The 53623-nt window shown below is 47.8% G+C and carries 78 protein-coding genes and 2 tRNA genes (2 of these 80 only partly in view); 11 read left to right on the top strand and 69 right to left on the bottom strand.

Features of this window, described 5'->3' with window-relative positions; all coding sequences use genetic code 11:
• From EDC14_RS05355 to EDC14_RS05245, 24 genes are all read right to left on the bottom strand, one after another.
• Nucleotides 1-868: the start of a tape measure protein gene (locus tag EDC14_RS05355; protein ID WP_132013231.1), read on the bottom strand. The gene continues 2612 nt to the left of window position 1, outside the view; the window shows 868 of its 3480 coding nt (coding positions 1-868); its start codon is at nt 866-868; its stop codon lies beyond the left edge, outside the window.
• A 191-nt stretch (nt 869-1059) separates the two neighbouring features.
• A complete protein-coding gene (locus EDC14_RS05350; RefSeq protein ID WP_132013230.1) occupies nt 1060-1557 on the bottom strand; it encodes a hypothetical protein in 498 nt (165 codons plus the stop codon).
• A 15-nt stretch (nt 1558-1572) separates the two neighbouring features.
• A complete protein-coding gene (locus EDC14_RS05345; RefSeq protein WP_132013229.1) occupies nt 1573-2358 on the bottom strand; it encodes a phage tail tube protein in 786 nt (261 codons plus the stop codon).
• A gap of 13 nt (nt 2359-2371) precedes the next feature.
• Complete coding sequence (locus EDC14_RS05340; protein ID WP_132013228.1) at nt 2372-2767, bottom strand: hypothetical protein; 396 nt, start codon at nt 2765-2767, stop codon at nt 2372-2374.
• Between the two features lie 5 nt (nt 2768-2772).
• The gene (locus tag EDC14_RS05335) at nt 2773-3153 is read right to left on the bottom strand and encodes a hypothetical protein (protein ID WP_132013227.1); all 381 of its coding nucleotides are present in this window, start codon (nt 3151-3153) and stop codon (nt 2773-2775) included.
• Nucleotides 3150-3641: an HK97 gp10 family phage protein gene (locus EDC14_RS05330; protein ID WP_207930708.1), complete on the bottom strand. Its 492-nt coding sequence runs from the start codon at nt 3639-3641 to the stop codon at nt 3150-3152. Before EDC14_RS05330 ends, EDC14_RS05335 begins: the two co-directional genes overlap by 4 nt.
• A gap of 58 nt (nt 3642-3699) precedes the next feature.
• Nucleotides 3700-4752: a major capsid protein gene (locus tag EDC14_RS05325; protein ID WP_132013226.1), complete on the bottom strand. Its 1053-nt coding sequence runs from the start codon at nt 4750-4752 to the stop codon at nt 3700-3702.
• Nucleotides 4753-4784: 32 nt separating this feature from the next.
• On the bottom strand, nt 4785-5156 hold the full coding sequence (locus tag EDC14_RS05320; protein ID WP_132013225.1) for a hypothetical protein: 372 nt from the start codon (nt 5154-5156) through the stop codon (nt 4785-4787).
• A 6-nt stretch (nt 5157-5162) separates the two neighbouring features.
• On the bottom strand, nt 5163-5942 hold the full coding sequence (locus EDC14_RS05315) for a hypothetical protein (RefSeq protein WP_132013224.1): 780 nt from the start codon (nt 5940-5942) through the stop codon (nt 5163-5165).
• A gap of 117 nt (nt 5943-6059) precedes the next feature.
• Entirely contained in the window at nt 6060-6290 is a 231-nt protein-coding gene (locus EDC14_RS05310) for a hypothetical protein (protein WP_132013223.1), read from the bottom strand.
• 139 nt (nt 6291-6429) lie between these two features.
• Nucleotides 6430-7215, bottom strand: coding sequence for a phage antirepressor (locus EDC14_RS05305; protein WP_132013222.1), 786 nt, complete (start codon nt 7213-7215; stop codon nt 6430-6432).
• The gene (locus tag EDC14_RS26640) at nt 7208-7378 is read right to left on the bottom strand and encodes a hypothetical protein (RefSeq protein WP_165907805.1); all 171 of its coding nucleotides are present in this window, start codon (nt 7376-7378) and stop codon (nt 7208-7210) included. Before EDC14_RS26640 ends, EDC14_RS05305 begins: the two co-directional genes overlap by 8 nt.
• Nucleotides 7379-7676: 298 nt before the next feature.
• Nucleotides 7677-7790, bottom strand: coding sequence for a hypothetical protein (locus EDC14_RS05300; protein WP_243662822.1), 114 nt, complete (start codon nt 7788-7790; stop codon nt 7677-7679).
• A 149-nt stretch (nt 7791-7939) separates the two neighbouring features.
• Entirely contained in the window at nt 7940-8314 is a 375-nt protein-coding gene (locus EDC14_RS05295; RefSeq protein ID WP_132013220.1) for a type II toxin-antitoxin system HicB family antitoxin, read from the bottom strand.
• 3 nt (nt 8315-8317) lie between these two features.
• Nucleotides 8318-8569 carry a toxin HicA gene (locus EDC14_RS05290; RefSeq protein WP_132013219.1) on the bottom strand — a complete coding sequence of 84 codons (252 nt, stop codon included), beginning with the start codon at nt 8567-8569 and terminating at the stop codon, nt 8318-8320.
• Nucleotides 8570-8890: 321 nt separating this feature from the next.
• The gene (locus tag EDC14_RS05285) at nt 8891-9439 is read right to left on the bottom strand and encodes a GNAT family N-acetyltransferase (protein WP_132013218.1); all 549 of its coding nucleotides are present in this window, start codon (nt 9437-9439) and stop codon (nt 8891-8893) included.
• A gap of 438 nt (nt 9440-9877) precedes the next feature.
• Nucleotides 9878-10300, bottom strand: coding sequence for an HD domain-containing protein (locus EDC14_RS05280; RefSeq protein ID WP_132013217.1), 423 nt, complete (start codon nt 10298-10300; stop codon nt 9878-9880).
• Nucleotides 10290-10520 (bottom strand): hypothetical protein, encoded by a 231-nt coding sequence (locus EDC14_RS05275; RefSeq protein WP_132013216.1) that lies wholly within the window; start codon nt 10518-10520, stop codon nt 10290-10292. Before EDC14_RS05275 ends, EDC14_RS05280 begins: the two co-directional genes overlap by 11 nt.
• A gap of 15 nt (nt 10521-10535) precedes the next feature.
• Nucleotides 10536-12344: a structural protein gene (locus EDC14_RS05270; RefSeq protein ID WP_132013215.1), complete on the bottom strand. Its 1809-nt coding sequence runs from the start codon at nt 12342-12344 to the stop codon at nt 10536-10538.
• Nucleotides 12331-13893 carry a hypothetical protein gene (locus EDC14_RS05265; protein WP_132013214.1) on the bottom strand — a complete coding sequence of 521 codons (1563 nt, stop codon included), beginning with the start codon at nt 13891-13893 and terminating at the stop codon, nt 12331-12333. Before EDC14_RS05265 ends, EDC14_RS05270 begins: the two co-directional genes overlap by 14 nt.
• 4 nt (nt 13894-13897) lie before the next feature.
• Nucleotides 13898-15166: a PBSX family phage terminase large subunit gene (locus EDC14_RS05260; protein ID WP_132013213.1), complete on the bottom strand. Its 1269-nt coding sequence runs from the start codon at nt 15164-15166 to the stop codon at nt 13898-13900.
• Complete coding sequence (locus tag EDC14_RS05255; protein ID WP_132013212.1) at nt 15150-16085, bottom strand: terminase small subunit; 936 nt, start codon at nt 16083-16085, stop codon at nt 15150-15152. The genes EDC14_RS05260 and EDC14_RS05255 overlap by 17 nt, the downstream gene beginning before the upstream one ends.
• A gap of 26 nt (nt 16086-16111) precedes the next feature.
• Nucleotides 16112-16504 carry a DUF1064 domain-containing protein gene (locus EDC14_RS05250; RefSeq protein WP_132013211.1) on the bottom strand — a complete coding sequence of 131 codons (393 nt, stop codon included), beginning with the start codon at nt 16502-16504 and terminating at the stop codon, nt 16112-16114.
• Between the two features lie 5 nt (nt 16505-16509).
• Nucleotides 16510-16971: a hypothetical protein gene (locus EDC14_RS05245; protein ID WP_132013210.1), complete on the bottom strand. Its 462-nt coding sequence runs from the start codon at nt 16969-16971 to the stop codon at nt 16510-16512.
• A gap of 92 nt (nt 16972-17063) precedes the next feature.
• Between EDC14_RS05245 and EDC14_RS05240 the strand changes: the two genes are divergently transcribed.
• Entirely contained in the window at nt 17064-17528 is a 465-nt protein-coding gene (locus tag EDC14_RS05240; RefSeq protein ID WP_132013209.1) for a hypothetical protein, read from the top strand.
• A 529-nt stretch (nt 17529-18057) separates the two neighbouring features.
• On the opposite strand, the gene EDC14_RS05235 is transcribed toward EDC14_RS05240, so the two are convergent.
• From EDC14_RS05235 to EDC14_RS05110, 28 genes are all read right to left on the bottom strand, one after another.
• Complete coding sequence (locus tag EDC14_RS05235) at nt 18058-18231, bottom strand: aspartyl-phosphate phosphatase Spo0E family protein (RefSeq protein WP_132013208.1); 174 nt, start codon at nt 18229-18231, stop codon at nt 18058-18060.
• A 764-nt stretch (nt 18232-18995) separates the two neighbouring features.
• Nucleotides 18996-19562 carry a hypothetical protein gene (locus EDC14_RS05230; RefSeq protein ID WP_132013207.1) on the bottom strand — a complete coding sequence of 189 codons (567 nt, stop codon included), beginning with the start codon at nt 19560-19562 and terminating at the stop codon, nt 18996-18998.
• A 92-nt stretch (nt 19563-19654) separates the two neighbouring features.
• Complete coding sequence (locus EDC14_RS05225) at nt 19655-19882, bottom strand: FmdB family zinc ribbon protein (RefSeq protein WP_132013206.1); 228 nt, start codon at nt 19880-19882, stop codon at nt 19655-19657.
• A 1-nt stretch (nt 19883) separates the two neighbouring features.
• The gene (locus tag EDC14_RS05220; RefSeq protein WP_132013205.1) at nt 19884-20069 is read right to left on the bottom strand and encodes a hypothetical protein; all 186 of its coding nucleotides are present in this window, start codon (nt 20067-20069) and stop codon (nt 19884-19886) included.
• A gap of 136 nt (nt 20070-20205) precedes the next feature.
• Nucleotides 20206-20403 carry a hypothetical protein gene (locus EDC14_RS05215; protein ID WP_132013204.1) on the bottom strand — a complete coding sequence of 66 codons (198 nt, stop codon included), beginning with the start codon at nt 20401-20403 and terminating at the stop codon, nt 20206-20208.
• A 3-nt stretch (nt 20404-20406) separates the two neighbouring features.
• Nucleotides 20407-20598, bottom strand: a complete 192-nt coding sequence (locus EDC14_RS05210) for a hypothetical protein (protein ID WP_132013203.1) — start codon at nt 20596-20598, stop codon at nt 20407-20409.
• A gap of 115 nt (nt 20599-20713) precedes the next feature.
• The gene (locus EDC14_RS05205) at nt 20714-21577 is read right to left on the bottom strand and encodes a phosphoadenosine phosphosulfate reductase family protein (protein WP_132013202.1); all 864 of its coding nucleotides are present in this window, start codon (nt 21575-21577) and stop codon (nt 20714-20716) included.
• A 1-nt stretch (nt 21578) separates the two neighbouring features.
• Nucleotides 21579-21734, bottom strand: a complete 156-nt coding sequence (locus tag EDC14_RS26635; protein WP_165907804.1) for a hypothetical protein — start codon at nt 21732-21734, stop codon at nt 21579-21581.
• On the bottom strand, nt 21735-22568 hold the full coding sequence (locus tag EDC14_RS05200; RefSeq protein ID WP_132013201.1) for a radical SAM protein: 834 nt from the start codon (nt 22566-22568) through the stop codon (nt 21735-21737).
• Nucleotides 22569-22570: 2 nt separating this feature from the next.
• The gene (locus EDC14_RS05195) at nt 22571-24280 is read right to left on the bottom strand and encodes a DNA cytosine methyltransferase (protein ID WP_132013200.1); all 1710 of its coding nucleotides are present in this window, start codon (nt 24278-24280) and stop codon (nt 22571-22573) included.
• Between the two features lie 75 nt (nt 24281-24355).
• Nucleotides 24356-24703: a single-stranded DNA-binding protein gene (locus tag EDC14_RS05190; RefSeq protein ID WP_132013199.1), complete on the bottom strand. Its 348-nt coding sequence runs from the start codon at nt 24701-24703 to the stop codon at nt 24356-24358.
• A gap of 1 nt (nt 24704) precedes the next feature.
• Complete coding sequence (dnaB, locus tag EDC14_RS05185) at nt 24705-26042, bottom strand: replicative DNA helicase (protein ID WP_132013198.1); 1338 nt, start codon at nt 26040-26042, stop codon at nt 24705-24707.
• On the bottom strand, nt 26039-26815 hold the full coding sequence (locus EDC14_RS05180; protein ID WP_132013197.1) for a hypothetical protein: 777 nt from the start codon (nt 26813-26815) through the stop codon (nt 26039-26041). The genes dnaB and EDC14_RS05180 overlap by 4 nt, the downstream gene beginning before the upstream one ends.
• Before the next feature lie 20 nt (nt 26816-26835).
• Nucleotides 26836-27336 (bottom strand): DUF559 domain-containing protein, encoded by a 501-nt coding sequence (locus tag EDC14_RS05175; RefSeq protein ID WP_132013196.1) that lies wholly within the window; start codon nt 27334-27336, stop codon nt 26836-26838.
• A gap of 16 nt (nt 27337-27352) precedes the next feature.
• Complete coding sequence (locus EDC14_RS05170; protein WP_132013195.1) at nt 27353-28033, bottom strand: MmcB family DNA repair protein; 681 nt, start codon at nt 28031-28033, stop codon at nt 27353-27355.
• A gap of 142 nt (nt 28034-28175) precedes the next feature.
• Nucleotides 28176-29240, bottom strand: a complete 1065-nt coding sequence (gene dnaN / locus EDC14_RS05165; protein WP_132013194.1) for a DNA polymerase III subunit beta — start codon at nt 29238-29240, stop codon at nt 28176-28178.
• 12 nt (nt 29241-29252) lie between these two features.
• Nucleotides 29253-29624 (bottom strand): hypothetical protein, encoded by a 372-nt coding sequence (locus EDC14_RS05160; protein WP_132013193.1) that lies wholly within the window; start codon nt 29622-29624, stop codon nt 29253-29255.
• Nucleotides 29624-29989, bottom strand: a complete 366-nt coding sequence (locus EDC14_RS05155; RefSeq protein ID WP_132013192.1) for a hypothetical protein — start codon at nt 29987-29989, stop codon at nt 29624-29626. The genes EDC14_RS05160 and EDC14_RS05155 overlap by 1 nt, the downstream gene beginning before the upstream one ends.
• 13 nt (nt 29990-30002) lie before the next feature.
• Nucleotides 30003-30347: a helix-turn-helix domain-containing protein gene (locus EDC14_RS05150; RefSeq protein WP_132013191.1), complete on the bottom strand. Its 345-nt coding sequence runs from the start codon at nt 30345-30347 to the stop codon at nt 30003-30005.
• The gene (locus EDC14_RS05145; protein ID WP_132013295.1) at nt 30319-30918 is read right to left on the bottom strand and encodes an MT-A70 family methyltransferase; all 600 of its coding nucleotides are present in this window, start codon (nt 30916-30918) and stop codon (nt 30319-30321) included. The genes EDC14_RS05150 and EDC14_RS05145 overlap by 29 nt, the downstream gene beginning before the upstream one ends.
• Before the next feature lie 4 nt (nt 30919-30922).
• Complete coding sequence (locus tag EDC14_RS27495; RefSeq protein ID WP_132013190.1) at nt 30923-31432, bottom strand: AbrB/MazE/SpoVT family DNA-binding domain-containing protein; 510 nt, start codon at nt 31430-31432, stop codon at nt 30923-30925.
• Nucleotides 31433-31501: 69 nt separating this feature from the next.
• The gene (locus tag EDC14_RS26630; RefSeq protein ID WP_165907803.1) at nt 31502-31666 is read right to left on the bottom strand and encodes a hypothetical protein; all 165 of its coding nucleotides are present in this window, start codon (nt 31664-31666) and stop codon (nt 31502-31504) included.
• A 52-nt stretch (nt 31667-31718) separates the two neighbouring features.
• On the bottom strand, nt 31719-32345 hold the full coding sequence (locus EDC14_RS05135) for a Rad52/Rad22 family DNA repair protein (RefSeq protein ID WP_243662817.1): 627 nt from the start codon (nt 32343-32345) through the stop codon (nt 31719-31721).
• A 15-nt stretch (nt 32346-32360) separates the two neighbouring features.
• Complete coding sequence (locus tag EDC14_RS05130; RefSeq protein WP_132013189.1) at nt 32361-33179, bottom strand: RecB family exonuclease; 819 nt, start codon at nt 33177-33179, stop codon at nt 32361-32363.
• Complete coding sequence (locus EDC14_RS05125; protein WP_132013188.1) at nt 33176-33385, bottom strand: hypothetical protein; 210 nt, start codon at nt 33383-33385, stop codon at nt 33176-33178. The genes EDC14_RS05130 and EDC14_RS05125 overlap by 4 nt, the downstream gene beginning before the upstream one ends.
• A gap of 315 nt (nt 33386-33700) precedes the next feature.
• Entirely contained in the window at nt 33701-34183 is a 483-nt protein-coding gene (locus tag EDC14_RS05120; RefSeq protein ID WP_132013187.1) for a helix-turn-helix domain-containing protein, read from the bottom strand.
• A gap of 129 nt (nt 34184-34312) precedes the next feature.
• Nucleotides 34313-34570, bottom strand: a complete 258-nt coding sequence (locus EDC14_RS05115) for a hypothetical protein (RefSeq protein ID WP_132013186.1) — start codon at nt 34568-34570, stop codon at nt 34313-34315.
• Between the two features lie 241 nt (nt 34571-34811).
• Nucleotides 34812-35024 carry a helix-turn-helix domain-containing protein gene (locus tag EDC14_RS05110; RefSeq protein WP_132013185.1) on the bottom strand — a complete coding sequence of 71 codons (213 nt, stop codon included), beginning with the start codon at nt 35022-35024 and terminating at the stop codon, nt 34812-34814.
• A 130-nt stretch (nt 35025-35154) separates the two neighbouring features.
• On the opposite strand from EDC14_RS05110, the gene EDC14_RS05105 reads away from it, so the two are divergent.
• From EDC14_RS05105 to EDC14_RS05090, 4 genes are all read left to right on the top strand, one after another.
• On the top strand, nt 35155-35460 hold the full coding sequence (locus EDC14_RS05105) for a helix-turn-helix domain-containing protein (RefSeq protein ID WP_132013184.1): 306 nt from the start codon (nt 35155-35157) through the stop codon (nt 35458-35460).
• Nucleotides 35461-35469: 9 nt separating this feature from the next.
• Nucleotides 35470-35793 (top strand): helix-turn-helix domain-containing protein, encoded by a 324-nt coding sequence (locus EDC14_RS05100; protein WP_132013183.1) that lies wholly within the window; start codon nt 35470-35472, stop codon nt 35791-35793.
• Nucleotides 35790-36101, top strand: coding sequence for a hypothetical protein (locus tag EDC14_RS05095; protein WP_132013182.1), 312 nt, complete (start codon nt 35790-35792; stop codon nt 36099-36101). Before EDC14_RS05100 ends, EDC14_RS05095 begins: the two co-directional genes overlap by 4 nt.
• A gap of 164 nt (nt 36102-36265) precedes the next feature.
• A complete protein-coding gene (locus tag EDC14_RS05090) occupies nt 36266-36691 on the top strand; it encodes a hypothetical protein (protein ID WP_132013181.1) in 426 nt (141 codons plus the stop codon).
• Between the two features lie 94 nt (nt 36692-36785).
• Here EDC14_RS05090 and EDC14_RS05085 read toward each other — a convergent pair whose 3' ends face one another.
• Together EDC14_RS05085 and EDC14_RS05080 are read right to left on the bottom strand one after the other, a co-directional pair.
• Nucleotides 36786-37565 carry a phage antirepressor gene (locus EDC14_RS05085; RefSeq protein ID WP_132013180.1) on the bottom strand — a complete coding sequence of 260 codons (780 nt, stop codon included), beginning with the start codon at nt 37563-37565 and terminating at the stop codon, nt 36786-36788.
• A 10-nt stretch (nt 37566-37575) separates the two neighbouring features.
• Nucleotides 37576-37791 carry a helix-turn-helix domain-containing protein gene (locus EDC14_RS05080; protein WP_132013179.1) on the bottom strand — a complete coding sequence of 72 codons (216 nt, stop codon included), beginning with the start codon at nt 37789-37791 and terminating at the stop codon, nt 37576-37578.
• A gap of 153 nt (nt 37792-37944) precedes the next feature.
• On the opposite strand from EDC14_RS05080, the gene EDC14_RS05075 reads away from it, so the two are divergent.
• A complete protein-coding gene (locus tag EDC14_RS05075) occupies nt 37945-38292 on the top strand; it encodes a helix-turn-helix domain-containing protein (protein ID WP_132013178.1) in 348 nt (115 codons plus the stop codon).
• Nucleotides 38293-38321: 29 nt separating this feature from the next.
• Here EDC14_RS05075 and EDC14_RS05070 read toward each other — a convergent pair whose 3' ends face one another.
• Nucleotides 38322-38597, bottom strand: coding sequence for a hypothetical protein (locus tag EDC14_RS05070; RefSeq protein ID WP_132013177.1), 276 nt, complete (start codon nt 38595-38597; stop codon nt 38322-38324).
• A gap of 139 nt (nt 38598-38736) precedes the next feature.
• Here EDC14_RS05070 and EDC14_RS05065 point away from each other — a divergent pair, with 139 nt between their 5' ends.
• The 5 genes from EDC14_RS05065 (at nt 38737) to EDC14_RS05045 (ending at nt 43362) form a co-directional block, all read left to right on the top strand.
• Nucleotides 38737-39183: a helix-turn-helix domain-containing protein gene (locus EDC14_RS05065; RefSeq protein ID WP_165907801.1), complete on the top strand. Its 447-nt coding sequence runs from the start codon at nt 38737-38739 to the stop codon at nt 39181-39183.
• A gap of 115 nt (nt 39184-39298) precedes the next feature.
• On the top strand, nt 39299-39598 hold the full coding sequence (locus EDC14_RS05060) for a hypothetical protein (RefSeq protein ID WP_132013175.1): 300 nt from the start codon (nt 39299-39301) through the stop codon (nt 39596-39598).
• Nucleotides 39599-40002: 404 nt separating this feature from the next.
• Nucleotides 40003-41070: a type I restriction endonuclease gene (locus EDC14_RS05055; RefSeq protein WP_132013174.1), complete on the top strand. Its 1068-nt coding sequence runs from the start codon at nt 40003-40005 to the stop codon at nt 41068-41070.
• 94 nt (nt 41071-41164) lie between these two features.
• Nucleotides 41165-41941 (top strand): hypothetical protein, encoded by a 777-nt coding sequence (locus EDC14_RS05050; RefSeq protein ID WP_132013173.1) that lies wholly within the window; start codon nt 41165-41167, stop codon nt 41939-41941.
• 185 nt (nt 41942-42126) lie between these two features.
• Nucleotides 42127-43362: a tyrosine-type recombinase/integrase gene (locus EDC14_RS05045; RefSeq protein ID WP_132013172.1), complete on the top strand. Its 1236-nt coding sequence runs from the start codon at nt 42127-42129 to the stop codon at nt 43360-43362.
• Between the two features lie 122 nt (nt 43363-43484).
• On the opposite strand, the gene EDC14_RS05040 is transcribed toward EDC14_RS05045, so the two are convergent.
• The 14 genes from EDC14_RS05040 to EDC14_RS04970 all read right to left on the bottom strand — a co-directional run.
• Nucleotides 43485-43561 (bottom strand) — tRNA-Arg (locus EDC14_RS05040).
• A gap of 523 nt (nt 43562-44084) precedes the next feature.
• On the bottom strand, nt 44085-44318 hold the full coding sequence (locus EDC14_RS05035; protein ID WP_132013171.1) for a hypothetical protein: 234 nt from the start codon (nt 44316-44318) through the stop codon (nt 44085-44087).
• A gap of 39 nt (nt 44319-44357) precedes the next feature.
• Nucleotides 44358-44684, bottom strand: coding sequence for a hypothetical protein (locus tag EDC14_RS05030; RefSeq protein ID WP_132013170.1), 327 nt, complete (start codon nt 44682-44684; stop codon nt 44358-44360).
• Nucleotides 44685-45553: 869 nt separating this feature from the next.
• Complete coding sequence (locus tag EDC14_RS05020; RefSeq protein ID WP_132013169.1) at nt 45554-45862, bottom strand: type II toxin-antitoxin system RelE/ParE family toxin; 309 nt, start codon at nt 45860-45862, stop codon at nt 45554-45556.
• Complete coding sequence (locus EDC14_RS05015) at nt 45855-46115, bottom strand: type II toxin-antitoxin system Phd/YefM family antitoxin (protein WP_132013168.1); 261 nt, start codon at nt 46113-46115, stop codon at nt 45855-45857. Before EDC14_RS05015 ends, EDC14_RS05020 begins: the two co-directional genes overlap by 8 nt.
• 265 nt (nt 46116-46380) lie before the next feature.
• Nucleotides 46381-46457 (bottom strand) — tRNA-Pro (locus EDC14_RS05010).
• A 71-nt stretch (nt 46458-46528) separates the two neighbouring features.
• Nucleotides 46529-47002: a metallophosphoesterase family protein gene (locus EDC14_RS05005; protein WP_132013167.1), complete on the bottom strand. Its 474-nt coding sequence runs from the start codon at nt 47000-47002 to the stop codon at nt 46529-46531.
• A gap of 5 nt (nt 47003-47007) precedes the next feature.
• The gene (locus tag EDC14_RS05000; RefSeq protein WP_132013166.1) at nt 47008-47607 is read right to left on the bottom strand and encodes an XTP/dITP diphosphatase; all 600 of its coding nucleotides are present in this window, start codon (nt 47605-47607) and stop codon (nt 47008-47010) included.
• Complete coding sequence (gene rph / locus EDC14_RS04995) at nt 47576-48346, bottom strand: ribonuclease PH (protein WP_132013165.1); 771 nt, start codon at nt 48344-48346, stop codon at nt 47576-47578. Before rph ends, EDC14_RS05000 begins: the two co-directional genes overlap by 32 nt.
• Before the next feature lie 43 nt (nt 48347-48389).
• The gene (locus EDC14_RS04990; protein WP_132013164.1) at nt 48390-48956 is read right to left on the bottom strand and encodes a Fe-S-containing hydro-lyase; all 567 of its coding nucleotides are present in this window, start codon (nt 48954-48956) and stop codon (nt 48390-48392) included.
• A 37-nt stretch (nt 48957-48993) separates the two neighbouring features.
• The gene (locus EDC14_RS04985; RefSeq protein WP_424337399.1) at nt 48994-49836 is read right to left on the bottom strand and encodes a fumarate hydratase; all 843 of its coding nucleotides are present in this window, start codon (nt 49834-49836) and stop codon (nt 48994-48996) included.
• A gap of 224 nt (nt 49837-50060) precedes the next feature.
• Nucleotides 50061-51077 (bottom strand): ornithine carbamoyltransferase, encoded by a 1017-nt coding sequence (gene argF / locus EDC14_RS04980; RefSeq protein ID WP_341540147.1) that lies wholly within the window; start codon nt 51075-51077, stop codon nt 50061-50063.
• A gap of 421 nt (nt 51078-51498) precedes the next feature.
• Complete coding sequence (locus EDC14_RS04975) at nt 51499-52575, bottom strand: M42 family metallopeptidase (protein ID WP_132013162.1); 1077 nt, start codon at nt 52573-52575, stop codon at nt 51499-51501.
• A 111-nt stretch (nt 52576-52686) separates the two neighbouring features.
• Nucleotides 52687-53623, bottom strand: the 3' portion of a protein-coding gene (locus EDC14_RS04970; RefSeq protein ID WP_132013161.1) for an N-acetylmuramoyl-L-alanine amidase family protein. It continues 980 nt past the right edge of the window; 937 of the gene's 1917 nt are visible here — the last part of the coding sequence; its start codon lies beyond the right edge, outside the window — the gene reads right to left on this strand; the stop codon is at nt 52687-52689.

The raw sequence follows: 53623 nt of genomic DNA, 5'->3' as shown, positions 1-53623 counted from the left end.
GCTCGAAGACGGGTTTCCCGATCTCCCGGGTGATCAAAGCGACATTGTCTTTAATCGTGGAGATCATCCCGTTGAAGTTGTCGCTTTGCTTTTTCATCATGTCCGGGAACCGTTCGTTCATCCCCTCGATGAGCGCTTGGATCGCCTTGTCGGCATCGACAGATTCGTTGCCGATATTCCCGACCTGCTCCGCGGTCAACCCCAATTTTTCCTGCAGGATATCGGCGGCGGGAATGCCCGCCTCCATCATCTGCAGCAGTTCCTCGCCCTGGACCCGGCCCTTGGATTTAATCTGGGCAATAGCGGTCGAAACCCGGTCGAGCTTTTCGGCGCTTCCCCCGAGTCCGGCCACGGCGTTTCCAATGCCGGTGAGGGTGGGAATCACCTGATCGGCCGCAAAGCCCACCGCCAGCATCTTTTGCGACATGTCGGTCAGGGGTTGCGTTTCAAAATTGGTTTCGCTGGCGAATTTATCGATTTTTTCGATGAAAACTTCTGCGGCTTCGGCACTGCCCAACATCTGGGTGAAGGCGGTCATCGCATCCTGGGTCCTGGCGTTGAAAGTAATCATCGGTTCAACGACGCTACCAATAGCTCTGCCGATAGTCTCGACAACGGAAACTACCCCATTGGCGATATTGATAAAACTGGACAAATTTAACGCCAATACATTGATTCCGCCGGCTGCGAGCCGGGAGGACGAGTTGACCTTTGAAAGGCCATCCGATAGCTTCCCGGCGGAGTTCCCGGCCGAGTCCAATTGATTAACTTTTAGGCCCAGGTTTTTCAATGACGAAATTGTCGAGTTGACAACCTTCAGCAAATTCTCGTTTTCCGCGGTGATCTGTATTGAAATGGTCTCGGCCAATTAGCTTCCTCCTTCCAGCAGGGCATGAATCACTTTGTCAATGCTCTTTTTATCGCCCCATACGCCCGTATTGACGGCGGTAATGAACTCGGCCAGCTTCCGCTCCCGGTTGGACGCGACGGCCTCCAGGTAAGCAAAGACTTCCGAGATTGTGTATTCGGGGAGCGCCTGCTTGTCATGTCCGTTGGCGATCAGCTCTTGGAAGGCTTCGGCCCACGTGACGCGTCTTGTTCCCCCTTGGCTTTGACGAGCCTGTTTAGGACTTCCATCAGGCGCTTCGCGAAAAAATCCTGGTTCGCCAGGATGACCATGCCGGCCAGCTCGATCCCCTCGGCAAGGTCGAGTTCGTCGAACCATTCCGCCGTTTTACCGACCGCCAGGGCGATGATCTCCTTAAACGTCTCTCCGCCTTCTTCGCAGATCGTGGCGATGACCTCGAACGTTTCCGGGCTAATCTTAAATTTCACCCCGACATTGCCGTGCTCGTCTTTCGTCTCGGTCGCGCCAAAGGTGACCTTTTGCCAGTCGATCCCCATGAAGACGTTTGCCATACGCGCCATGGCCGGGATCAGTTTCGGCAAGGCGCCGGCTTTAAAAGGGCGGAGAGTGATGTTCTCTCCGCCCAACGAAAGTTCATAGGATGCCGGGAAAAGAACCGAAAGTTCTTGTACCGGGTCTTTCTCTGCCATTGTTTTTACCTCCGATTAGTTCTTTTTGATCAGGTAGTAGTACGGATCATCCGGATGGTTCTTCCGGTCGTTCTCAATGTTGACGGTCAGCCCGAAACTGGCGAAATCCTCGCTAATCAGTCCGATCTCGCCATCCGGGGAAATGGTGACCCGCCAAAACTCGGCGTCATAGGCCGGACCCTGAGTGGGATCGCCGACAAAGCGCAGATAACCCCGGATCTTCGGAGCCTTGCCGCCGCTCACCTTGATGGCTTGATAAGCTTCAAGGTCAAAGGTGACCGTTAGCGCCGTATCATCCTCAATGCCGCCGTCGGGCAGGATTTGGATTCTCCCGGTAGCCGGATCGACGGAATAGTCCACGTCAAGCACGTAACTTTCCGGATCGGTCCCGACTGCTTCCTTGACGACCACATTCTTGACCCGGCGGTAGCCCAGTGGGAACCAGCCGCCTTTGACGGCTTTGGCAATCTGAGCGGTTTTGCCGGTGGCCGCCGCCTGGGTGACGATCGCGGTTTCGCCCAAAAGTCCCAGCGCCAGGTTCAGGGGATCCGCCTCGTGCAAGGTGATTTTTAGTGTCGGCTTGGTGGATTTGTTGGCCGAGGCATAAAGCCCCTTGTCGGCCGACATGGACGAATAGTGCTCGACGGTCTCCACTTCGGTGGAGAGATTGACCACCGAGGCGTCCCCCAGAGACCGCTCATAGGTCGGGTTCCCGGCCGAATCGAACCGGTTGAAAAATAGCTCTCCCGCGCCGAGAAGCAGGTTGTCGCTGCTCGGCGTGTTAATCAGTTGGCTGCTCAATCTTCATTCCTCCTTATACTTTCCATTCGATTTGAAGCATGGTTCGGCTGCCGTATTCCGGCATAAACATTCCGTTGTCGCTGACGGTTTTCTGCCCGGCGATGGTGATCGCCAAGGGAAGGTCGTTCTCCTTCCACCAAGCAAGCAGTGCTTTCTTTCGCCGCTCCTGGAGATCGTAGAGTTTGGCGTAACCCGCGGCCGGGTCCGGGTCGTGGTTTTGCACGTATTCGTCGACGTATAGGACGCATTTTCCGCCGATCCGCCCGTGCAGTTGGCTTTCCGACTCGTCCCAAGAGAGAAAAATAGCGGGATAGGCTTTCACGTCGGCGCCGATTCCCGCTTCGATTGCGACTCCCTCCAGCGTTTTCCGGAAGAAGTCCCGCATATTCGCAATGATTGGCCACCACATTGGTTTCACGCCCTCGCTAAAGGAATTGAAATGCAACTCTGGGGTTTGGACCGGAAACCGATAAAATCCTCAACCACCAATTCGTTCTCCAGCTTCTCAACCTCCGCCAAATACGCCTTGTACTTGCGCTCGTAGGCGTCGCCGCCCCCGTCCATTTGCATTTGCCGCGGCTGTTGGCCGAAGTATGATTTAGCGCGGATCATGCAGGCATAGGCAATGGCGTAGCGGCGCAGCTTCACGGACACCGGGGTAACGATGCGGGTCAGGCTGATGCCCTTGGAAGCGGCGAGATAGGAAATTTGTTCGTTGGCCTCGTCGATGTCGGATTGTTTCATGATGCTTTTCAGCAGCGAATCTTCGATTTGCTCCAGGGTGATATATGTCAAAGTCCCGCCTCCTTTTCGGCTTGCCGAATTTTCGAGAGGAATACCATCTGCCGCAGTTGCTTGGTGGATTCCACGGCGTTCGCCAGGAACGGATCGGGGCGTTGGCCGAAATGCCTGGCGGATTTGGCAAAGACAAACCGGCCATTCGTCCCCACCCAGCGCAGCCGCTTTTTGTTGACCGGCCGGATCACCCAGGGTTCATGCCCGGCGTACACCCCGGTGCCGTCATGGACGAACCGGGCGTGTTTGGCGCGGGCGCCGCCGGCCCGGACCTCGCCCACTAGAGGGTGTTCGCTGACGACGCCGCCTTGAATGGAACTCTCCAGGGCTCCCGAACGGGAGATGAAATTATGTTTGGCTCGGGCCACCGTCGCCGCATCCCGGGTGGCGATCTTCATGGCCAGAACCATTTGCCGCCGGGTCGCCTTGGGCATCTTCTCGAAGGCCTTAACCAACCGAACCAGGTCATTATCGCTCAACTGTATCACGCTGCCACCCCCACCAGTACGATGGAGAGGCTTTCGCCTCTCCATAATGAAACGACAATTAAGCCACCTTTAGGATGCGCACGCTGTCGATGGCTTCGAAGCTCGGCAGGACAATGGTGGATACGATCGTCATGACATTGACCGGATGGGGTTCCACGTAGGAGGTGATGGCCGTCCCGGTATTGACGATGGAAACTTTGGCCTGGGAAGCGCCGGTCATGAGGTCGGCCTCTTCCGGTGTGGTGCCAAACCATGTATTGCCCAGGTTGCCGTCCGGGATCAGCGTGAATACGTTGTCGGGAAAGAACTGTTCCGAAGTGCCGCCGACTTTAAGTAGGAATTTCTTGTTGTATACCACGACCGTCAATCCGAGCTTGTCCAGGAAATATTGCTTGAGAAGGGAATCGGTCATGATGATGTTGGTCCCGCCGATGGGATTCATGTCCTTTTTAATCTTCTCGTTACGCAGTAAGTATCCCCAGGTCTTCCGGGTGCAAATGGCCCGGGTGGGACGGTTGCCGGTCTCATCCTCCACGGAATCCATGATATCCAGGATGTTGGTGATCGGATCGGAATTGACCGTATCGGACCATTTTTCGGCTTCCGAAAGCGTGATTTTCTGGGATGCCTTCATTTTGTAGTCGTAATTGTATGGCATTCCCTTCTCGGTAATTTTAATCGTACCCTGGGAAAGAAGCTGCATCCGCATCCGCTCGGCCTGGACGGGAGCGCCGTCGACCAGGTTTTTCACGTCGTCGAAAATCCTGGCGATCAGCGGTTTCAGGATATCTTGATTCGAACTCTCAAGGAGCTTCAAAATCTCTTGCCGCAACTGCTCGCCGATTCGCATGGACTCCCGGAAGAACGGCATCTCCGTCTCAATCCGGGAAACTCCGATGCGGTCCCGCACTGAAGCTTTCGTATCGAACGCGGCCGGGGCCAGCGCGACCGGCAGACCCTGGCTGCCCTTGATCCAGGCCAAGTTCAGGCCCAACTTCTTCTGCGCGGGAAACAGCAGTTCCCCCAGATAGGGAATTCGATTGGACGCGGTCTCGGTATAGTACGCGCCGATTTCTGCGGCATTGACCAAATCAAAAATTGTTTTCGGCATTCATGAATCATCCTTTCGTTTGTTCGTCTTCCTTACTTCACAAAAACAATGCGGCCTTGCAACGCCGTAATCGCTTCGGCGGACGGCGCTTCCGGCAGCGTTCCGGTGGCGGGGAAACCGTGAATGATCATCGCGGCTCCGCAGGGGCCATAGGTTACGTCGGCGTCGTTCAATAGAACTCCCTCGGCGCCGGCGTCATTTTTATGCGCCACTTTGATGGCGTCGGGATCGTCCAGAACCTTGCCGCCAACCCCGCCGACGATCGTCCCGGCCGGGACGATCTTCTTGCCGTCTTCGTTTAGGGCAATGTCCGTGTCGTCCACTGTGACGGGAACCGCCACATAGTGGTCGGGGAACCGCAGAATGTTCTTGGTCCCCGCATAATCGGTCTGTACGAATTTCATGTCTCTTTACGCTCCTTTTCCGAAGTATGTTTCTTGTGCTTTTTGCATGGCCGGGGTCTGCTCAACGCTGGCTCCTTTCGCCAGTTCTTTGCCGAAGCTCCCGGCTTGAGCTCCTTTCCCGCCCCCGTTCGCAGATCCGCCGCCGGGAATCTGGTTGTTAATCAGAAACTCGGGATTGGCTTCCAGCCAGCTTTTGACGCCGTCTGCCACTGAGCTTTCCTCGCCGTCTTCTTTAAGAAAAACCAGCGAATCGTCGTCGGTGACCTTGACCCGATCGGCGAGGACTTTGATCAGCTGCTCCGGCTTAATGGCTTTCCCCTCGGTCAAGGCTCCGAGCAGCGCCCGGGTTCTCTCGCTGTTCTGGCGTTTGGCCGTCTCTTCGCTGGCCTTTTTCTCGGCCGCGGCCTGGGCTTCCACCGCTTTTTTGAGTTCCCGTTGCAGCTTGGACATGTCCTTTTGCAGTTGGGCGATCTCCGGCGGCGTGGCTCCCCCGGCTTTGGCCTGTTCGAGTTGTTTCGACTTCCACTCTTCCAAGGCGGCATCCAGGTCTTCAGTCTCCAGATCGATGTCGATGTGCTCTTGGAATTTGGCAAGGCGCTCGTTGGCGGCCTGGAGTTTGGCCTCGGCGTCCTTTTGAGCCTTGGACGCCGTCTTATATTGGTTGGTCTTTTGAACGATCTCCGCATCTTTAGCGGCAATGGCGGCTTTCAGCGCATCCACAAACTTTTGACCCTCCGGCAGTTGGCCGAGGGCTTGTAACAGTTCCTCCAGTGTCAAATGCTTCATCCTCCTTTAAATTTAGGCATGAAAAAAGCGCCTTTCGGCGCCGGGGTTATTGAGGACGGTTGCCCATCCTGATCACCTTCTTTCATGAAAATATCTATGAAAACCGCTGTATCTTAATCAACGGTTAACTTTTTTGAACCCCATTTCTTCTTTGATGAATGGTTCTTTGATAGCAATGGCCACTATGTGCGAACGGCGGCAAAAAAGTTTGCCTTCCGTATCTGTAAACTCTTCCAATTCATTGCCGCACTCGCCATGAAGGCACTTCTGCAGCCGCTCCGCTTCTTTGTCATCCATGGTTCCTTCAATATAGCCGCCGCTTTTCAACCAGATACCATAATCTTTCATATCTCTGACTCCTCTCGAATAATGCAAATCAGGGAGGCCGGGGTGAATATATGACCGGCCTTCGTGGCAGAGGTGGACCACTGCAATTTGGACATAAAAAAACCGGCGAAGCGGTTGAGGGGAAAATAAAAGAGCCCAATCAAGCGGTTTTCTTCTTACCTCTTTGTTCTAAAAACTTATTTACAAAATATACCTGCCCTTTTCCGGTAATTTTAGGCGTTCGGGTGATTCTAGAGCTTCCATCTGGATTGTTGATAGTAACCTTTTTGATCTCCATTAATTCCAATTCCATTGAATATTGAGTTGGAAGGTTATAGTTCTCTCCGGCTTTACAAAGATATCCTTCTTCACGAAGCCATTCGAAAAGTCGGTTCTGACCAATCTCAATGCCGTTTTGCTTGAGAATCTTTGCAAGCTCTCCAACTAGGACGGAGCTTTTACTGGTTGTAACCGCATCGGCGAAAAGAACCTTGGGTTTTTGATCTTCGATTTTTTCTTCAAGCTCGATCCGCTTTTGGCGTTCCTGCTTTAAATCAGTCGCCAATCGAATGATGGTATCCGGATTAAGTAAAACCTCTTCAATCTTTGCCGGGGTAAGGTAAGCGCCATGTTTTCGGATGGATGGGATTACCGTGTGAGTAACCCACCGTTTAAATTCTTTGGCTTCGGGTTTGTTAGAAGCCATAATTAATTGATATAATCCGGGTTCGTTAACTCCATTTACTTCAATTATCTTACTTGCGTTTTGGGGGTGGGTTACTTTTATTAACCCCCTCTCATCATCTTCTAATCTGTCCATTGCTCGTGAAACTTGTTCCAACCCTAAAATCTCACAAACATCCTTCGCCACGAACCACGGTTCGCCGTCCTTAACCACCGTTCGAATTTGATTGGACTCATAATTGAAAATTTGCAGATTATCCATTCACGCACACCTCCGATAGTGTTTCCCCAATTTTTGTAACCTCTATGGGCGAAAAATGTATGTCTCCTTCATAATAAAAGTAAGTAAAATCAATCCGCTTGGGCTCTTTTGGGGCGGCGACTTCTTGAGGTTGATTTTCAGCACATGCTGCGTTTGCCAACATAGTCGGAACCTCCTTCGTTAGCCTGAGCAAGTTTCTGTTCCAACTTTTCCTTTATTACAGACAATTCCCTAAGCCGAAGAGAGGTTAGTAAAATCAAGGAATCTACCTTTTCAATCGAATCGATATTTTCCAAAATAAAAAATCCCCTTTCTTTTGCCCGAAAGAGGACGACATACAATGACATACAATCACATATTTGAACATACAAATCAAATATGCTATAATAGTCACGAAGCATCCCTTCGGGGGTTGTCTCAAGAAGAAGTCGGGGGTCTGCCAGGACATTTACCGGCTTCTTCTATTTTTTTTGCTTCTTTAAATACTCTTCGATTAGCAATTCTAAGATGTCGTTAACATTTAGTCCCTGCTTGATAGCTTCGATTTTTAGTTTGTCAATTAATTCCTTCTCCAAGGTAGTAGTAAAACTTACACGCAATCAATCACCCCTTTACATGTTTATCTGTTTATTATTATACAATTGTAAACTTATGTTGTCAAGGGGCGTTCATTTCCTTTCTAAAATAAACAAAAACCGTCCTTTTCGGACGGTCATTGGATTTTTCATTGCCGTGGATGCTCTCGCTCGAATTCCTTTCCCAGAAGATAGATGCAATACTGATTCATGCTGACTCCTTCGACAGCTGCGCGCTGTGCCAGGTCTCGATGTAGAGTCTTTGGCATCCGCAAACGAAAATTCCCGGTATAGGTATTATCCTCCATATCGCTAGGTTCCGGGATTGGCATCCCCTTTTCTAAAGCCACTTCTATCCAACTGACTTTTGCATCTTCACCCATAGTCACTGCTTCTTCTAATGTGTCACCGCAGCTAATACATCCGGGCAAATCGGGATATTTAATGCAAAAAGTTCCGTCTTTATCCTTTCGAACGATGAACGGGTAATTCAAACTAAGATAATAGTCCAAATTCTTTTCCATGGGTCATTCCTCCTCTTGCTCTTGCAAGACCCTTTCAATGGCATCCAAAGCTTCCATAACGTAAATTTGATTAAGCGGCGTCTTTTTAGGAATAGTCAGAATAATATCATCTTTAGTATATACGTAATGACTCGTTCCTTTTCGCGACTGCCGTTCGATGAATCCTAATCCCAGCAGAATATTCCGGAGAGCTTCAAATCGGACATTTTTGGGGTTATTCTTCATTTTTTCAAATAGCTTTTCCTTTTTACTCACCGGTCTTCCTCCATTATCTCAACAATATCATGACACCAAATATGGTGTCAATATGTTCGTTATCCGACTCAAATCCATGTTATGGGTCATATCTGCAATTTTAACGCTTCGCGCAAGAGAATTTTGGCTAACCCGCCGGATATATTCTTCGTAGTTAACGCCATCCCGCTTGGTAATTGCGTCTACTACATCGACAATTCTTGGAGAAAAACCGCTATTGAGGACGGTTACCCATCCTGATCACCTTCTTTCATTTGGACATAAAAAAACCGCCGAAGCGGTTGAGGAAAAAACAAAAAAGCCCGAAGGCTTTCAGTCCAATTATTCATTGTATATATCATATCTCATACTACGGGTCTTTCGTTTTAATCCTTGATAAACACCGTGTTCATTATATACAAATCCAAACTTTTCATAAAACAGCGGCGTATTTGGATCGAACTCCATATCGGCATCGACGGTTATAAAGCGGCAAGCCACTCCCATTTCATTCATTGATTCGACGATTCCGAGGGTAAGAAAAATTAGATAATGTCCTATTTTCCTACCGCGATAATTTTGATGTACAGCCAATTTACCGATTTTAAGTGCTGGAAATGTCGAAAATTGTATGTTATATTTTTCCTTTTCTGCTTTATCTACAAAAAATGAGTCAGAACATAATGCGATATAGCCAACTACATCTGCATTATTTTTGTTTATGAGTAATTTGATTTGAGTAAAATTTAAATCAATCAAACTTTCAGCGTCGTTTTGAATAAAAACATTATATTCAGGAATTCCACAATCAAATTCCCCGAGTTTATAACCCGGGGAATAATTTACCAACACCATTTGTTCCGCTAATTGCTCATATATCGGATCAAACATTTAGCACTTCCCGCCGCTCGTAGCTATCCGAAGTAATTCACGGGCAATTCGTCTTTTTTCCTTACCTCGGTCAGGTCTTTGAGCATCTTGTACAAGACTCAATAGATCTTGACCTCGAAGGATTGGTGTTGCTTCGATCGGTTTCGCCATTAGCCTGACCTCCTTCTCTTTATTGAAATACTTTTTCAATAGGCATCACCAAATACAGTTTATGTATTCAGTGGGCAAAGCATGCATGGTATCCATACATGCTTTGCATGTGTGCAAATTGACACTTCTATTATCGTATATAACTTATAGTTTCGCAAGGACTTTTTGTACGAATTTTTAATGTTTTATGTGTCAATTCTATATCATTTTTTATGCGAAAATAAAAGAGCCTCCAAGACCGACTCCTGGAAAGCTCTTGTAGTTAAAAACCGCCTCAATTGGCGGTAATTAACTGTTTTTTACCGAGAGCAACCGGAGGGTTTTTTCATAACGCGCGATCCTCTCAAAATCCTTTTGGCTTGGGTTCGCTATCCGACTCAAATCCATGTTATGGGTCATATCTGCAATTTTAACGTTTCGCGCAAGAGAATTTTGGCTAACCCGCCGGATATATTCTTCGTAGCCAACGCCATCCCGCTTGGTAATTGCGTCTACTGCATCGACAATTCGTGGAGAAAAACCGCGTTTCCGCAAATCATCCAAGGTGATTGAGGTATCTTCGACAACGTCATGCAACAAGGCCACGATCTTTTCATCCTCGGTCTTCACCATCTCGGATACTGCGATAGGATGAAGAATATAGGGGTTGCCCCCTTTATCGAATTGGCCTTCGTGGGCCGCTTTCGCAAGATTCAGCGCTTCATTGTACATTCCGATTCTTCCGCTTCTTGATAATTTCAAGCGCTTCCGCTTGGTTGATACTCTCATAGTCGACAAACTCGCCGATTAAAATAGGGTCGTACTGAGCGGTTTGTACCCAGGCTCCATTCTCATACTCTTCAAAAACGCCCTCTTTTAATCGCACCACAGAGAAAGGATTGTTTCTCGTGGTGTTATATTTTGTAATCGCATAATATTGAACCTCAGGCATCGGTCTCACCGCCTATCATAACTTCTCAATCCATTTCGGCTTTTTAAGTTCCCTGGACAATTTGAACATCAGTCTCAGCAATTCTGCTTTTCGTTCCGCCGATGTCGAGTCTGAACGATACTCCTCATAATACACATGAAGATTGTTTTGCTTCATATCAAAGCTGTCAGGCGTATGGAATTGAAGCTCGAAGTTTTGGCCGCCCGGCGAACGGAGAATTGCGTTTACCCCCTTGTAGGGGTTTGAATCGTCGTTCCAGGTATTCTTAACCTTTACCAGTTCATACCCTTCAGCCTTTAGTTTACCCATGACATCCTGGTATAAATCGTAAAATGAATTCTCATCCGCAACCGCTGTATAGCGAATGACATCATTGGTTCCCAAGGCAACTTGGGTATAGGTTACTTTGCTGTTTTTCTTTTGATCCGCCTCGTAGTCCGCCTTGACTTTCCGCATGAAGGATTCCTCGGTTTTGAGCCGAAATTCCAATCCCCTCATTTGGCCTCCGGCGGCGGATATGATACTCCGGATATTCTTGGTGATTTGGGGTTCGTGCTTAACGATATTATCGTAGACTAGCTTTACATCTTGATTATACCATTTTTCCCCTTTTGCTTGTTTCTCTTTATTGTTAAAATCTTTGCTCTCAAATCTATAAATCGGCGCATCGGGACTTTTCCATGAGTGTAAGTATTCTTTCCAGCCCTTCCCCTTGGCCCACGCTTTCTGTCCCGCTGTCCCGAGTAGCGCCTTTTGTTTCTCAAGCGTCAAGGATGTCAGAAACTCATCCACGGCTTTCCCGCTGAACTTGATGTTTTTCAGGCGCTCCGGCTCGATTTCCCCAACGTATACCGGTTCGAGCGTACACATGCAGTGAGGATGAACCGGAATTGCCGGGACCTTGTCTTTGGGGTAAACGCCCTTGCCCAGGCCGTACAGATTAGCGTTGGCATACAGATCACAAATATCGAACGGCAGCAATGCATGCCGGGAGGACAACACCCAGCGGACGGCAATCACATCGTCATCGTCCCGGTACTGAGCCATGGTTTCCTCGTAATAGGCCCGCATCGACTCGGTTCTGGCAATGCGTTCGGCGTAATACCGGCTGCGTTCCTCGATGGCTGTCCGGGTGGCCCGTTCTAATGCCTTCTCGTTGAGAGTCTTCGCGGCATCCACCATTTCGGAATAAGCTGCCTTCATAGCTTTGGTCGGCGCCCCCCGGCGTGCCAGTTTCGCGATCCGGCTTTCGGCGTTTGCCAATGCGGTCTGATATTCCCGCAAAGCCGCTTTATCCCCGGCGGCCACCCGCTGGGCCGCATGGCGGAGTTTGCTTAAGTATCCCGGCAAATCCGCTTGCCCGCTCACGTCCGGGCCATATCCATATCCCTCATACAGCTTCCGGGACATCTCGGTGAGCGTCTTTTGTTGCTTGAGGGATACGTTCACCGAGTCGATGATGTCTTGCTTCATCTGTTGGTGGGCTCCGTGCAAGCGGCTGGAAAGCGGGATGTCATCGGGCGTCCAGGGCTCGTTGAGAATCGTTCGCTTCACGCCCTCCGGATTGGCGACCATCGTAGGGAGGATGCCATAACCGGCCGCGGCCGCCCGGTAGATCGCCGCTACTGTCGCCTCCATATTGGCATGAAAAAAACCTGTCTCTTTGATCGACAGGTTAATTGCCTTTTCGGTAGTCGCTCCGGCCTGGAGTTTCTCCAGCACGAATTCGGCCAGGTTCCGGGTTTGAACGCTTAACTCCGACGAATACTGGCTAAGCGACCGCTCCAGCTGCTTCCGGTACCGGCTGCGGTTAATCTTCGGCATGGTTCATTCCGAGTTCATCAAGCTTATTCCCGCCAAACGGATTTCCCTGGGTGGGATCTTGTTGTACCGGAGGCATTGCCATCTGAGCGTTCACCATTTGGCCGGCCCGTTCTTCGTCGATGCCGAAGAAGGACATGAGCATCAACTTGGCGGTTTCCGGCGCAATCTGTTTGCCAGCGACCGCCATCAGAACTTCGACCGCCGAGGAAACCTGCGCGCCGTTGAAGTTGTATGTCTCATCCTGCGCCCGGGAATCGATGTCCTGGATGATCTCGTCGAACTCCTCGTCTTTGAGGTCGTTCAGATAAGCAAAGACCGCCTTTTTCTTGACCGCTACATTAAACCGGCCGCCGACGTTCAGATCTAACGCTGCGCTCACCTTGTCCAGTTCCGCTTGAACATCGACCAGGCCGAAATCGTCGGAGTACTGGGTGGTAAAACCTACCGCGGTGTTCGTCCAGAGTTCAAACAGCGTCGCAATCTCTCGTTCTGCTTGCTCGCAATTCTGGGCAAAATCACTGAGGGTCTGGTTCGTTTGTTCGAAGTCCCAGGCTTTGGCCACTCCCGATTTCTTTTCCTGCACGCCGGTTACATGGCTGAGCTCCGCCATGCGGTAGATCTCTTGGATCAGGTCCTGCCGTTCCTCGCGCAGCTGTTGAAGTTGGTCCGCGGGCGGCGCCGTGAACTCGGGCCGGTTCGAGAGTGCTCCGTCATAGGAAAGCATGTTCTCGGTGCCGGTGATGACCTCTTTCAGCTCGTCGTTGTCCTGGCTTTCGCCTCTTGGATAGGTGAGAATCGCAAACGCCTGATTTCGGATCAGCTCGTCGATTTCCGAACAGAGATTAAACAACCGCTTATTGGCCCGGGCGATGCTATAAAAGTCGCTGGGCGGCAGAACCACTCCCGGTTCCATGGGACGGGAATAGAGCGGGACGATCGGGACCCGGCCCAATGAGTGGCTTCCTGTTTTCTCTTCTCCGCCGCTTTTGCAGCTCCATTCGGTATCCGTCCAGGTCCAGAGGGTGGTCTTTCCCTTGGTGAGTCCCTCCAAATCCCCGGGGGCGACTTCGTAAGTTAAACGGATCAGTGCTCCAATGTCATTGGTCTCATATTCCCGCACTTGATGGGGTTTGACGATATAGGCATAGGGCAGAGCTCTTTGGCGAATCGCTTCGGCGATGGTTGTCGGTTGGTCAGGTACGTTATCCACCACAACAAAAGCGACGGCGTTAAGTTTTGCAATCAATGCCGCCCTTTTCATATACCGATGGAACGGCGTTCCCAGCATATCTGTATTGCTCATGAACAGATCGAATAACTTGTTATCCCGCCAATCCTGTTCGGGTTTCTTGCGGAACACCGGATCGACATGAGAGTTGACCACGGGCGCCACGTAGTTCAGATAGTAAGATGCCTCTCGCCGCCGTTGATACTTTGCATCGGTTTCGCGTGGGTGCCGGTCCAAATAAGACCCGTCCTTGAAGCCCCCGATGCCGTAGTAGGCGTCAGTGAGAAATTTATACTCCCTATCGTTCTGTAATACGTTCATAAAATCACGTCCTTGCCGAAATTGCTTGGAATCGGTTGAAATAGGTGTACAGGGCGTAGCGATTGCGGTCCATGGTGTGGTCGTTCTGCTTCACCGGCGCATCTTCGCCCCTTTCCTGGGCTTTTTCATCCCAGACGTAAGAATGGAATTCGTTGATCGTATTGATACAGTTTCGGTCAATAAAAAAACGCTGCTGTTGCAGCATTTGCGAGACAAATTGAATGCCCGGCAGAACGTCGTTCTTGGCGGAGATGACCTTGAACTTCCGCTTCCTTAACTCCGTGATAAAGCTTGCCGCGCTCGGGTCCACGTAAATGGCTTTTGGTTTCATCCCCGCCAGAAATGCCTCGAAGTCGTCGCCATACTCGCCGTCGGTCTTTTGTCTGCCATGGGCTTTACTGTCGTACCAATACTCCCGGACTAAATAGGCCTTATTCCCCTCGATACCGAACAAGCCAAAGGTGCAGGGGTTGGCAGTCCCGTGGTCGACCCCGACGACATAGGTCGCAAAGGTCCGTTGCGCGTAATCCCCGACATGAATCTCTTCGCTGAACATGTCATAGATGATGCCTTCGGCGAGCACCCAGAGGCCCAAGATGAATCGTTTGAAGAACAGGCCGGAAAACCTTGAACGGTATCTTTGCTTAATCTCCTCCGATAAAGACCAGTTATCATCCATATCGAAATGGAGATAAAGGAGATTTTTCTTCTTCCGTTCATCGATCCATTCTACTTTGAACCAGTGACGTGGTCCTTCGGGGTTGCAGTTGAACCAAAATTTTGAGCCATCGACGGAACAACGCCCGGTGCCCTGGTTGACGAACGATTCCGGCATCAGGGCGACTTCGTCGAAGAAGATGCCCGCCAGAGTAATTCCTTGGATTAGATCCTGGCTGCGCTCGTCTTTGCCCCCGAAGATGTAGAAGTAGTTCACCTTGCCCTTCCAGGTGACGATCAGGAGATTGTCCGCCCGGCTGTCATGGACCTTGTAACCGCGAGAGCGCAGCATGATCTTAAGCCAAAACAAAACGTTGCGGCGAAACGAGCCGATGGTTTTACCACACATGCCGAAGTTTTGGCCGTTAAAACGAAACATGGCCCACATCACAAAGGATAGGGCCATGGAAATGGTCTTGCCCGACCGGATCGCCCCGTCGGCGATGATGCCATCTTTATCTTTAACGGGGGAGCCGTCGCACCACCAGGTCAAAACTTTTTTTTGTTTGGGTGAGAACGGTTTAAATTTGAATACCGCTTTAATCTTCATCTTCATCGTAGTCACTCCATACCGATGAAGCTTCGCTATTTAGGGCGTCGATGAATCCATCGTCCACAGGTTCGTCGCCTTCTTCATCACCCGCTTTGCGCTGAGCAAGTTTAAGTTGTTCCTGTTGAATCTTCAACCGTTCCTGGTCATACCATTGCTTGTGTTTGTTCAAGGGGTTCATGTTGAAGAAATTGGCCAGCCAGTCGAGGGCTTTCTGGCGATCTTCAAGTTTGATGCTGGCGCCATCGCGGCCTTGTTTAACCTGGCAGATGAGACCTCCGTCAACCACGGAAAAGTCCTTGAAACGGATATCGTTGACCTCTTGCATGAGAGTTTCTTTCTTGCCAGTCTCAGGGTTCTTTACTTGCACCGGGCCAAATTGGCCGATAACTGGAACCTTTATCCGGCCGAACTCCACGAAATCAGTCATGTCGGCAAAGGCGATCCGCATATACCGCTCAACGATGTCGTCTTCGGCTAGCATGATGGACTGGCGCTTGATTTCCTTCAAGCGTTCCACTTCAGCGCGAACGTGAGGTTTTGTCAAGAGCTCACAACCAATTTGTCGAGCAGTATCCGAGGAGTATCCAGCCTTAATCGCTGCTTGGGTTGCATTAAAGTTCCTTATATAAAACAAACAAAAGAGCCTCTGTTTTTCAGTAAGCTCTTCTGAATCATTCACCGTTATCTTTGGAGTAACAACCTTTTGAGTAACGTTACTATTTGAGTTACCTTTTTGAGTAACTTTCTTTAATGGCGTTACGTTACTTTTACCTTTAACCTTCTCAGGCCAATCAGTCGTATTCCTTCGCAGCAGGCTCGGGTTGATTCCCTTGGCTTTTGCGAATTCCGTTTTATTTGAGTAACTCGATTTGAGATACTCTTTTAGTAACTCATCCCAATCGTATTTTGCGATACGTCCCATGGACCACCACCATCTTTGTTACCAAATCAAATTACAATCAATCTGTACTGTGGATATCTCCGTTCAAACATCTTGCGCTTATCGCTCGCCATCGGGGTCCATTTCCCTTTCGTTTCATGAACCTCAATAATTAATTCGTTATCCTCTGACCACCTCAATACCAAAAAGTCAGCAATGTAATATATCGGTTTGACCCACTTCCCATCTTTGTAATACCCTTCATGGAGTAGAAAAGGAACCTGCCGGAAAAAGTCGACGATCTCCCTCGCTTGTTTTCTGAGCTTCAATTCACAGTAATGGTTAGCCTCTTTTTGAGAGTCGAAGAGTATGCCATAGACCACCGTTTTCTGGCTGCGGTATTTCGATGGTTTCTTTCCGGCCATTTGCCGGTATGCAAGATAAGAGATTCGTTCGTTCATGATTCTCAAAACGGAGGTTTCGCCAGTATATTTCTCCCACCGTTCCCCCACATTAACGACTTCTCATAGGATAACCTTGTCGCTATTGTTTTTAGCTGTTCGGCTATCGCAGTATTCAGCCTGTGAATGGTCTCCTGGATTTTCGTTTCGTTTTCGCATTCTTCCTCGGCGGCTATCTTAGCAATCGATGGAGGCATTCCAGCTTTTTGACACTTTTTGATGGACCGAGCCAGTGCCACCTTCAAATAGGTTTCGGCTTTTCCATAAGGTTCAACCAGCGTCCCGAGATACCCGCAAAGAATTCTCTGCCGCTCCAGGAGTTGCGGAGTGTCGAAAGCGTTCAAATCATCTTCGTCAATTTGGACATAATCGAGGACTTCATTCAACCAATTCACGATCGAGAGCGCCCAATCTAAGAATGGGGTTTTATCGTTGAGAACAATTCCGGTTAAGAATTCTTTGTTCATGGTTTCCTCACTGCAATTAAGTTTTAAAAGTGAATAAAAATTTCTTTTCCATCAGAAAATAAAACTACTTTTGGACAAAAGGAGTGCAAGAAATGACAATTAAAGACCCTATAGCATTAGGTTCTCTAGCTGGAATTTGTGGCGTTATCCCTCAAATAATCTTGAACCTTTTATCTAAAAGTTTGGGTTATTCAAAGATTTTTTCTTTTACTTTAGCTGGCGGCATATTTTTAGGAAAAAAAGCTATCAGTAGCATTGATGGCGGCATTCTTGGCAGTATTCTATGGCTTTTTACAGCAGCGTTTGTCGGATGCCTACTTGTTTATCTGCTTCGAAAAACAAGCACTGACTTTTGGTGGCTTAAAGCTCCTCTACTTACTGTCATTTTGATTCACCTTACCATTTTTGGGTTTGGTTTCAATATGGCAAATGCTAAAGTAATCCCCAAGGATGTTAAAACTAACATTTCGATTTTAGTCGAGAACATCGCTTTTGGATTAACAGCTGGTTTTTTGATTACTCGTTGGGGAGTTAAAGAACATTGGAAACAGCACTAACCTGCCCTTACTTCTTGATCCTTGTTGCAACGCCTTCATTGTTCCTATAATAAAAAGGGTTATCAACCTGCTTCTTGGTATCCGATCCCTTTGGTTTGCGCTTTCCAGACGACTGGGATCCCCGCCGCTTCGATTTCCCTGAACATTTCTCGTTCGATGGCTGGGTGTGTGTGAACAAATTCATGGCATTCCCTCCGACATGGCCAAAGGTGTTCGATGCAATCCTTACCTCCGCGGCTCCGATGCGGAAAATGGTGTTGGTCGTCGTCAATCCCCACCGGCGCCGCTCCGCAGTTGGGGCAGTGTCCCACAAAGCAAAGACGGCCCTTCGTTTCAAGGACCGCCTCTTTTAAGTCTCTCGGTATTGGTTTGTAATGAGATTTCAGTTTTGTCCTGATTTTTTGCTGTTTTTTAGGTTTCTGAGCTCGTACCGGCTTCGGAAATCTCAAGGTTCCCCCTGTTTCGTCACTCACTGAATTCACCATTATATTAATAATTAAGCCGTCACATAAAAGTGACGGCCGTTTTCCTACTTTTCCGTGTTTTGCTCTAACAATTCGCTATACTCGTTTAGTAATTTATCTACTTTCTCTGCGGCTTTTAAAACCTCGGGGTCTGTTCGTTGTTTTAAATCCCATAATCTTTCCATTTCTTTGCGTGCAACTTCAATTTTCTGACGAAGCTTGTTTATTTGATTGGTCAATTTTATCACCTCCTTCCCATTTGTAAAAATAAGGAAAAAGGTGATTTTATCAAACAAGCCAGTTATTTGCGATTTTTCTAACTCGTATTAAAACGTCACTGTCGCCGACAGCACGGCCGCGGCTACCCAGTAAATAACCTTGCGCCAGTCTCCAGAAAAAATACATCCGGCTGCAGCGCAAAGGTCAAGAAATATTAGAACCATCGGAAAAAACTTTCCGGTATACCAGAGCCAAATGAACATTTTCATAAGAACCCCACACATATTGCTTACTTTTTATAAAAAAGTACCAACGCCATATCACTTTCATCTAAACTTTACATAAATTGAATCGTCCTCTAAATTCCGTCACAGGAGGCGATGATTATGGCCGAAGTTAATGATTTAGGATTTGATGGCGGGTTTATATGGATATTCGTAATAATCATTATCTTCTTTTTCTTCTTTGGCCGCCGCAGATGGTAGTATAGTCCAATTGTGAAGCTCATTCCCTCACTGTGCTGTTGATATGCAAATGCCCCATCGATTTGATGGGGCTCTCTTATATTTAAATTTCGACAGTGACATAGAGATACAGTTTTTTAGGCTGCCGGAATGTTTAATTGTTTTCTCATCTTTCCTCCCCTTACTTACTTCATGGTTATCAGTCCTTTCGCAACAAAAATAAAAAGCGGAGTCATCAGGCTTTCGCCCTCGTCCGCCACTGCTCCACAATACAATTTTACACCCTTTTTAGCCTCGAAAAGTGCAATGTTTGTGCAAACTTAAATGATTAACCCCAGTTGTTCAGCCAAAATTCTTATAATGCCTCGTTGCCAGTAATAGAAGGTTCGCTTGGAAATATTCAAGCTTTCCCAAATCCCGCAATCTGTCAGCCGTCGGTTGAAATATTTTTCCTCAATCAGTCTCAACTTTAGTTTAGCTTCGAGCTCGCCCCGCTCCGCCCGTTGTCGAAATATCGATAAAAGATAGTCAATAGCGTCAATTCTCCGGAGCATCTCGCGATAGGCCAAACTGCTCATATGGAATTTGCGATAGTCCCATAATTTCTGTGCTTTCAAAGCTGTTGGATCGGAAGTTTGACCTTTACTATGACCTGCGATAAAATCATAGACGCGAAGTTCTTCTTTTTCCCCTTTTTTATTGGTCTTTTCCCCTATTACCCTGTAACCCACTTCCCCGCCGGCCGCTTGCGGGTAAGCTATGGATTCAATATCTTCCTCGATCTCTTGTAACTGCTTTTTCATGGCATGGTACGTATATAAGTCCTGCTCTAGTGCCTTAAAATTAGCTCTCCGTTTGGCAGAAGGCCATGATTCCTTGTTCTCCATGTCGATTCTCCTTTCCCTATAATAGAAAAAGCCGACCAAACCCCTTCCCCTCTGGGTCTGATCGGCCTCCGGTTTTACGGTCAGCCTAAATATTAAATTGCTTTCTTCTTTGTCTTTAAATAATCATCCCACAAACTACTCTTCATCTGGTTTTCTTCTGGAATAAAGGTCAAATTTAAAAAGGCTTTGCAGTTCGGACATGTTCCACTTCCAGCATCATTCATTTCAAAATCACTTTGCAATATTGATTTTGCGGTATGGAAGACATGTCCACAAGCGATGCATTTGCACTCATAATAATCCTGTTGTTTATCCGTCATCTCATCCCTCCGTCCCGGTTTTCTTTAACTTCACATCAACCAGTTTTCCAAGACTGATTCTCCCGAGTCTCACTTCTTCGACCGTCTGGGGGATCCCATCCTGAAAAGTGATAATCATCGTCCCGTGCCGGTATTTATCCAGCAATTCAAGCAGCATCTCTGCATTCGGATGATTCTTGTTCCCCATCGATTTTTCTCCTTGACTTCGACATGATCTCATTCGCTTGTCTATTTGCCTTTCCTAATTCAATCCCCGTCCAAATTATGATTCCAATAACCAGCAGTATTTTGAGAATAACCGTTTCCATTAACTATCCCCCCTTTCATGCTATTTTCTTCGCCCGCTCCTCCAGTATTGACCGGATGTGCCGTAGGGCCTCATCTTTGTAAATGCCGAACTCCTCCGCTACCTTCTGGCGCCACTCCTGAATTTTATCTTCCCGGTCGGTATCGCGGAGGTTCTCGAATTCAACCGCGAGTTCTTCAAGTAAAGCGATTTTCTGGTCGTCTAAATAGGCCATCTTTCAATCCTCCATCACAATTTTCTTTCGTCCAATCCTTTTGATGTACTCCGTCAACCGTTCGAACGAGAGCCCGCAAACCTTCCGATCCAATGCCCGCTGGACCAACTTCAAGGCCACCGCCATGTCACGGTGAATCTTTGGGTTTTGTTCGGTCTTTATCCCGTCCTCTAGCCGGGCGATAAATGCGGCCATGATGAACATCTCTTCGGTTTCCTTCGCATTCAAGTATGGACGGGGTTTATCACCGCATTTATGACGGGCTGGGCAATCATTACATGAGATTTGGCAGGCCATTGTTTATCTCCAACTAACTGGCTTCATAGTCTGTAAATAGAGAATTTTGGTCTGGGTCTTCTCTTGGCATTTCATAAATCCACCAGTCCATTACATCCTGGGCGGTTTTCCACCGTGCATTAGGAAGACCTCTCCTTTCCCTCTCCTTTAGCATCCGCTCAAATGTCAGAAGATAGTTTTGATAATATTTGGGCCATCGTTTAAATTCATCTTGACGATGAGAAAATGGAGCCATTTGGCATCCAATACATCCTAATCTCTTAAATCCTTGGTCATATAACTGGCAATGGTCAATTTTTCTGCCGTTTAAATATTCCCAAACATCTGAATCAGTCCAATCAACGATAGGGTTCAAAATTCTTTTGCCACGAGTGACACATGTTTCAATCACACGCCGAACCTCATCGTTATCGCTATTAAGGAAAATCTTTTTATCCTTGGTTTTATTACCAAATATTTCAACTACACCACGATTATTTTTTCTCTTAACTGATTCAGCCCACCGCACACCTGTTATAACAAACCTTCCCTCTCCTCCGCCTTCTTTGAGTACCTGACAACAATATCTCGCGATGCGAGTAGGAGGAATTTTACGATCAACAATCAATTTCCACATGGTCGTTGGCGGTCTATCGACGACTACTTTCGGGTAATTTTGTTTTATAAACCTCACCAATTCCGGCGGATCGACCGTCGTTAGATGATAATGAGCGTCAAATTTAACGCCGGCCTCTTTGCAAAGGTGGTAAACTGTCTGCGAGTCCTTGCCGCCTGAAAATGCCACATAGTATCCTTCCGGCGGCTCAAACTGGCGGATCCGGTCAATTGCTATCTGCACCTTATCAATTGGACCAAACAGAGTATCATACTTAAGCATCTCACGCCGCCTTCTCTCGGCCCTTTACAGCTACCCTAGCCATGACCACATCATAGATGGACGCACCCCAGAATTTTTTCTTAAACCGCTCATAGAGATCAGTGCAGTTGCATTTCTCGATTTCCTTGCCGCATTTGGTGCAATAGAGATTTAACATTTAGCTCGCCTCCGTTTCAAATAAATGGCCTTGATTCTCCTCGCCAACTCGGTATTCAAATTCTTCATATCGAACGTGTTCCAGCCACCGCAGCTTATTGTAATAGTTCATCATCCGCATAAGCTCTAATTCGGTCCACCCTGGCGCAACATAGGCATTCTTTTTCTTGGCGTCCAACGGCTGAAACCGCATTGCATTTGGCCTAATTCCCCAGGAGCGGACCAATTCCAATCGGTAACGTGCATCGGCCGGGGAGTCATTGAAACCAATGAGTACATAGATTCCGATGTTCTTGGTTGTTCGCTTTCGGCAAAGGTCAATTGCTGCTTTGACCTTTGATTCGAAAGATACATGATCGAAGGCGAACCGTACTTTGCAATGAAGATTTCCAAGCAAATCAGCCAGCTCCGGCTTAAACCTCCCACATTCCAAGCCTTGGTTAAAGTCAACCAGCGTGAACACCTTAAGCCTTTCAACCACTCGTTCTTGGTGTTTTCGACTGGCGGCGGTGAAGTTGTTGTCGCATATAATCGGCGCCGGCCGAAAGTCAGGAATCTCTTTGAATTCTGGTTCGAGTTTAGGGACCGCGCAAAATCCGCATCCATTAGGGCAGCCGCGAGTAGTAAAAGTTGCACTTGGATTGTGAAAGAGTAATGGCTCAAATCCGGGACACTTTTGGTTCGGTTGCATGCTTCCGGGCCCGCCGATTAACACTGGCCCTTTATGCAGTTCCGCCATTTTCTCGGCCTCGTCCATCAACCAGGTAAATGGGACTGAGATATAAAGCGTTTTACCACATTCCCAACTCGCAATTCCTTTACGCCATTGATACATGATCACGCCACCTTGTTATTGATACACATTTCCGGTACATTGACTCTGACAATTGCCTTTACAAGTTTCGGCGGTACCGCGTTCCCACATCTGGCTACCTGCGCGGCTTTGGAATACTTCTTCCCATCCGCATCCCGATCTATGATGTAATCATCGGGGAAACTCTGAGCTGCGAACAATTCTCGCGGTTCCAGCATCCTCATCCCTATATCAACAATTTGGTAATCCTGGCCTTCGACCGTGACGAGTCCGATTCGATCTTTAGTTGTTACAGTATGAAGCGGTTCTTCAATTGGTTGGCCGGTCGCTGTACTATAATATTTGAGTAAAAAAGCGCGGACCTCTCCGATATGTAACCCGCCGGCCGTTACCGTCGGCACCGGTTCGGTCACAGATGATCCAGTATTGGTCCCGTACATTTTGATTAAATGGCTTGTTACGACGGCATTATGATCAACGGTGGTCACCGTTGGCAATGGTTCAATCATATCCGCTCCCGGTCCGTCATAATTTCCACCGTAATGCTTGGCAAGGAATGCTGATACAAGAGCCCGATGATTCTCAGTTACAATCGTTCGTACCGGTTCATCCACCGGAGCGGGCTTCGCCATATACTCCGGACCTCCGGCACCAACAACAAACGGTGTTACAAGTGCGTGTTTAATTCCTCCGGCGACGACGGTACCTAATGGTTTATCCAACCCTGGAACACGCGGTTCCTGCCCCTCTCTTTCCCCATACCCGGTTTGTATGAGAGTCGGGCTTACAATCCCCCATCCGTTTTTTGCCGTCACCGTTTGCAGTGGTTCGTTGATTTCCTGCCCACGGAAATCCTCGCCGGTATGATTGACTTTGATAATGAATGGCCGTGGATTCTCAATGACGAACTTCTGAATCCCCCGGGCGATCCGTTTCATGGTGTTCTCGGCAAGGGGCTTTTTTCGGTCAAAAATGCTTGGACATGGCATCGACCAATCGATGATCTCGGCTGCCGTTTTCCATGGCTTCAACTTGCCACTCTTGACCGCTGGGCTATTCGGGTCGCCGTGGGTTTGCTTCGGCCAAACGATAAGACCACCATCGCGCTTGGCAATCAAGAAAAACCTTTTACGAATGGTCGGTGCGCCATAGTCACATGCGCGAAGCTCTTTCCAGTCGACCATGTATCCTAGCCCTTTTTCGAGCTTTTCCTTGTCAAAATACTTTCCGAGGCTTTCCTCAATTTCTTTCCAAGCAGGATGATCTTTATCTTTCAACCCCGTGCTCAAAACTGCTATAAAGGCTTGGAATGTCTCTCCCTTTCTGTCTTCAATGGGATGGCCATTCTCGTCAAGAGGTCCCCAGGTTTTGAACTCTTCAACGTTTTCAAGCATTATGACTCTGGGTGATGCTGCAATTGCCCATTTAATGACTACCCACGCCAAACCTCGTATGTTTTTGTCCCGCGGTTTTCCGCCCTTGGCCTTACTGAAATGCTTACAATCCGGACTAAACCAGGCCAGACCCACCGGTCGACCGGCCGCCGCCTCCACAGGGTCAACATCCCAAACTGATTCGCAGTAGTGTTTGGTCGTGGGATGGTTTGCTTTATGCATGGCGATCGCCGCCGGGTCGTGATTGATTGCAATATCAACGGATCGACCAATGGCCATTTCTATGCCAGTGCTGGCGCCGCCCCCGCCGGCGAAATTATCTACGATGATTTCGTTCATGGCTTCCTCCTTGTGTCCCTAAAAAGGTAAATCATTGAGATCTACCCCGACAGGCTCATCGTGATTCGAACCCGCCTACCCATTCCCGGCCGCCGCGGAATCATCCCGGCCCCTGTCCAAAAACTGGACCTGACTGGCCACGACCTCGGCCACTCGCCTTTTCTGCCCATCCTGCGTTTCATAGCTCCGAATCTGCAGCCGGCCTTCGACCCCCACGAGTCGCCCTTTTTTGACGTAATTGGCAACGTTCTCGGCAAGCTTGTTCCATGCAATAATTCGGATGAAATCCGTCTCTCGCTCTCCTTGCTGGTTCGGTACCGGCCGATCTACGGCCAAGTCAAAATTCGATACGGCAACGCCATTCGGCGTATAACGGAGCTCAGGGTCCCGGGTCAAGCGTCCAATCAAGGCAATATGGTTCAATTCAACACGCCTCCTTCAAGTCAGGTCTTGCTATGGATGTAAACCTTTGCACCGCTTTGAAATAGATCAGTTTCGCTGCCCCAATCCCACCGTCCAGTCTGTTCTTTCTCATGATCACAAAAGTTTCGGACGGATCCGGCGCTCCTTCTTCCGGATTGTTGTAATAATCTTCCCGATAAAGAAACATCACGGCATCTGCGTCCTGCTCGATATTTCCAGAGTCACGCAGATCGGCCAATGTTGGTATTTTATCGTCCCTAGTTTCAACTCCCCGGTTTAATTGAGCCAAAATCAAAACCGGTAAATTCAGCTCTTTCGACATGGTTTTGATAATCTTCGATATCTCGCCTATCTTTTCGTTGGTGTTCCCCTTATTCGATTCCGGAGCAATGAGCCCCATATAGTCAATGACGATCAATCCAAGATCGGGATTGAGTGATTTAAAACGACGCGCCTTGATGAGTATTTGGCTGGCCTTTACCCCGCTCGTATCGTCGATGAAGATCCCGGCTTCCTGCAATGAATTTAATCCCCTGGCCAATTGCTTCCATTGCTCTTCCTGGATTTCTCCGGCATTATTAAATAGCTTTGAATTCAAGCCGGATTCCATGGCTAAGAATTTTCGGATGAGCTGTTCCTTAGTCATTTCCAGGCTAAAAATGAGGGCCTTATTCCCGGCCAACGCCACATTACGGGCGATATTCATAGCGAAAGTGGTCTTGCCCATGCTGGGCCGGGCCGCTAGAACAATCATTCCAACCTGCAATCCGCCGCCGATCCGGTCCAAATCCGGGTATCCGGTAGGAACCCCAGTAATACCATTTTTACCTTTGCTTTCGCCGATTTTGTCGTAAACCTCGAACAATCGATCCGATACCCGCTCAATGGAATCTTTCTTCCCCTGGTTAAGGATCCGCATGTCCGAAAGCATGGATTTGGAGATGATCTCCGTTGGGTCTTCTTCGTTTACCAGCTGCTTAATAGTCTCTTGGCATTCGGCAATTTTAAGCCGGGCCAGGCTTTTGCTTTTAATAATCCCCGCGTAAATGGGGATGTTTGATAGTGTCGGTGTAGCATTCGCCAACTGCAGCAGATACTGTCGGCCGCCTATTTTGCCAAGCCGGTTCCCAAATGCTTCTGAGACCGAGATAATGTCGATAGGGATATTTTGCGTCGATAATCGCTGAATGACCTCCCAGATCATCCGATGGGTTTCCCGGTAAAAATCGGCCTCGGTGATAATCAGACTGGCTTCATCGACTGCCTTTTGCCCTAAGAGCAAGCAACTTCCCAATAGTGACTGTTCGGCCTCGATGTTCTGGGGTGGTATGTAACTCATATCGCCTGACCTTCCTTCACAAGATTTTCAAGGGTTTTCTTCGTCCTATCGCTCGGTTCGGACTTGTTTTGTGGTAATCCGGTCTTTCGCATCACTTTTTCAACGACCCAGCTGAGGATCGCCCGATAATCGCTCTCATACTTGCGCTTCTTCGGGTAAGCCCCTTTGTAGTTGTCCAGCTCCTCGATTAAAAGCTTTACGATCGGTTCTCCGTAACGCATGGTCAACTTTTTGTGTTCGCCCTCGGTAAGCCAAACATAATCCGCATACTGGACTTTTTGGTCTATTGCTTTTTCAGCTGTTTCCGGATCTCGATCTTTTCGATCTTTACGATCTTTCGATCTTTCGTTTAACGTAGCCGAACAGGTTTGTACTTGACCGGAAACATCTGAATTCATCTGAATGCAACTGTTTTCAAATGAAAGAATGTTACTTCCTTCGTCATCAGGTGCGGGATATTTACTTTTCAATGCCCGAATGGTTTGATGGGCTTCCCAATTGACGAATTGAAGATATTTCTTGCTGTGATTTTCGTAAATAACGATTAATCCGACTTCGACCAACTTTTTCAGCCATGTCTCAATATCGGGGATACTGATTTGATCCACCTTTAATGGGAAACATTTCGCCCTGACAATCTCGGATCTCGCTTCCATTCGCCCGTAATCTTCGCAGTTGACGATGAGGCGGGTAAATAGCCTTTCTTCCTCGGCCGACAATTGGTCAATGGTGTCACTGGTGCAAATGCTTTCTTTAATCGTTCGATTTGGCATGTCCCCATCCCCGCTTTTTTTTACTGGTTTATGCACTTCGCCGTATTGTTCAAAGCCATCTGTTTCATCAACTCCATGGTTTCCGTGACACACTTATATGGGTCAGCTACAATTTCGGACCCGGTAAACCGGATCACTTCATAGCCGGAAGCCTTCAACCTTCGTTCGCGGCGCCGATCGTACCGGGCTTGTGCTTTGGTCCGCTCATGAAAATCATGACCATCGCACTCGACGATAAGCCTAACAAATTGTCCCGAAATCTGCACGGAGATTAAAAAATCAACTCGATATGTCGTGCTGTTTAGGTGAATTTCATATTGAGGTTCGATTAAAACCATGGCGGAATCTCCAAAGCCTTGCTCGCGTTCCCCGTATAGGAAATACAAAGCAAACAGTTTTTCAATTGGTGATTCGCATTTTTGAAGTTTAGCTTTATAAATCAGCATGTCTCGAAAGAATAGTCCAAGCATATGTTGCTGAATTTCCGGGTCAAAAGTATTAAGCATATCCGTGAATTCCAATTCAACCACTCCTTTCTCAAGATGCTTTAGCCTTTTCCTTAATCTGTCTGACTAAATTCCGTAGTTCCCATTCCGGCCAATAGTGGTTTTCGCCTAATCCTTCTCGGATGAGTTCATGGACCCGCTCAGTATGGCGTTCGAAATTGCTTTTCGCCATCTCGTATTCATCTTTATTTCGCAAGGCGTCCCCCAGGCGTTGCCCAAGGGCTTTGTAAAAACTCTTTGTCTGATTGTACCGTTCCAATTTATAGAGCCGTTCTCGGGCAAGGCCGGAATGGTTTATCCGTTGCCTGGCAAAGATGAGACTTAACAAGGTTGTATAGGGTATTTCTATGTTGCGGGGTTTCGCCGCTTTTAGAGTTGACCATCCGGTTTCGCCCCGAACAATGAGTCCGGCCTCTGGGGGAACCTCTTGTTTCTCAACCATACCGGCTGGGACCGCAAAGTAGAATCTATGGCAATGATCGAGATAGCCGCGCCATTTTCCACTGCGAACGTCGCTCTGAAAATCGGCCCGGGAGATTTTTACCTCATAAATGGATACACAAAACCGGGTATATGAGGGTTTAACCTCTAGAACATCCGCCCGTTGGGTGTTGAACTCCATGGTCACGCTGCCCAGTGGGATGTCTAGAAAGTTGGTTTGCTTGACATTTCCTAAGTCTTCGGCGAGTTCGTTGTGCTTCCAGCTTTTCATTTCTCATATCCCCACTTTTTCACATCGATAAAGCACTTACAATCCGGATTAACACAGGCAAAGACCGGCTTTCCCCTTGGGCTGATTTCGACCTGTTTCATCTCGTGTTGACAGGCTGGGCAGACCATCGTCGTCACCTCCGCTAAAGTTTCATCGGCATCACGACGTTGAAATAGTCATCGTTCCCAGCTTTCAGCAGCGCCGGACGCAATGGATCGCTATAGCTCATCTCAATCTCCTTGGCATCGACGGCTTTCGCAAACTCCAGCAGAAACTTGGTATTGAACCCGCTTACGTAATCCTGTCCAGACTTTTGGACCTCCACTTCTTCCCGGAACTCTCCGCGATCGGATTCCCGGGAGGATATGAACATCCGATCCGCGGTGATTTCGAACTTCGCCGAATCCGATATCAGGCTGGTCCGCTCCAGGGAACGAATGAACTCCCGGCGTTCCATCATCACTTTGCCGGAGGACTCTTTCGGAATCACCTGGCGGTATTTGGGATACTGAGCATTCACCAGTTGGCAGCTAACCGTGAGTCCTTCAGCCATGACGAAAAACTGGTTTGAATCCACCGAGAGCGCGATTTGTCCCCGGATGATCCCCATGAGTTCCTTTAGGGACTTTGCGGACAATAAAAAGGTCAATTCCGGGCCGCCTGATATCGGAACCTCCCGGACGGCCAGCCGGTTAACATCGGTTGCAACGATGGTCAATTTGTCGGCCGTGGTTTCAAACAGGGCCGAGCTGATGAACGGGCGGGGATCGTCGGCGACGGTGGCAAATATGGTTTGTTTGATCGCTGTTTTCAATTCGTCGGCGTTCACGAAGAATTGAGCCCCGCTCGGTTCTTTGAGTTGAATAAATTGGTCGGCCGGGATAACCGGCAGATTAAATTTGGATTTCCCGCTTTTGATCATGGCGCCGGAATCAGTAGTCGCGATCTCCACTTTCCCGGCCGGAAGTTTCCGGACAATATCGGTCAGGATTTTTCCGGAAACCAGAATGCTTCCGGAATCGAGGACTTCAATTTGGGGAACTGACATTTTGATCGCTAACTCCATATTCGTGGCCGAACAAGTGACTTCGGAGCCGGTAGCATCAATCAGGATGCTCTCCAAGATCGGATAGGTCCGGCCCGATGCGGCCCGGGAAACAATGGATAGGACTTCGCTTAGCTCGCCTTGGTTGCAAATCAGTTTCATCGGAATTCCTCCTCACGCTACTTTCTTTTGTTCAGCCATAATCCGGGCGTATTCTTCATGGCGCCATTTGTCTTTGGGGTCGGCAATCAGGAGGGTTGTATACTTATCCTCATCTTGAAAACATTCAAAAATACTGCCGCAACCGTAACATTCAATGGGGCCGTCCGCATTTGCACGATCGGGCCATGCCAGCTCCCCGCAGCATGGGCAGACGATATAATCCTGGTTTTCTGTTTCGATCTTCTCTTCAAACGCGCTCGGATCGTATTGGCAATCAGTTGATTCCGGCGCTTTTTCAAACAGCCAATTGCACCGATCAAACTTTTGGCATTTTTCGCAGGATGGCTCCCACGGTAGAGAGATTGACTGAGTAGGCAACTTCATCAACCAGCTTTCTTTTTGCTCAAAATTACATCAATCATGAATCGTAATCCCATGGCTGTAACCTGGGTTGCTTCTTCAAGCATCTTGTCATAGTCCCGGGTTCTTTCGTTCTTCTTAACCTCATCCCATAGCTCGTCCAACTCTTCGCGGAGGACCGCGTAACCTTCGTGTGCTGAATGAAATGGAGGATTCTTGGATATTGCGTTCAGATACTCTGAAGCGACTTGGTCCAAGGCTTCCGTTAGCGCCTTTGACAATTCTTTGTCTTCAGCCAATCCGGCGATTACCATTCCGGCATTCGGGTTGATGGCGTAAACCTCATATTCTTCACTATTCTTGTAAAATTGCCGAGTAATCTTTTTCAATAAACCAACCTCCTTAGGCGCTCTCTTTCAGCTCGAGCTTTTCTTGATCGCTGAACCAGTCTTTCAGCCCGGCTTCGATCCCGTCAATAGCTTCATGCATTTGCTGGAATCGAGTGTAAAAATGGGTCATGCTTTGCCGGGCTTCAATCTCACTTGTGGGAAGAAAGAATCCCGAATAGGGCCACCCGGGAGATGAGATGACCGGGACCCGTTCTTGCCGGAGCTCATGGATGACCTTACGGACCACTCTTTCTGAAATTCCTACATGCTCAGCAAGCCTCGTCGCTGTATAGGCGTTTTGCCGCCCGTTGCAATTTGCTTTGAGGATATTAAGCACTTTCTTTTTGAGGTCTTCCATAGGCAATCGCCTCCATCTCAATATCTGATTCAACTTGGTTTCCCCAAACGTCCCACTCCGGCCACCGCTGCCGGGCGAAGAGTTCCAAGTATGGGCCGCCAGTTAGTCGTTCGATCCGGCTGTACTGCTCATCCGGCTTCCGGCTATGTTCCCGTACCGGCGCAACGATGGTTTCCGGGACGTTTTCCCAAATAATCTGCGATACGTCCCGATTTGAAATCTTGGGTCTCCCTTTCACTGCCAGAAGGCAGTCCTCCGAGTTGGCCCGGGTGTAGTGTCCAAGGCCCAGCACCAGCTTTCCGCCAGGATAAACCTTGACCCAGTTGAAAGCTTTCGTTTTGTATCTGAATCCCCAGGCTCGAATAACTTCCAATCCTTCTTCAAGACAAGGGGGCGTCACCCAGAGGAAAAGGATACAATTCTCGGCTGCCAGGTTTGAAACTGGCAGCGACTTAATCTGTTCCAAAGTCATCGTGGGATAATGCGATTTCGCGGCGCCGTGGGCCGCGTCGGAATCGTCAAACACTCGATATTGCCACGGCGGATCAACCAAAATTGCAGAGTATTTCATAGCCTTATCCCGCCATTCGGGACCCAATAATATTGGCGATCAAAGATGCGGCTTTCGCGTCCGGTTCCCTGATCTCTCGATTGGAAATGAGTATCACGGCCCCGACTGAGTCGTTGTTACGAATTACCGGAGCGACCAAAAGCGAATAACTCTTTCCCCCTTTTCGGATGGGCGCTTGGAATTGAACGTCTTCCCCGGCCTCGATCGCCTCCAGCACTTCTTTTGAAAGCTCCAGGGAAGCTTCATTTGCAATGTTTGCCGATGAAATGACCCCCATTGAATCCGTTGCAATTACACTCAAACCAGTAACTTCGGCCAGAGATTCAACATATGAATTAATATCCACGATGGATGCTATCGGTGAATATTTCTTAAGGATCACCTTTGCATCGTCATCGACGAATATCTCCAGGGAATCTCCCTCGCGCCAATTGTTCACCTTGCGAATCTCTTTCGGTATAACGACGCGTCCCAACTCATCAACCCGTCTTACAATCCCTGTAGCTTTTAACATGTGGAAACCTCCAGCTATGTATTTCCTGCGCAGGTATGAGCGGAGCGGGGTTTCCCCCGGCCGCGGCTTTCACGCGGACTGTCCCTGGCCCTGCGCTTGCTTAATGGTAATCATGATATTGCCGGATCGCTTGTTCCGATGGGCGATCACTTTTTCGGTGTCACCACTGACGGCAATTTGATCGGCGCCGCCCATAATGGCGTCAATGGCTTGTTTGATCAGCTCTTGATTCACAGATATCACCTCCTTTTCAGCTTGCTTTCTGTCCGGACCTTACAGGCGTCCGTTAAGCTGTTTTTCTATTTTTCTGGCATTTATAACACAATCCCAAATTTTGATATTTATATACCTTTTCGGGTATCTCAGCGTTGCATGACTTGCAATGATATTTAGGTGCATCCGTTTGAGTTCCCGACGTTTGTGGTTGAGTTTGACTTTCCTTTAATTCTGAAGACTGCGTACCTTTATGTCCGGTCGGTAATGCCCAAGGAGGTAATTTTGGGGTTGATTTAAGCCTAAAACTGTTACCCACGGCCTCGATTTCACACCATATAGCCGGTAGCTTGTAGAGGTATCTTCCAATACCCCACTGATATGCCGCCCGCTTCATGGCGTCGGACAATCCGCCCTTAATTGCCTCCATGTTGCTATCATCCGCACCATCCCATTTGGTAATCCATTCGTCACCAAATTTAATTGAGATGCCGCAAAGCTGACTGTTGTTTTTCCACTCACGGAATTCATTTTTCCAACCGCTAACACCAAATAAATTGTCAAGACGATCTTGGATTGCTCGATTCGTGACGTAGGCGAGCGCTAACCCTTTTGTTTTTTCCTTATTGGTTGAACCTACACGCCATTCGATTTCTTCAGGCAAAAATGGTTCTTGTAAGCGCTTCATGATGTCATCCAAAATACTCACTTCCTTTCAAAAATCTCGATGGCAGATGCCCCAGTAGTCGCAATTCTCTTCGGAGCACATCATGTTGTTCGGGTTCGGATAGAAGTTGCCGTTATCGATGGCTGTGATCACTGTCCTGGCGATGTTCCGAAAGCGGGCGATCTCCCGCTCGGTCCGCTTGGATTCCAGGGAGACCACCTTGGGATTCTTGGTTTGAACTAAGTAATCCAGTTTGCAGCCGGCCGGCTCCTTCCCGGTAAAGGCTCGGTAGAGCAGATAATAGGCGGTCAATTGCAGACTCTTGTCGGCTTCCCCCGGGGTCGGTGACTTCTTGGCCGTCTTGGTGTCGTGGATGAAGCCCTGCTTGTCTCCTAAGTCAATGACCCCAGTTAGATCCCAGTCCAATTCATCAAAAGAGATGGTGATCCGCTCCTCGATCAGGTCCGGTTGGATGAATGGCGCGATTTTGGTATGATACATGGTCGCTAACTCAATTGTCTCGGCCCGGATCTGGTCCGGTTTTTCATCAGGGGTCCACTTCGTCTCGATGCGAAGGTGATCAAATTCATCCGTGGTGATGTCCAGCACTTCCGCCAGCTTTATGTCCTGATGGGTCTCTTTCTTCTGGCGGAAGTTATGTTCGATTCCCTTATGGATGGCCTTCCCTTTGATTAGGAAAGACCGAGCCGGAGTCTTAATACCGTAGATGTATTTGAACATGTACTGGGCCGGGCACCGTAGATACATATTGAGCTGTGATACGCTGATATGTGGCCGGGTCGGTTCCTCGCTTTCGCTTTTCATGACGGGCAACAAACCATTCATCAATGCCGATTCACTGGTCATGCTACCCGCCCCGCTTTCCAAACTTCATACCGGTATTCTTCCATTGCGGCCCGTTCATCGAAGTCGGCTTCTTCGCCCTCGGCGCCGCACTCCCGGCAGTAAGCATCTTCGTTATGGACCATATTGATAATTCCGTATTCGATATCCACCGGGGCCGACCACCGGCGATCGCATTGGGTGCAGATAAATCCGATTCGTTTCCGCATTCTCATCCCGCCTTTTTCTTGCGCCTTTCGGCGCGGGCTTGGTAGCGTTTCTCCAAATCTTCGCGCCGGCATTTTTCACAATAACCGGTCGCGCAAAAAGTGCCGCAGCGGCATTGTCGGAAGTTTTTCATAGGTATACCTCGCCTAAATCCTTGACATTTCAAGGATGATGATGAATGTTCCACTTTTGAGCAAAGTTTTAAGATGCTTGACTTTCATGACTCGAAATACCTTACGATTCATTGGTACCTCCGATTGATTCACTATTAGAGTTGTGATACAATAAAAATGGACGTTTTCTAGTAAGAGGATTTTTTAGACCGCCATAGCAGTGGCGGTTTTTTCTTTTTTGGCGGCGACAAACCGTAAATATATCATCTTCTTGGCACAATCCGCCGCTGTTGCGTCAATCTCCCGGAAATCGTTATGTTCGTTCTCAATTACGCAAGCGTCTTTCATGATTTCAATGAATCGCTCCCGTCTTTGCGAAAGTTGATTCAAATCGTCGGCAGCGCTGAGCGCCGCGGCATATACATTGTTTTCTTCGAAGGGCTTCATACCGTAATGCTTGGCAATTAAGCTGCTACGAGTCCAGTAATTCCACGGTAAGAGCGGGTCCCCGTATATCTTCGACATCGCAATTAAAATGTCTTCCGGGACCTCGGTTTCCCCAGCCTCATAGCGCCGTAATGTTCGCGAGTCCACCCCGAGTTTTTCTGCAGCCCGCTCAATAGTGAACTTTGGGGTTTGTTCCCGGCTTGACCTGCAGACATCTCCTTGATTCCTCCGGCAGTTCATGTCCGCTATTCACCTCCTTTCAGGCTATTTGTGACCTCGTAAATCAGTTGGTGATGGACTACAATAAACTCATCAGGCGGTTACTCAAACAAGGTTCTCATCAAACCCCATTCCCCGTTTCCCTTTCCCCTACCCAGCTTTTGGAGTATACCCAGGGGCTGGGTTTTCCCCGTCATGTATTCCAAACAATAAAGCCAACTTATGTTTTTTCAAGAGATACCGATTCCCGTTCTTGTCGTAACAATCTTCAGGGATCTCTTTTTCGTAAATCATTTTCATGATTCGAGCTCTTGATGTTCTGCGCCATACTGCGACTTCAGCCGGTTTCAGGAAGTCAGGAAGGTTTTCAAATTTCGGAACCACCTTCGATGCCTCGGCAATAACCATCCTCGTAACGTCTTCTTGCGATAGCCCTTTCGGTTTGTTCTTTGACCCCTTCGGCCTGGGCAACTTTTACACCTCACTTTCTTCCCCTGGTCATTTAAGCGGCCGACTGCGGGGCATTGATAGGGACGACCTTCGGAAACAGTTTGATGATGCGGCCTTCTCGTCTTACGTCAAACGGATTCTTCTCACTACGTTTCACGCCGCTTCCCTCCTTTCTTTGAATGGCAAACCTTATTTCACGTCATGCTGCTGAATTTTGTGATTCCCCCAAAAGGTAAGAAGTGGTTGTCCCCAACGCGCCGGCGATTTTAAGAATCTGTTCAATGTCAGGCAAATATTTATCGTTTTCCAAATCGCTGAGGGTTGTCTGAGGAATACCGGTTGCATCAGATACTTTCATCTGGGATAAGGTTTTAGCGTTTCTGAGCGATTTCAATCTTGCACCAAACGTCATTGCGTTCACCTCTAGTTATATTTTAACGTATTTGCGTTTATTAGTCAACGTAAATGCGTTAGACCACTACAAAAATTTTTCTGTTATACTCGAAACATAACGTATATTCGTTAAAAGGATAGAGTGCCTCATGGATGTCATTGCCCGCATTATTGAACTTCGGGACGTTAAGGGTTATAGCACAAATAAGCTTGCCGTACTATCGGATTTAACCCAGTCTACTTTACAATCAATACTTTCTGGTCGTAATCAGCCCAGCATTGTTACTCTTGAAAAAATTTGCAATGCTCTTGATGTCTCACTTTCAGAATTTTTCTCTACGGAAAAATCTGAATTTGACCCTGAATTACGTCGGCTTCTTAACATCGCCGCCAAGCTCTCGCCGAACCAGCGACACCAGTTGCAGATATTTCTTGAAACTATGATTAATGATTAAGGTCGAATCATGAATATTGGACAACGGATCAAACAATTAAGAGAACAACAAAATATGAGCGTTAGCGCTTTGGCTAAATTAGCAGGAATTTCCCAGCCTAATTTATGGCGAATTGAAAACGAAGGGCAACAACCCACTTTTGACATCCTTGAGCGAATTATCAACGCTTTGGGTATGACGCTTTCTGACTTTTTCAAAGACAATTCTCCTTCTCTGGAACCTGATTTGCGACGGTTACTGCAAGCTGCTGAAAAACTTACGCCGGAGCAGCGGGAACTATTGCAAAGATTTCTAGATGCCATACTTGATGAGAAAGGAGTCGGCCGAGAATGACTATTTTCGGCATTGATTTCAATAATTTTGCTACACCCCTCGCCATAACAGCGGCTCTTGTCGTTATAATAGGGATGACTATTTATTCTTTTTTTAATTATCTAAAAAAGCAATCTGAGCTTGCACGCATCAATCGTGAATTAACCGGTCAAATAACCAAGCTTTCGAATGATCTTGGGAAAACCCGGGAAGCCTATGAGCGAATAGTAAATGCTCTCGACCTTTCTCAGCAGCAGGTCATATTCTTACAACAATTGTTATCAAGTTTTCAAAAATGCCTTGATAATACCGGCGAACGCCAAAAATAATACAAGGATACAAGCGACAATGATCATCCTCCTAATAAAGCTTTTTCCTGTTTCATTCCGTTCAAGCCATAAAATAAAATTAATGCAAGTAAGTCCATAAAGATAAAGCAATACTAAATTTAAAATTTTCATGAGAATCTCTCTTTCCGAAAGGAGTTTTAATTATGGAGTTCTATAACGAAAATTTCCGCGTAGTACGTATATTGGATGAGTTTACTGTTGTACTTAATGGTGGATATGACCAGGGCATTAAGCAAGGCGATTTATTTCAAATCTTTGTCCCCGGTGAAACAATTACCGATCCAGAAGACCCCGAAAAAAAGCTTGGAACATTGGATACCATTAAAGCTACTATTGTGGCAACACAGGTTTCTCCATCAATAACAATTTGTAAAAATACTGAAAAACCGAACATTAGCTTTCCAATAGGGCCAGAAGCTCAAAAAATGATATCCTTTCTTTCTTCAGCTTTTTCGATTTCAGAGAGACCAATGCGCGTAGACCCAACTCAGATACAAACAGCCTCCTTTTCCGACGAACCGATTAAAATTGGCGACCAGGTTAGGAAACTTCCCAAAGAGAAAAACTAGAGATTACCTCTATAGGCTCAAATCCTTCCTTTTCTTCTCTCGGCTCCAGGATGTTGACGATGCTTTTATCCTCCGGTTTAACTGTGGAGCCATTTCACCCCTCGGTGCCGGTTGAGGGAAGCTTATTCAAAAATTTGTTTACAAAATATACCTGCCCTTTTCCGGTAATTTTAGGAGTTCGGGTGATTCTAGAGCTTCCATCTGGATTGTTGATAGTAACCTTTTTGATCTCCATTAATTCCAATTCCATTGAATATTGAGTTGGAAGGTTATAGTTCTCTCCGGCTTTACAAAGATATCCTTCTTCACGAAGCCATTCGAAAAGTCGGTTCTGACCAATCTCAATGCCGTTTTGCTTGAGAATCTTTGCAAGCTCTCCAACTAGGACGGAACTTTTACTGGTTGTAACCGCATCGGCGAAAAGAACCTTGGATTTTTGATCTTCGATTTTTTCTTCAAGCTCGATCCGCTTTTGGCGTTCCTGCTTCAAATCAGTCGCCAGTCGAATGATGGTATCTGGATTAAGTAAAACCTCTTCAATCTTGGCTGGGGTAAGATAGGCGCCGTGCTTTCGAATGGATGGGATTACTTCACTTGCAACCCAATCGGTAAAGCGTTCTGCTTCGGGTTTGCGACTGGTGAAGACCAACTTGTATACTCCGGCTTCGGAAATTACGTTTAATACTTGGGTTCCGCCAAGGGTCTCAATACTACTGACCCCCTTCATGGAATTGTTCAGCCGTTGAAGCGCCATGGTCGGATTGCCGATTTCCAATATGTCGCAAACATCCTTAGCCACGAACCAAGGTTCCCCGTTCCGTTCTACTACCCTGACTTTAAAGTTATCTTTTTGAAAAATCTGTAATTTGTTCACCTTATCACCCCTAACTTGCTTTTTCGATTTCCCCCAGCAGATAAGAAGTGGTTGTCCCTAAAGATAATGCGATTTTTGAAAGACTATCGCCGCGCGGGATGCGTTTTGCAGACTCAATATCGCTGATTGTAGATTGAGGAACTCCGGCAGCTTTGGCCAAATTCATTTGCGACCACCTTTTTTGAACCCTAAGCGTTTGAACTCGCTTTGCTAACAATTCTCTCATCACAAACCTCCTTTATCAATTTTTAGATTGTTAGCAATCGTTTTTCTGATTAAATACTATCAAAATATCAATTACTAGTCAATCTGTTTTTTGATAAATACTTAAGATTATTTTGTGTTACAATCAGTTTATCGATAACCACGAGGTGCCGAAATGGAATTAGGTCCAAAAATTAAAGCCTTGCGCGAACAATCCGGGATGAGCATGAATGCGTTGGCGCGTCTTTCCGGGGTGGCTCAATCTAGCTTGAGCGGCATCGAATCTGGAAAACAATATCCTACGTTTGATAATTTGGAGCGAATCATTAAAGCGCTTGGCTTGACACTTTCAGATTTTTTCTCCGAAGAAAAGCCCGATTATTCTCCAGAAATCCAAAAGCTCTTAGTGTCCGTCCAAACTTTACCCCCTGCATATATTGACAAAGTAACCGATTTTGCCTTGCTAATGCACTCTATGCTTGATTTGCCACAACTGGAAAAAGATTTAAAGCAATCAGAGTGAATCTGAACCAATTTACTGGCGACATCATTTCACCCCTCGGTGCCGGTTGGGGGAAGCTCATTCTGACTTTTGTAAGTATTTTCAACAAAAAAAAGATCATCAAAATTAACTCCAGCAGACTCAAGCTTTTCAAGAATTGCTTTTGCTGTTTTCGGACTACAATTAGTACGTCTTCCATCAATCAAAAATTGAATCGTGGAATCAGCCATATTCGACTCTCTAGCCAATGAACGAATAGTGTAGCCACTTTTATAAATCAATTCTGCCAATTTTGCTCGGTCTTTGATTTTTACCTGTATCGGCATCACCCATTCATCTCTCTTACTATTGTAAATTTACTATTGTAAGTTTATCATACCACTGTTTACCGACTCTTGCAAGCACTATTTTTGTAAGAAACTTAATTTTGTAATTTTTTTCTGATAAAATGAAGTGGGTGATAACTTGACTAGTGAAGAGCGATTGAAGGCATTTGCATCATATATAAAGGCTTTACGTAATGACAGAAAACTTACCATACATCAAGTAGAAGCATATTCTGGCGTTTCTAACTCTTATTTATCATTGCTCGAAAATGCCAAACGCGGAATCCCTTCTCCTGAGATACTTCGAAAGTTAGCACCGGTTTATAAAGTGCCATACGAAGAATTAATGATCAAAGCTGGCTATGCTCACAAAGGTTTTTTTGAAATTGACGAGGACGGTTTGGCGCATCTCAATCTCGGAGAATTTTTGCCTCCCGATGTACTTGAATTAGCCCGGAATTTAAGGGGATTACCTCTTAATACATTGGAATTGGCTCAAAAAATAAATCAGCTTACTCCCGATCAACAAAAAATAATCGAAGCGATGGTCGAACAGCTTTTAGATAAGGAAAATGAGCGGAAATAAGACAAGCTCAGGATGGGCTACGATCCAATGAGCGATCTCCCCCTGAAGCTCTTGATGAAGCTTGAAAAGCCGCAGCAATACGTTATAAGTAAGTATCGAAAGGACAAACCCAACGATGGAAAATGAGAAATTTCAGAATCTGGTTATTGAGACTCTCGCAAAAATGACTCAAGACATGACGGAAATGAAGGCCGACATTAGCTCATTAAAAACTGACGTCGACCAGTTTAAAACAGCAGATGTGCGTATTGAAAATGATCTCGGAGAAAAAGTTCGCGCTCTTTTTGATGCAAGAGAAGTCCAGCTCGATGTCAATGACCGGATTATTGAGTCTCTTTCGCGGATCGAAAGTAAAATCGACAGATTGTCCTTAAAGGTATCATCCCATGATGTTTTGCTAAAATCCGTAAAATGAGGCGTTTCCAAATTCTTGACTCGCACTCTGTGAAGCATCGAAGGTATAAAATGCCCAGATTGATCAGCTCTTTATTACAGTAGCACATATCGCGGGCCGCCAAGAATTTGATAAAACTTTAAATTGATTTGCCGGCGACATCCTTTTTTATGTGAGGAAAACAACCGTTCATGACGATGATATAAGAGAATTAAGAAAAATCAAATAATTCAATCATTTGAAATGTATGTTTCAATCACAAAAACCTGCTAAATGTAGGTTTTATGATTAATTTACATATTTCGACAAATTTCGTTGTTTTCCGTTAATTCTGGATTGTCCGCCGACAAGAATGACATCATGAATCAAGCGACTCTGGAAGGGGTCGCTTTTATATTAAAAACATTTATGGAGGGGGAACTAAAATGGACTTTATTGATCAAATTAGACAATTTTCCGCCAAGATTCAAGAAATCAAAGATCAAGTTCAAACTGAAGAAGCTACCAAACATTCTCTTATCCTGCCTTTTATTCAAATGCTCGGCTATAATGTTTTCGATCCAGGCGAAGTAATCCCCGAATTCACTGCAGATGTTGGTGTTAAAAAGGGCGAAAGAGTCGATTATGCTATATTTGTTAATGGCAAGCCATCAATCCTTATCGAAGCAAAACCAATTGACGATCCATTAATAAACCATAGTTCTCAATTGTACAGATACTTTTCTGTAACGGAAGCTAAATTCGCTATTCTGACGAATGGAATCACCTATAAGTTTTATTCCGATATTCAAGAACCCAATAAAATGGACGACTCCCCCTTTCTTGAATTCAATTTATTTGATGTTAAAGAATCGACAGTGGCTGAACTAAAAAAATTCAAAAAAGAAGCTTACAATACTGATGAACTCTTTTCGGCAGCCATCACATTGAAATATACCAACAAAATCAAGGCATTATTTGACCAAGAAATTAAAGAACCCTCCGAAGAACTAATTCGTTTTTTTCTCAAAGAGATATACTCTGGGAAAGTTACGCAGAATGTGATCGAAAAATTCAAGCCCATAGTTAAACGCGCTCTAGGCCAATATATTAACGAAGTTATAAGCGAAAAAATCAAGACAGCTATTGAAACTTCCATTCAAACTGAGGAAGCGGCGCCGGCTATCGAAGCGACTCCAGAAGTTGAAAAAGAAAAGTCAATATTGACGACAACACTTGAGTTAGAGGCATTCTTTTTAATCAAGTCGATTTGCCGCGATGCGGTTGATACAAAACGAATTACTTATAAGGATACTCTCTCTTACTTTAACGTTCTCTTTGATAATAACACTTGGAAATGGGTTTGTCGCTTATATTTAAACGGAACGAAGAAATACATGATTCTTCCGACAGATGAAAAGGAAACCAAACTGTCTATCAACCAAGTGGATGACATTTTCAATTATAGAGATGATATTCTCAATGTATTGAATAAATATCTAGAGTCAAAATAGACGAATGTCTACCGTATCGGTTTTCCTAAAATGTTTTTAAAATACCTTTATCAATTGACCTTTGATAAACAAAAAATTACAAGGAGGCTTTATCATGAAGAAATTATTTGTAGGGCTTTTTATTTTAATCTGTTTTTCGTTCAATGTCTTTGCAGAAGGAAACTACGATTCTCAACCATTCAATAATCATGTTGAAAAACTTCCTCCAAATTATCTTGGGCATGACATTATTAAACTCTATGACGATTTAAATAAGCAATTTCCTAAAAAAGACGAGTTTGAAACGAGTGCGGCATATATTAAGCGGTTGCAGGCAGCCAATTATAACAATTTATACGCATTTAATATTGAAAATGAGTCAAGTGAATACAATGCGGATTTACAGCGGTTTGAAACCAAAATTTTGGTTAGTTCTGCCATGGATTTGGATGATAGTTCCATTGAACGATTCCCAGTCATAACAACAAGAACAATTCACAGGGAAACAACTACATATACCGCAAGCAACGCATACGGCGCTTCTGTTCAAGTTAAGAAATATTCTGGGAAAGAATATGGCATAGGATTAACAAACAAAAATGATTTAAAAATGGAAAAATATGATAGTTATTTTAGAACAAGCTTTCAAGTAGCTCCTGAAAAAGCTAGAACACTAAAAACAAATCTTGGTATTTTATTATTATGCAAATTGAATATAGCGGGTCAAGGTCCATCTTACGTTTTTCGAAGTTTTTTCTATGGGAAACCAACTATCGATAAACCTACTGAGTTCTCTTACAGCCAATGCTTTATATTTGCCGAAGTTCATGAAATCTGGATATACAATTTTGCTACCGGCGAAATATTCAAAAAAATTATTTTAAAAAAATAAGCTTTATACCCTTCAGAGAATTTCAAATTACCATAACATTCCCTGCGCCATACAATATATATAGTGAGTAGCCAGGATATATCAATCAATATATTGTATGGCGAAGCTTTTTCCGAAGAGATTTGAAATTCTCTCCCTTGAAAAAATCATAGTTTTATTGTTAATTTAACATAGGAGCCTACATCATGGCAGTCGCAGAAAAAAACGGCAATTGGTATATTGTGCAAAGCCAGCCAGTTATAATCGATGGCAAGAAGCAATATAAAAATAAATGGATACCCATTTCGGCGAAAACTAAGGGAGAAGCCGAAGATAAAGAACGCGATTTTAAAAAGAAACGTTCACAAGGAATTGAAATCGATCCTAATCTCACTGTCTATCAGTTATCTGAAATGTGGATGGAACAGCATGTTAAATCCCCCGTCAATCCGTTGGCGAAGGGAACAGCAAAGTTCTATCGCGACAAGCTTGATACCCATATCATTCCGGTTATTGGTGCCAAGAAAATCCGCAAATTAACCATTGATGACCTTGATGAGGTGTTAAATACTTGTGCCAAAAAAGATGCGAAAGACACCACACTTAGGGGTGTCTACGCGACAATGAGCGCAATGTTTAATTGGGCGCAATCAAAGAAAAAAATCGATAAAGATGATAATCTCATGGAATATGTAGATCGCCCCGTTGTGGCCGAACGAGAGTATACCTTGCTTCAAAAAGAAGACATCCCTAAATTTTTACAAGCTGTCATCACTCCGCATAAATTTGAAACTAAATATGCCCAGGACCAACGATATATGTACTTAACCATGTTTCTGATGGAACTGACAACCGCCCTTCGAATCGATGAACTCTGCGGAATTCGTGAAGAAGATATTGACTTTAAAAATAAAGTTCTATATGTTCGGCAGCAAATAACCTCAGCTGGTTCAAACCCGACTTTCGATCCAGTCAAGGATCGAAGGAACAAAAGACCTGATAAAATTCCTCTAACTGGCTTCATAATCGAAGCAATTAAGTCTGAACTCAAAGCCAAAGAAGAAAAAAAGGTCGAGGCCGAGAAAAAAGGGCTTATTTGGAAGGAATATGGTCTGATATTTACCAACCAAACAGGAGGACCTGTTGACTCAAAAAATCTCAACACAAGGACCTTTAAAGCCGCATTGAAAAAAGCCGGACTTCCTATGATGAAGTTCCATAATCTGCGGCATTCTGTCCTAACAATTTTGGCTGAGTCAAATGAAGATCCCAATGCCATCTGCGACATGGCACGACATGCAGATATCAACTTTATGAAGCGAACATATATTCATAAAAATGTTGAAGCTCAGCGAGGAGCGGCCGAAAAACTTGAGGAGCTTGTTGCCAATAGCTCACCTGTCAAGTCACTTTCAAAACGGAAAACTGAAAATAAAATATAATAAATTAAAAACCGCATATAACTGCGGTTTTTAAAATTCTTAGAAAAATTCTTAGAAAACGGGTCATTTTTGGGTAAAAAATAAGAGGGTCCGTTTTCGCGGAAACCCTCGTCGTTCCTGGTTGGTGCGCCCGGAGGGGCTCGAACCCCCGACCTACAGATTCGAAGTCTGCCACTCTATCCAACTGAGCTACGGGCGCATTCCAATATAAGTCCCAATATAGCCTAATTATTATACCACAGGCACCCCGTAAACACAACCTATTGAAAGTTGAGACAAAGGGGGCTGAAACTAAAAAGAAATTTGACGGGTCCATAACCCGTCAAATGAATATTTCATATGGTCGGGGCGACAGGATTTGAACCTGGCCCCGTACCATATTTTCTAATGTTTTCTAGTCGAAATTATCGAAAAATCCCTGCTAAAACTGATATGTTAATATTTTTTAATCGAATCAAATCGATAAAAATCGGGAATATAGAACGGCATTGAACGTCAAAATAAGGTTGTTCAATTATAGGGAACTTTGTATTTTTCCTATGATCTCTATAGCAAATTTTACTCTTCGCCGATAGCACTTTGCCGGTTCTGCCGGATATTTTGAGGGACCGTAAATCAAATCTGTTGGAATCAAGAGGGTTTCATTGTATCAAAACTGACGTCTTAATATGGTAGAGGCGAGGCGCACCTAACTTTTTCAAGTCCGTGAAAAGAAAATCCCTTTACAACAAATTAAAAGCCCTAACCATTACAAAGTTAGGGTTTTTTTGCTTTCTTAATGTAGCTTTAATATTTTTCTTTAAGGTATTAATTTGTTCCATCGGAAGTCCGCTTACTTCAGATATTAATTTTTCATCCATATCTTTCGCAAGCATATTTTGAGCTACCTCAATCTTTCCCGCAATCACCGCATCATCATATGCCTTTTTCAATGTCTCCGATAAATTGGATACCATTTTCCGCGCCTCCTTTGGGTTACGCATCCCGTACATTAATTATTGGCTTCTCTGAGAGGTGCGGGATGAATCATCAATGACTTTGCCGATAGCCTCTTTATATGTTTCTGGAAAACCTAATACCGCGATATTCTTCAACCAGACCACAAATAACCTGTAAAGATCCGGTTCAAGTTTTTCCAAAGTCTCAATCAATTCTTCCAGCCGTCGTAATAACTCATCTTTATCTTTCTTCTGGTCCAGGAAAAATACTCCGCCGATTAAATTCCTTAGGCCTAATAGTTCCTTTGCCGAGTACCGGTTAACATCAATCAAAAAGTATTCAAAATCCACCACATACTTACCGAACTGCTCCGCTCCGGCCAAGCACTCTTTTTATTTCAAGATGTTACAACTTGTGTCGAAAATTAATAACTATCATTATTCAAAATCTGAGCAATATCGATCTTAATAATGTCATTCTGCTTCGCTTACTTTTTTTGCTTTTTATAGTTCTTATACCACTTGTAACATTCCCACATGTAACAATTGCTATTGATCAACCCCGAATTATTGGAGTAGCATAATATTATCAAAAACGAGGAGCACTCGCCCCCCGCTTAAACGCTAATCCTTTTCAACGATTCCACATTGGCATTCTCCAAAATCAGCTTTAAGCATTTCTCCACCTCCGCCAGTACCTTCATAATCTTTTGCACCACCATTGGCGGGTCTTCCGTTTCAGCTTAGCCGGAAATATAGCGGTAAGTATGGGATTCAAAACCTTCGATGCCATATAAATTGCAAAGCACGCAAGCTACAAACTCGGCAATAATCTCTTGTTCGGCATCTTGTCCTGCTTTCAAAGTTGCAAACTTGGCATGAGCGGCATCGCCCTACTCATGAAAGAATGTCTTTTCCTGCTGTGTATGCAGTACAATTTTATTTTGGCAGGGCTGTAATGTCCCCAGGCCCGGATCCAGCTTTGGCGAATACAATACCGATAATCCAAACCGCTCTGCAACTTCGTAAAGCGGCGGAAGTTGCTTCGGTGCATAATTTACTTCCAGTAGTGTTTCCCCTGATAAATCCTTTTGTTTACTGCTGCAACTCCACTTCCGTCCGGCCGGATGCCGGTAACCGGTTGGCCAACGGCAATCATAAAGCAGCCCATATATATCTCCCGGCGCATCACTCTCTTAAAAATGGGCATAAAAAAAACACCGCCGCTGCGATGCTTTAAAATTGATAGGGACTTATATTAGCTTTACATAGTCCTGTGCACTGTAGAAGAAGCGTAGAATGCTGACGGTTTTGGAAGTTTCATTGATTTTGTAGACAAGTACATAATTCTTAATCAATGCCTTACGATAACCTTTTTCCTCCAACCGCTTATCTTGACACTTCGCATACATCATCGGATTGCTCTTCAGATAGCCATAACATTTTGCCACTTCATCAAGGAAATCCCCCGCTGCCGTTGGATTGACCAACTGGATGGCAATATATGAAACGATATTGTCCAAATCTTGATGTGCAAGCTCCGAAACAATCAATTCATACATTATATTTCTCTCTTACGCTTTTTAAAGAAGCGTCCCCGTCAAGCACTTTCCCTTCCGCCAGTTGTTCCTCGGCTGCATTAAGTTTGCTATATACATCAAGCATGAACATCTTTTCTTCATACATTTTCATACTCATGATAACCATATCGCCATAACCGTTTTTGGTTATAAAAATCGGTTCATTGGACTCATGACACATTTGAGAAATCTCACTTGTATTTTTCAAATCTCGGATTGGAATGATCTGAGGCATAAACATTCAACTCCTTTCTGTGGCTTTATTATACCATAATTGTGTCCCGTCATCAATCATTCTATCCACTTCATCTTAAAGAAAATACCGGGGAAGCTTTACCGCTTAGACCTTTAAAGATTAATCAAGCTTAATAATTCCAGAAGAATAGATAAGCAGTAGGAACAAGCCTAGTATTGACGCGCCTTTTAAAATTAGAACGTCAAAAGGAACGTCAAAAAAGAAAAATGACGGCCAGAAAGGCCGTCATTTCAATGTTTTTTAATGGTCGGGGCGACAGGATTTGAACCTACGACCCCCTGCGCCCAAGGCAGGTGCGCTACCAAACTGCGCTACGCCCCGATTAGAAAGCATAATCAGTATACCTGAAAATGAAGCCATAGTCAAGAACGGCCTATTGGAAAACCATTCCACTATAATTGCTGAAGATACATGTTCAACCCGGCCGCTCCCGTTTCGATGATTCCGTAGGAGACGCCTCCATACGAGCGCTCTCGGGAGAGCGTCCCGGGATTCAAAAGCCGGATCTCGTTCCAAGTGGTACTCAGCGGTTGATGAGTATGACCGAAGACCACCAGGGCGGCGCCTTGCTCCCGGCCGGCCTGGCCGAGCCGGCTCAAGCCGGTTTTGGCGCCATACTGGTGGCCATGCGCCAGTAAGATTTTGAATTCGTCCAGCTGAAAGGTCTGCTCCAACGGAAATTCGCTCACAAAATCGCAATTGCCGGCCACGCCCCGTACAAACAGACCGGTCTCTTCCCGCAAGCGGCAGATATCCCGGTAGCCGTCCCCCGTGAACAATAAATGATCGATCTTGCCCATGGCGCGGACCGCTTTCCGCAATTCGTGGTAACTGCCATGAATATCCCCGACGACACCGACCCGCATCCCGCTCACCCCAGATGCTGCCGGAGCGTCGGCAGGATCGCCGCGATGGCCCGAGCCCGGTGACTCAAACGGTTTTTCTGCTCCGGTCCCAATTCGGCCATGGTTTTGCGGTACTCCGCCAGAAAAAAGACCGGGTCATAGCCGAAACCGTTGGCACCGCGCGGTTCGTCAAGGATCCGGCCTTCGACTGCCCCGTCCGCCAGCTCCATCCGGTTGGCAACCGGATCGAACAGTGCCACCGCGCAGCGGAACCGCGCCGCCCGTTCATTCTCCGGCACTCCGGCAAGTTTGCTCAATACGTATTCATACCGTTGCCGATCGTTCCAGCCCGGCTGGCCGTAACGGGCCGAGTAAACCCCGGGTTCGCCCCCCAAGGCGTCAACCTCCAAGCCCGAGTCATCGGCCAGCGTCAGCTCGCCGGTATACTCGCCGATAGTCCGGGCTTTCAAGGCCGCATTCTCGGCAAAGGTGACGCCGGTCTCCTCCACCTCCGGAGCCTGCGGATAATCGTCCAGCCCGCAAACGCAAACCGGAAGCCCGGCGAGCAGCTCCCGCAATTCAGCGACCTTTCCCTTATTCGTCGTGGCCAGGACGAGTTTTCGCACGGGTAAGCCCTCCGATCCGGCCGGCGATCGGCCCCAGCGCTTCCCGCTGGATCGCCACCAATTCACCGATTCCTTTTTGAGCCAGCTCCATCAGATCGAGACATTCGTCCCAAGAGAACGGATTCCCTTCCGCTGTGCCCTGAACCTCGACGATCTTGCCCGCTCCGGTCGTCACCAGATTCATATCCACCGACACCCGGGAATCCTCGGCGTAACAGAGATCCAATAACTTGGTGCCGTCGTAAATGCCGACGCTGGTCGCGGCGAGAAAATCATACAAGGGCAGCGGTTTCTCGCCGGGCAGCACTTTATTCATGGCGTCCGCCAGGGCCACAAAGCTGCCGGTGATCGAGGCGGTACGGGTGCCGCCGTCGGCCTGGATCACGTCGCAATCGAGCCAAATCGTTTTTTCCCCCAGCGAACCGAGGTCGACCACTGCCCGGAGCGAGCGCCCGACCAGCCGCTGGATCTCCTGGGTCCGGCCACTGACCTTTCCCTTGGAAGATTCCCGGATATTCCGCTGCGGGGTGGCCCGGGGCAACATGGCGTATTCGGCGCTGATCCAGCCGACCCCCTGGCCTTTCAGCCAGATGGGCACTTTATCTTCAATGGTGGCGGTGCAAATCACTTTGGTGTTGCCGACTTCGATCAGAACCGACCCTTCGGCGTGCATGATATAATTCCGGTGTATCTTTACCTTGCGCAGTTCGTCATGGCGTCGGCCATCTATCCGTTCCATTTTACTCCTCCAACATTCGAATCAATTCTTGGCTTGCATTGTCTCAATGATTTACGCCGGTCCGGCAATAGGCGGCGCGGCCGCTCTGGTAGAGATCGGCGCCGGACGCGTCAATGGCCACGATGGCCGGAAAGTCCACCACTTCCAAGCGGTGGATGGCCTCCGTTCCCAACTCCGGGTAACAAATGACCTCGGCGCGGCGGATCGCCCGGGACATCAACGCGCCGGCCCCGCCCATGGCCGCAAAATAAACGGCCCGGTGGCGCCGGATCGCCGCGATCACTTCCGGCGAACGTTGGCCTTTGCCGATCATTCCTTTCAATCCGACCTCCAGTAACGCCGGAGTATACGAATCCATCCGGCCGCTGGTCGTCGGTCCGGCCGATCCGATCACCCGGCCCGGCGGCGTGGGCGAAGGTCCGACATAAAAAATGGTCTCTCCCGCCAACTCCACCGGGAGCGGCTTCCCTTCCCGCAGCAGTTGGCAGAGGCGCTGATGCGCCGCGTCCCGCCCGGAGAGCAGCGTCCCAGTCAGCAGGACCGCCTCACCGGCCCGCAACTGTGAAATAGCTTCTTCGGAAAGCGGCAGTTTGATACGTTTGGCTTCCATGAGGCCTCCCGGAAATATTCCCTCATAAATTTGTCGATTATAGAATCCCGCTCCGATGGCGGGTAACATGGCATGAGATATTGACAGCCACCGGCAGCCCGGCGATATGCGTCGGATAGGTCTCCAGATGGACCGCCAGCGCGGTACAGCGTCCGCCCAATCCCTGCGGCCCGATCCCCAGTTGGTTGATGCGCTCCAGCAACTCCTCCTCCAGCAGCGCCAGATCGGAACGGGGGTTGACCGAACCCACTTCCCGCAACAACGCCCGTTTGGCAAGCAGCGCGGCATATTCCATGGTGCCGCCGATCCCGACTCCGATCACCAGCGGCGGACACGGATTCGCCCCGGCCTGGCTGACGGCCTCGACGATAAACTCTTTCGCCGCCGCCAATCCCTGAGCCGGCGTGAGCATGACCAGACGGCTCATGTTCTCGCTGCCGAAACCTTTCGGCGCCACGGTGATCGTCAGCCGGTCTCCCGGGACGATCCGGGTATGCAGGATCGCCGGAGTATTATCCCCGGTATTGACGCGTTGAAATGGATCGCCCACCACCGATTTGCGCAGGAAACCCTCTCGATAGCCGCGGCGGACTCCCTCGTGAATGGCTTCGGTAAAATCGCCGCCGCTGACGTGAACCTCCTGGCCGTAATCGACAAAGATTACCGCCATGCCGGTATCCTGACAGATCGGCAACTGCTCGGTCCGGGCGATCGCCGCATTCTCGATCAGCCCCGCCAGGCAGGCGCGGCCGGTTGGCGATTCTTCACGCTCCAACGCTTTTTCCAAAGCGCGCTGGATGTCCGGGCCCAAGATCCGGTTGGATTCCTGGCAAAGCTCCGCCACCAGCCGGATAATCTGCTCCGTGGTCACTTCGCGTATCATCTTGAATGCATCTTCCTTTCGGTTAACGAAGAACGGCGGGTTCATCGCCTTTGGCGCCATGGTGCTGAATGCGCTCGCAGCAGGTCCCGTACCGGATGCCAGCGAGGGACCCGCGCGCGGCTGAGCTGATTCTTTTCCCGCTGCGGACCGGCCGTGACCCATCCTCATTCCAGTCCGGGTTGAGTCCGGCGGCCAAGGCCATCCCGGCGCTCAGAACCGGCTTACGCTTTTCCCAATACTTTCAGCAACACCGCTTTCTCGGCGTGCAAGCGGTTTTCAGCCTGGTCAAAGATGACCGCGTTGGGATGCTCAATCACGCCGCGGGTGATCTCGTAGTCCGGATGAATCGGCATATCATGCATGATCAGCGCCTTGCTCTCCTTCAGCAGCTCCTCATTGAGCTGATACGGCAGCATCTTCTCGATCCGGCGCTGCTTCTCCGCCTCGAACTTCGGATCCATGAAAAACTCCATATCCACCCAGGTATCCGTATAGACCACATCGGCCTTGGCCACGGCCGCTGGCAGGTCGAGGGTCCGCTCATACAACCCGGTGGCGGCGGCTTCGTCCAGAATCTCCTGGTCCAGACTGGCTTCATTGATCTCCGGGGTGACCATGGTAATCTTCATCCCCAGCTTGGTACCGCCTTCGATCAGCGAGTTGGCGACATTGTTATGAATGCCGACATAAACGAGGTTGATCCCTTCCAGCGTGCCCCGGTGCTCCAGTACGGTCAGAAAATCGGCCAGCGCCTGGGTGGGGTGGAATTTATTGTCGCAACCGTTGATCACCGGTACCCGCGAATAATTGGCCATCTCTTGAACCTGTTCGAAGGTGAGCACCCGGGCCATGATCGCGTCGACATTGCGGGAGAGATAACGAATCTCGTCTTTCATCTCGGCCAGGACCAGATTGGTGCTGCGCCAGTCCATGTAGATGGCGTGCCCGCCCAATTGGGTCATGGCGACTTCGAAAGAGACCCGGGTCCGGGTGGAGGTTTTTTGAAAGATCATCCCCAGGGTCAGATGGTCGAGGGCTTTCCAATATTGCGGTTGATTCCGCTTCACCCGCAGCGCCAGATCGAGCAGTTCCTTCAGTTCCGGCCCGGTCCAGTTTTTGAAGTTCGACATGTGTTTGACGGTCACTTGCATCGCTCCTTTAATTGAAGCCCCGGCTACTACCGGCCCTCCTGCAGCCCGGCGGAAGCGGCCGCTCCCTTCCAGTCCAGCGGTAAGCATATCGGAATAACCCTCGGGGTAAGTTTTTTCCTTAAATTACTATATAAGTTGAATTAAATTTCTATTATGCATCATGTCCCTAAAGCCGGCCATGAAGGATAAATTAAGGAATTTAATTCAACTTATTACCGCTGTAATAGGATGAAATAAATTCCGTTTTGATTCCATTTGCATTCGGCCTTAGGAATGCAAATCTTATTTAAGAAATTTATTTCATCCTATATAGCCTTAATCACTTCATTATAAACCATTCGATCGGCTTCGTCCAGCTTTGTTGACCGGTTGCGACAACTTTCTCGGCTCCCGCGTCGAGCGCGGGCGGGCGGATCAAACCTCACCCGGATTCCCGGGTGAGGTTCATTTTAGCGGCCGGTTGCTTGGGCGTGACGAAGGTTTGGCATTCGGGCGCAGCGGACTTTCCTTACCAGGGCTGCTGCTTCAAACGATCCACGGTCGCTTCGTCCAGGACTCCCAACAACGCTCCGACGAGTTGAATCGTGGCTTCCAAGTCGCTGAGCCGCACTATGCTCTGGGGACTGTGCGCGTACCGGACCGGTATCCCGATCACCAGGGTGGGCACGCCGCCGACGGTCTGTACTTGGATCGCGCTGCCGTCGGTGCCGCCGCTCTCCCGCACCGTCACCTGGTAGGGAAGCCCGAGTCTCTGAGCTTGCGCCACCGCCAGTTTCGCCAATGCCTGGTTGGCGATCATCGACGGATCATAGAAGCGGATCTGCGGTCCGCCACCCATTTTCCCCTGGACGATCGCGCCCGCGTCCGGAAAATCATCGGCCGGAGGGCCCTCAAGCACCAGGCAGAGATCGGGTTGGACCAAAGAGGCCAAGGTGCGGGCGCCGCGGGCGCCGTTTTCTTCCTGGACCGTGCCGGAGCCGATCACCAGATTCGGGTGATCCCCGCGCAACTCCAATAACGTGGCGATCACCGCGGCGCAGCCGATCCGGTTGTCAAAGGCCTTGCCGACGATGGTCCCGGCCAGCCCCAGCGGGCTCGCTGCCACCGCCGGCACGACCGGATCGCCCACCGCGATGCCCAGGTCCGCCACTTCGGCGGCGCTGGTGGCGCCGACATCGATATAGAGATCGCCCCACCGCAAGGGACGGTTCTTTTCATCCTCGCCCAGAAAATGCGGGGGTTTGGCGCCGATGATTCCGAAATGATCGCCGCCCGCCGAACGGACCACCACCCGCTGCGCGAGCAGGGTCGGCGGCCACCAGCCGCCCAATGGAACCGCCCTGAGACAGCCGCCGGGCAAAATGCCCCGGACCAGGAGCCCCACCTCATCCAGATGCGCGGCCAGCAATATCTTGGGAGTCTCGGAAGCGCCGCGCCGCCAGGCCATGATTCCCCCCAGATTGTCATAGGTGATTTCGGCCCGGCCGGTCAGCCAGTTCCGGAAGACGTCCCGGACCTCCCCCTCAAACCCCGACGGTCCAAAAGCGTTCGACAACTCCGCCGCCAATCGCGATAGATCCACCACTGGAAAATCATCCTCTCTCAAAAGCCATGGGATAAAGTCTTGCGAACCGGAATCAGCGCCATATTATAGTATGATATTCGCGGCCGCGAATCATTACGTTTCCGATCCGCTTTAGCCCTTCTGGTAATAATCGACGATCCCGGCCAGGATCGCCGCGGCCGCTTTTTCCTTATACTCACTGCTGCGCAAGGTCGTCTCTTCCTGAAAGTTCGATAAAAAGCCCAGTTCGATCAGGATTCCCGGCATCTGGGCCTCCCGGATCACGATGAAATCATTATATTTCACGCCCAAATTGTTTAGCTGCGTGCCGCGCACCAGGTTGTCCAGGACCGACTTGGCCAAATGTTGTGAGTCGGAACGGCCCGCATAATGATAGACCTCGACCCCTTGCGTCTGGAAATTGGGGCTGCTGTTGGCGTGAATGCTGATGAAGAGATCGCTGAAGAGATAATTGGCCAAAAAGGGGCGCTCATACAGGCTGATAAAGGTGTCGTCGCTCCGGGTCATCACCACGTGCGCCCCGGCGTCCTCCAAGAGTTCCCGCAGCCGCAGCCCGACCTCCAGCACCACGTCTTTCTCGCGCGTCCCCTGGCGGCCGGAGGCGCCGGAATCCACGCCGCCGTGGCCGGGATCCAGCACCACCGTTTTGCCGATCACCGGCGAACGCCGGAAACTGATGGCGAGCTGGCGGCGGTCGGCCGAAAACTGGGGCTGATAGCCCACGAAATAGTTCAAGCTGATCTCCAGCCGGAGCGCAGTGGCATTGAGCGGGATAAGCTTGACCCCTTTCACCTGCTCGTTCTGGATGGCGGGCAGTTTGAGAGCGGCGGCGGGGCGGCTAAAATTCAGGTCGACCTGGAGCCGTTGGGGATCTTTCAACTTGCGGATGGCTTCGACCAATTCCCCGTCGCCGGTGATCGTCAGGCGGCCGCCGTCCTTCTCCTCCGACCAGGAGACGGCGGTAATATTCTGCACCGTCCGGATCTCCAGCCAATTGGGGTGGGTCCGGGAACGGATCACGAAACAATGAGTCGGCGTCACCAGGTCC

Source organism: Hydrogenispora ethanolica (genome assembly GCF_004340685.1).
Taxonomy (GTDB): Bacteria; Bacillota; UBA4882; order UBA8346; family UBA8346; genus Hydrogenispora; species Hydrogenispora ethanolica.
The sequence above is the reverse complement of the archived record's forward strand: the minus strand, read 5'-3'. Positions and strand labels throughout refer to the sequence as shown.

Bases quoted from the DNA above. Each gene is read 5' to 3' on its own strand.
- EDC14_RS05110 (WP_132013185.1), bottom strand. From the start codon at position 35,024: ATGACGTTTGGTGCAAGATTGAAATCGCTCAGAAACGCTAAAACCTTA.
- EDC14_RS05080 (WP_132013179.1), bottom strand. From the start codon at position 37,791: ATGAGAGAATTGTTAGCAAAGCGAGTTCAAACGCTTAGGGTTCAAAAA.
- EDC14_RS05315 (WP_132013224.1), bottom strand. From the start codon at position 5,942: ATGAAGCATTTGACACTGGAGGAACTGTTACAAGCCCTCGGCCAACTG.
- EDC14_RS05250 (WP_132013211.1), bottom strand. From the start codon at position 16,504: ATGAACGAACGAATCTCTTATCTTGCATACCGGCAAATGGCCGGAAAG.
- EDC14_RS05280 (WP_132013217.1), bottom strand. From the start codon at position 10,300: ATGTACAATGAAGCGCTGAATCTTGCGAAAGCGGCCCACGAAGGCCAA.
- EDC14_RS05150 (WP_132013191.1), bottom strand. From the start codon at position 30,347: ATGGAAGACCTCAAAAAGAAAGTGCTTAATATCCTCAAAGCAAATTGC.
- EDC14_RS05015 (WP_132013168.1), bottom strand. From the start codon at position 46,115: ATGCCTCAGATCATTCCAATCCGAGATTTGAAAAATACAAGTGAGATT.
- EDC14_RS05035 (WP_132013171.1), bottom strand. From the start codon at position 44,318: ATGGTATCCAATTTATCGGAGACATTGAAAAAGGCATATGATGATGCG.
- EDC14_RS05225 (WP_132013206.1), bottom strand. From the start codon at position 19,882: ATGACGGATAAACAACAGGATTATTATGAGTGCAAATGCATCGCTTGT.
- rph (WP_132013165.1), bottom strand. From the start codon at position 48,346: ATGGAACGGATAGATGGCCGACGCCATGACGAACTGCGCAAGGTAAAG.
- EDC14_RS05285 (WP_132013218.1), bottom strand. From the start codon at position 9,439: ATGTTTGATCCGATATATGAGCAATTAGCGGAACAAATGGTGTTGGTA.
- EDC14_RS05075 (WP_132013178.1), top strand. From the start codon at position 37,945: ATGGAATTAGGTCCAAAAATTAAAGCCTTGCGCGAACAATCCGGGATG.
- argF (WP_341540147.1), bottom strand. From the start codon at position 51,077: ATGCTTACCGCTGGACTGGAAGGGAGCGGCCGCTTCCGCCGGGCTGCA.
- EDC14_RS05275 (WP_132013216.1), bottom strand. From the start codon at position 10,520: ATGCCTGAGGTTCAATATTATGCGATTACAAAATATAACACCACGAGA.
- EDC14_RS05170 (WP_132013195.1), bottom strand. From the start codon at position 28,033: ATGAAAAGCTGGAAGCACAACGAACTCGCCGAAGACTTAGGAAATGTC.
- EDC14_RS05245 (WP_132013210.1), bottom strand. From the start codon at position 16,971: ATGAACAAAGAATTCTTAACCGGAATTGTTCTCAACGATAAAACCCCA.
- EDC14_RS05305 (WP_132013222.1), bottom strand. From the start codon at position 7,215: ATGGATAATCTGCAAATTTTCAATTATGAGTCCAATCAAATTCGAACG.
- EDC14_RS05180 (WP_132013197.1), bottom strand. From the start codon at position 26,815: ATGCCAAATCGAACGATTAAAGAAAGCATTTGCACCAGTGACACCATT.
- EDC14_RS05210 (WP_132013203.1), bottom strand. From the start codon at position 20,598: ATGGCCGCATTTATCGCCCGGCTAGAGGACGGGATAAAGACCGAACAA.
- EDC14_RS05105 (WP_132013184.1), top strand. From the start codon at position 35,155: ATGGATGTCATTGCCCGCATTATTGAACTTCGGGACGTTAAGGGTTAT.
- EDC14_RS05120 (WP_132013187.1), bottom strand. From the start codon at position 34,183: ATGAACTGCCGGAGGAATCAAGGAGATGTCTGCAGGTCAAGCCGGGAA.
- EDC14_RS05255 (WP_132013212.1), bottom strand. From the start codon at position 16,085: ATGGGACGTATCGCAAAATACGATTGGGATGAGTTACTAAAAGAGTAT.
- EDC14_RS05220 (WP_132013205.1), bottom strand. From the start codon at position 20,069: ATGGGGAACAAGAATCATCCGAATGCAGAGATGCTGCTTGAATTGCTG.
- EDC14_RS05160 (WP_132013193.1), bottom strand. From the start codon at position 29,624: ATGAAGTTGCCTACTCAGTCAATCTCTCTACCGTGGGAGCCATCCTGC.
- EDC14_RS05320 (WP_132013225.1), bottom strand. From the start codon at position 5,156: ATGAAATTCGTACAGACCGATTATGCGGGGACCAAGAACATTCTGCGG.
- EDC14_RS05215 (WP_132013204.1), bottom strand. From the start codon at position 20,403: ATGGCCTATTTAGACGACCAGAAAATCGCTTTACTTGAAGAACTCGCG.
- EDC14_RS05095 (WP_132013182.1), top strand. From the start codon at position 35,790: ATGACTATTTTCGGCATTGATTTCAATAATTTTGCTACACCCCTCGCC.
- EDC14_RS05295 (WP_132013220.1), bottom strand. From the start codon at position 8,314: ATGGAAAAGAATTTGGACTATTATCTTAGTTTGAATTACCCGTTCATC.
- EDC14_RS26640 (WP_165907805.1), bottom strand. From the start codon at position 7,378: ATGTTGGCAAACGCAGCATGTGCTGAAAATCAACCTCAAGAAGTCGCC.
- EDC14_RS05070 (WP_132013177.1), bottom strand. From the start codon at position 38,597: ATGCCGATACAGGTAAAAATCAAAGACCGAGCAAAATTGGCAGAATTG.
- EDC14_RS05050 (WP_132013173.1), top strand. From the start codon at position 41,165: ATGAAGAAATTATTTGTAGGGCTTTTTATTTTAATCTGTTTTTCGTTC.
- EDC14_RS26635 (WP_165907804.1), bottom strand. From the start codon at position 21,734: ATGTTAAATCTCTATTGCACCAAATGCGGCAAGGAAATCGAGAAATGC.
- EDC14_RS05205 (WP_132013202.1), bottom strand. From the start codon at position 21,577: ATGCTTAAGTATGATACTCTGTTTGGTCCAATTGATAAGGTGCAGATA.
- EDC14_RS05125 (WP_132013188.1), bottom strand. From the start codon at position 33,385: ATGCGGAAACGAATCGGATTTATCTGCACCCAATGCGATCGCCGGTGG.
- EDC14_RS05200 (WP_132013201.1), bottom strand. From the start codon at position 22,568: ATGTATCAATGGCGTAAAGGAATTGCGAGTTGGGAATGTGGTAAAACG.
- EDC14_RS05045 (WP_132013172.1), top strand. From the start codon at position 42,127: ATGGCAGTCGCAGAAAAAAACGGCAATTGGTATATTGTGCAAAGCCAG.
- EDC14_RS05060 (WP_132013175.1), top strand. From the start codon at position 39,299: ATGGAAAATGAGAAATTTCAGAATCTGGTTATTGAGACTCTCGCAAAA.
- EDC14_RS04990 (WP_132013164.1), bottom strand. From the start codon at position 48,956: ATGGAAGCCAAACGTATCAAACTGCCGCTTTCCGAAGAAGCTATTTCA.
- EDC14_RS05260 (WP_132013213.1), bottom strand. From the start codon at position 15,166: ATGAAGATGAAGATTAAAGCGGTATTCAAATTTAAACCGTTCTCACCC.
- EDC14_RS05230 (WP_132013207.1), bottom strand. From the start codon at position 19,562: ATGGAGAACAAGGAATCATGGCCTTCTGCCAAACGGAGAGCTAATTTT.
- dnaN (WP_132013194.1), bottom strand. From the start codon at position 29,240: ATGAAACTGATTTGCAACCAAGGCGAGCTAAGCGAAGTCCTATCCATT.
- EDC14_RS05115 (WP_132013186.1), bottom strand. From the start codon at position 34,570: ATGGTTATTGCCGAGGCATCGAAGGTGGTTCCGAAATTTGAAAACCTT.
- EDC14_RS05240 (WP_132013209.1), top strand. From the start codon at position 17,064: ATGACAATTAAAGACCCTATAGCATTAGGTTCTCTAGCTGGAATTTGT.
- EDC14_RS05055 (WP_132013174.1), top strand. From the start codon at position 40,003: ATGGACTTTATTGATCAAATTAGACAATTTTCCGCCAAGATTCAAGAA.
- EDC14_RS05130 (WP_132013189.1), bottom strand. From the start codon at position 33,179: ATGACCAGTGAATCGGCATTGATGAATGGTTTGTTGCCCGTCATGAAA.
- EDC14_RS05020 (WP_132013169.1), bottom strand. From the start codon at position 45,862: ATGTATGAATTGATTGTTTCGGAGCTTGCACATCAAGATTTGGACAAT.
- EDC14_RS27495 (WP_132013190.1), bottom strand. From the start codon at position 31,432: ATGTTAAAAGCTACAGGGATTGTAAGACGGGTTGATGAGTTGGGACGC.
- EDC14_RS05195 (WP_132013200.1), bottom strand. From the start codon at position 24,280: ATGAACGAAATCATCGTAGATAATTTCGCCGGCGGGGGCGGCGCCAGC.
- EDC14_RS05100 (WP_132013183.1), top strand. From the start codon at position 35,470: ATGAATATTGGACAACGGATCAAACAATTAAGAGAACAACAAAATATG.
- EDC14_RS05090 (WP_132013181.1), top strand. From the start codon at position 36,266: ATGGAGTTCTATAACGAAAATTTCCGCGTAGTACGTATATTGGATGAG.
- EDC14_RS05005 (WP_132013167.1), bottom strand. From the start codon at position 47,002: ATGCGGGTCGGTGTCGTCGGGGATATTCATGGCAGTTACCACGAATTG.
- EDC14_RS05340 (WP_132013228.1), bottom strand. From the start codon at position 2,767: ATGTGGTGGCCAATCATTGCGAATATGCGGGACTTCTTCCGGAAAACG.
- EDC14_RS05325 (WP_132013226.1), bottom strand. From the start codon at position 4,752: ATGCCGAAAACAATTTTTGATTTGGTCAATGCCGCAGAAATCGGCGCG.
- EDC14_RS05270 (WP_132013215.1), bottom strand. From the start codon at position 12,344: ATGCCGAAGATTAACCGCAGCCGGTACCGGAAGCAGCTGGAGCGGTCG.
- EDC14_RS05145 (WP_132013295.1), bottom strand. From the start codon at position 30,918: ATGAAATACTCTGCAATTTTGGTTGATCCGCCGTGGCAATATCGAGTG.
- EDC14_RS05350 (WP_132013230.1), bottom strand. From the start codon at position 1,557: ATGGCAGAGAAAGACCCGGTACAAGAACTTTCGGTTCTTTTCCCGGCA.
- dnaB (WP_132013198.1), bottom strand. From the start codon at position 26,042: ATGAGTTACATACCACCCCAGAACATCGAGGCCGAACAGTCACTATTG.
- EDC14_RS05310 (WP_132013223.1), bottom strand. From the start codon at position 6,290: ATGAAAGATTATGGTATCTGGTTGAAAAGCGGCGGCTATATTGAAGGA.
- EDC14_RS05265 (WP_132013214.1), bottom strand. From the start codon at position 13,893: ATGAACGTATTACAGAACGATAGGGAGTATAAATTTCTCACTGACGCC.